General features: G+C 57.7%; 44 protein-coding genes (1 of these 44 cut by a window edge). 9 read left to right on the top strand and 35 right to left on the bottom strand.

Annotated features, from left to right (window positions below):
• The 3 genes in view from ACESLM_RS06220 to ACESLM_RS06210 are tightly spaced (at most 43 nt apart) and all read right to left on the bottom strand, a layout consistent with a single transcriptional unit that may run on beyond the window.
• Nucleotides 1-1,628: the 5' portion of an extracellular solute-binding protein gene (locus ACESLM_RS06220; protein WP_372630706.1), read on the bottom strand. It extends 46 nt beyond the left edge of the window; the window shows 1,628 of its 1,674 coding nt (coding positions 1-1,628); it begins with the start codon at nt 1,626-1,628; its stop codon lies off the left edge, out of view.
• Nucleotides 1,629-1,671: 43 nt separating this feature from the next.
• Complete coding sequence (locus tag ACESLM_RS06215; protein WP_372630704.1) at nt 1,672-2,556, bottom strand: carbohydrate ABC transporter permease; 885 nt, start codon at nt 2,554-2,556, stop codon at nt 1,672-1,674.
• Nucleotides 2,557-2,576: 20 nt separating this feature from the next.
• The gene (locus ACESLM_RS06210) at nt 2,577-3,497 is read right to left on the bottom strand and encodes an ABC transporter permease (RefSeq protein ID WP_372630702.1); all 921 of its coding nucleotides are present in this window, start codon (nt 3,495-3,497) and stop codon (nt 2,577-2,579) included.
• Between the two features lie 147 nt (nt 3,498-3,644).
• Between ACESLM_RS06210 and ACESLM_RS06205 the strand changes: the two genes are divergently transcribed.
• A complete protein-coding gene (locus ACESLM_RS06205) occupies nt 3,645-4,388 on the top strand; it encodes a glycoside hydrolase family 16 protein (RefSeq protein WP_372630701.1) in 744 nt (247 codons plus the stop codon).
• Nucleotides 4,389-4,461: 73 nt separating this feature from the next.
• Here the strand turns inward: ACESLM_RS06205 and yunB are convergent, their stop codons facing one another.
• Nucleotides 4,462-5,439 (bottom strand): sporulation protein YunB, encoded by a 978-nt coding sequence (yunB, locus tag ACESLM_RS06200; protein WP_372630699.1) that lies wholly within the window; start codon nt 5,437-5,439, stop codon nt 4,462-4,464.
• Nucleotides 5,440-5,531: 92 nt separating this feature from the next.
• Nucleotides 5,532-6,398, bottom strand: a complete 867-nt coding sequence (locus ACESLM_RS06195) for an AraC family transcriptional regulator (RefSeq protein WP_372630697.1) — start codon at nt 6,396-6,398, stop codon at nt 5,532-5,534.
• Between the two features lie 267 nt (nt 6,399-6,665).
• Between ACESLM_RS06195 and ACESLM_RS06190 the strand changes: the two genes are divergently transcribed.
• Nucleotides 6,666-7,772, top strand: a complete 1,107-nt coding sequence (locus ACESLM_RS06190) for a glycoside hydrolase family 88 protein (protein ID WP_372630695.1) — start codon at nt 6,666-6,668, stop codon at nt 7,770-7,772.
• Nucleotides 7,773-7,784: 12 nt separating this feature from the next.
• Here the strand turns inward: ACESLM_RS06190 and ACESLM_RS06185 are convergent, their stop codons facing one another.
• The 4 genes from ACESLM_RS06185 to ACESLM_RS06170 form a co-directional block, all read right to left on the bottom strand.
• Entirely contained in the window at nt 7,785-8,732 is a 948-nt protein-coding gene (locus ACESLM_RS06185; protein WP_372630693.1) for an LLM class flavin-dependent oxidoreductase, read from the bottom strand.
• Between the two features lie 31 nt (nt 8,733-8,763).
• On the bottom strand, nt 8,764-9,255 hold the full coding sequence (locus ACESLM_RS06180) for an LURP-one-related family protein (protein WP_372630691.1): 492 nt from the start codon (nt 9,253-9,255) through the stop codon (nt 8,764-8,766).
• A 149-nt stretch (nt 9,256-9,404) separates the two neighbouring features.
• Entirely contained in the window at nt 9,405-10,223 is an 819-nt protein-coding gene (locus ACESLM_RS06175; RefSeq protein ID WP_372630689.1) for an MBL fold metallo-hydrolase, read from the bottom strand.
• Between the two features lie 267 nt (nt 10,224-10,490).
• On the bottom strand, nt 10,491-10,916 hold the full coding sequence (locus tag ACESLM_RS06170; protein WP_372630687.1) for a GreA/GreB family elongation factor: 426 nt from the start codon (nt 10,914-10,916) through the stop codon (nt 10,491-10,493).
• 375 nt (nt 10,917-11,291) lie between these two features.
• On the opposite strand from ACESLM_RS06170, the gene ACESLM_RS06165 reads away from it, so the two are divergent.
• The 4 genes from ACESLM_RS06165 (at nt 11,292) to ACESLM_RS06150 (ending at nt 15,957) form a co-directional block, all read left to right on the top strand.
• Nucleotides 11,292-12,110 (top strand): SPL family radical SAM protein, encoded by an 819-nt coding sequence (locus ACESLM_RS06165; RefSeq protein WP_372630686.1) that lies wholly within the window; start codon nt 11,292-11,294, stop codon nt 12,108-12,110.
• A gap of 139 nt (nt 12,111-12,249) precedes the next feature.
• Nucleotides 12,250-13,692 (top strand): spore germination protein, encoded by a 1,443-nt coding sequence (locus tag ACESLM_RS06160; RefSeq protein ID WP_372630684.1) that lies wholly within the window; start codon nt 12,250-12,252, stop codon nt 13,690-13,692.
• A gap of 28 nt (nt 13,693-13,720) precedes the next feature.
• Nucleotides 13,721-14,845, top strand: a complete 1,125-nt coding sequence (locus tag ACESLM_RS06155) for a Ger(x)C family spore germination protein (RefSeq protein WP_372630682.1) — start codon at nt 13,721-13,723, stop codon at nt 14,843-14,845.
• A 29-nt stretch (nt 14,846-14,874) separates the two neighbouring features.
• Nucleotides 14,875-15,957 (top strand): GerAB/ArcD/ProY family transporter, encoded by a 1,083-nt coding sequence (locus ACESLM_RS06150; RefSeq protein WP_372630681.1) that lies wholly within the window; start codon nt 14,875-14,877, stop codon nt 15,955-15,957.
• Nucleotides 15,958-16,013: 56 nt separating this feature from the next.
• Here ACESLM_RS06150 and ACESLM_RS06145 read toward each other — a convergent pair whose 3' ends face one another.
• The 7 genes from ACESLM_RS06145 to ACESLM_RS06115 form a co-directional block, all read right to left on the bottom strand.
• On the bottom strand, nt 16,014-17,480 hold the full coding sequence (locus ACESLM_RS06145) for an ABC transporter substrate-binding protein (RefSeq protein ID WP_372630679.1): 1,467 nt from the start codon (nt 17,478-17,480) through the stop codon (nt 16,014-16,016).
• Between the two features lie 61 nt (nt 17,481-17,541).
• Nucleotides 17,542-18,435 carry a carbohydrate ABC transporter permease gene (locus ACESLM_RS06140; protein ID WP_372630677.1) on the bottom strand — a complete coding sequence of 298 codons (894 nt, stop codon included), beginning with the start codon at nt 18,433-18,435 and terminating at the stop codon, nt 17,542-17,544.
• Nucleotides 18,435-19,385 (bottom strand): ABC transporter permease, encoded by a 951-nt coding sequence (locus ACESLM_RS06135; protein WP_372630675.1) that lies wholly within the window; start codon nt 19,383-19,385, stop codon nt 18,435-18,437. Before ACESLM_RS06135 ends, ACESLM_RS06140 begins: the two co-directional genes overlap by 1 nt.
• Before the next feature lie 33 nt (nt 19,386-19,418).
• Complete coding sequence (locus ACESLM_RS06130) at nt 19,419-20,678, bottom strand: Gfo/Idh/MocA family protein (RefSeq protein WP_372630674.1); 1,260 nt, start codon at nt 20,676-20,678, stop codon at nt 19,419-19,421.
• A 41-nt stretch (nt 20,679-20,719) separates the two neighbouring features.
• Nucleotides 20,720-21,814, bottom strand: coding sequence for a DUF4832 domain-containing protein (locus tag ACESLM_RS06125; RefSeq protein ID WP_372630673.1), 1,095 nt, complete (start codon nt 21,812-21,814; stop codon nt 20,720-20,722).
• Entirely contained in the window at nt 21,807-23,123 is a 1,317-nt protein-coding gene (locus tag ACESLM_RS06120; RefSeq protein WP_372630671.1) for an acyltransferase domain-containing protein, read from the bottom strand. The genes ACESLM_RS06125 and ACESLM_RS06120 overlap by 8 nt, the downstream gene beginning before the upstream one ends.
• Nucleotides 23,120-24,463: a DUF4832 domain-containing protein gene (locus ACESLM_RS06115; RefSeq protein WP_372630669.1), complete on the bottom strand. Its 1,344-nt coding sequence runs from the start codon at nt 24,461-24,463 to the stop codon at nt 23,120-23,122. Before ACESLM_RS06115 ends, ACESLM_RS06120 begins: the two co-directional genes overlap by 4 nt.
• A gap of 398 nt (nt 24,464-24,861) precedes the next feature.
• On the opposite strand from ACESLM_RS06115, the gene ACESLM_RS06110 reads away from it, so the two are divergent.
• A complete protein-coding gene (locus tag ACESLM_RS06110; protein WP_372630668.1) occupies nt 24,862-25,866 on the top strand; it encodes a LacI family DNA-binding transcriptional regulator in 1,005 nt (334 codons plus the stop codon).
• 181 nt (nt 25,867-26,047) lie between these two features.
• On the opposite strand, the gene ACESLM_RS06105 is transcribed toward ACESLM_RS06110, so the two are convergent.
• The 11 genes from ACESLM_RS06105 to ACESLM_RS06055 form a co-directional block, all read right to left on the bottom strand.
• Nucleotides 26,048-27,322, bottom strand: a complete 1,275-nt coding sequence (locus ACESLM_RS06105) for a prolyl oligopeptidase family serine peptidase (RefSeq protein WP_372630665.1) — start codon at nt 27,320-27,322, stop codon at nt 26,048-26,050.
• A gap of 26 nt (nt 27,323-27,348) precedes the next feature.
• Nucleotides 27,349-29,106, bottom strand: coding sequence for a DUF5605 domain-containing protein (locus tag ACESLM_RS06100; protein ID WP_372630663.1), 1,758 nt, complete (start codon nt 29,104-29,106; stop codon nt 27,349-27,351).
• Nucleotides 29,107-29,213: 107 nt separating this feature from the next.
• Entirely contained in the window at nt 29,214-30,749 is a 1,536-nt protein-coding gene (locus tag ACESLM_RS06095; RefSeq protein WP_372630661.1) for an ABC transporter substrate-binding protein, read from the bottom strand.
• A gap of 85 nt (nt 30,750-30,834) precedes the next feature.
• The gene (locus ACESLM_RS06090; protein ID WP_372630659.1) at nt 30,835-31,710 is read right to left on the bottom strand and encodes a carbohydrate ABC transporter permease; all 876 of its coding nucleotides are present in this window, start codon (nt 31,708-31,710) and stop codon (nt 30,835-30,837) included.
• Nucleotides 31,711-31,730: 20 nt separating this feature from the next.
• Nucleotides 31,731-32,600 carry an ABC transporter permease gene (locus tag ACESLM_RS06085; RefSeq protein ID WP_372630729.1) on the bottom strand — a complete coding sequence of 290 codons (870 nt, stop codon included), beginning with the start codon at nt 32,598-32,600 and terminating at the stop codon, nt 31,731-31,733.
• A 276-nt stretch (nt 32,601-32,876) separates the two neighbouring features.
• A complete protein-coding gene (locus tag ACESLM_RS06080; protein WP_372630657.1) occupies nt 32,877-34,484 on the bottom strand; it encodes a response regulator transcription factor in 1,608 nt (535 codons plus the stop codon).
• A 6-nt stretch (nt 34,485-34,490) separates the two neighbouring features.
• Entirely contained in the window at nt 34,491-36,239 is a 1,749-nt protein-coding gene (locus tag ACESLM_RS06075; protein WP_372630655.1) for a sensor histidine kinase, read from the bottom strand.
• A 176-nt stretch (nt 36,240-36,415) separates the two neighbouring features.
• A complete protein-coding gene (locus ACESLM_RS06070) occupies nt 36,416-38,749 on the bottom strand; it encodes a glycoside hydrolase family 3 protein (RefSeq protein WP_372630654.1) in 2,334 nt (777 codons plus the stop codon).
• A gap of 44 nt (nt 38,750-38,793) precedes the next feature.
• Nucleotides 38,794-41,691 carry a family 78 glycoside hydrolase catalytic domain gene (locus tag ACESLM_RS06065; protein ID WP_372630652.1) on the bottom strand — a complete coding sequence of 966 codons (2,898 nt, stop codon included), beginning with the start codon at nt 41,689-41,691 and terminating at the stop codon, nt 38,794-38,796.
• 340 nt (nt 41,692-42,031) lie between these two features.
• Nucleotides 42,032-43,690 (bottom strand): hypothetical protein, encoded by a 1,659-nt coding sequence (locus ACESLM_RS06060; protein WP_372630650.1) that lies wholly within the window; start codon nt 43,688-43,690, stop codon nt 42,032-42,034.
• A 92-nt stretch (nt 43,691-43,782) separates the two neighbouring features.
• The gene (locus ACESLM_RS06055; protein WP_372630648.1) at nt 43,783-45,036 is read right to left on the bottom strand and encodes a helix-turn-helix domain-containing protein; all 1,254 of its coding nucleotides are present in this window, start codon (nt 45,034-45,036) and stop codon (nt 43,783-43,785) included.
• A 115-nt stretch (nt 45,037-45,151) separates the two neighbouring features.
• Here ACESLM_RS06055 and pgmB point away from each other — a divergent pair, with 115 nt between their 5' ends.
• On the top strand, nt 45,152-45,802 hold the full coding sequence (gene pgmB / locus ACESLM_RS06050) for a beta-phosphoglucomutase (RefSeq protein WP_372630646.1): 651 nt from the start codon (nt 45,152-45,154) through the stop codon (nt 45,800-45,802).
• Between the two features lie 12 nt (nt 45,803-45,814).
• On the top strand, nt 45,815-47,521 hold the full coding sequence (locus ACESLM_RS06045) for a glycoside hydrolase family 3 protein (RefSeq protein ID WP_372630644.1): 1,707 nt from the start codon (nt 45,815-45,817) through the stop codon (nt 47,519-47,521).
• A gap of 193 nt (nt 47,522-47,714) precedes the next feature.
• Here the strand turns inward: ACESLM_RS06045 and ACESLM_RS06040 are convergent, their stop codons facing one another.
• The 8 genes from ACESLM_RS06040 to ACESLM_RS06005 all read right to left on the bottom strand — a co-directional run.
• A complete protein-coding gene (locus ACESLM_RS06040; protein WP_372630642.1) occupies nt 47,715-49,190 on the bottom strand; it encodes a sulfatase in 1,476 nt (491 codons plus the stop codon).
• 25 nt (nt 49,191-49,215) lie between these two features.
• Nucleotides 49,216-50,772 carry a sulfatase family protein gene (locus ACESLM_RS06035; protein WP_372630640.1) on the bottom strand — a complete coding sequence of 519 codons (1,557 nt, stop codon included), beginning with the start codon at nt 50,770-50,772 and terminating at the stop codon, nt 49,216-49,218.
• A gap of 23 nt (nt 50,773-50,795) precedes the next feature.
• Nucleotides 50,796-52,232 carry a sulfatase family protein gene (locus ACESLM_RS06030; RefSeq protein ID WP_372630638.1) on the bottom strand — a complete coding sequence of 479 codons (1,437 nt, stop codon included), beginning with the start codon at nt 52,230-52,232 and terminating at the stop codon, nt 50,796-50,798.
• Between the two features lie 17 nt (nt 52,233-52,249).
• A complete protein-coding gene (locus tag ACESLM_RS06025) occupies nt 52,250-53,122 on the bottom strand; it encodes a carbohydrate ABC transporter permease (protein WP_372630636.1) in 873 nt (290 codons plus the stop codon).
• A 1-nt stretch (nt 53,123) separates the two neighbouring features.
• Nucleotides 53,124-54,074 (bottom strand): ABC transporter permease, encoded by a 951-nt coding sequence (locus tag ACESLM_RS06020; protein WP_372630634.1) that lies wholly within the window; start codon nt 54,072-54,074, stop codon nt 53,124-53,126.
• A 66-nt stretch (nt 54,075-54,140) separates the two neighbouring features.
• A complete protein-coding gene (locus ACESLM_RS06015) occupies nt 54,141-55,784 on the bottom strand; it encodes a sulfatase family protein (protein ID WP_372630632.1) in 1,644 nt (547 codons plus the stop codon).
• Nucleotides 55,785-55,876: 92 nt separating this feature from the next.
• Nucleotides 55,877-57,418, bottom strand: a complete 1,542-nt coding sequence (locus tag ACESLM_RS06010) for an extracellular solute-binding protein (protein WP_372630630.1) — start codon at nt 57,416-57,418, stop codon at nt 55,877-55,879.
• An 83-nt stretch (nt 57,419-57,501) separates the two neighbouring features.
• On the bottom strand, nt 57,502-57,671 hold a 170-nt coding region (locus ACESLM_RS06005), incomplete at its 5' end, for a sensor histidine kinase (RefSeq protein WP_372630727.1).

Below are 57,671 nucleotides of genomic sequence, written 5' to 3'. Positions count from 1 at the left end.
TAAGCCATGACCTGGTCGAAGCCGTAATTGTCGCGGCGGGTCAGGTAATTTTCGAAGATTTTATCGAAGGCGGCTTCGTCCTTGGCGGTGATCAGCTCGGGAAGCGTCTCTTCCCAGTTCTGGGAGATGCGCGACCAGGACACCGCGACCTCGGAATCGCCGAGCGGATCGAGGTTCTTGTAGATGCCGCTGTCGATGTCGGCCTGCGCGTTGGCGAAGTCCTCCATTTGCTTGATGACGGGCGCTTTCTCCGGTCTCCATTGGTTGACGATGACCGGGTTGCGCATCATCCAGTACGTATCCATAATGCCGTATTCCTTTTCCAGCTTCTCGATATCGGTTTCGAGCAGCTGCGCCATTTCAGACTTCAATTGCGGCTTGCCGTCCTTCAGCTCCCACGTCTCGCCTTCTTTGCCGAGAAACAAGTCCCGCTGTCCTTCCTCGCTGGCCAGGTAAGTCAGGAAACGGATGGCGCGCTCCGGATGTTTGGTCGACTTGCTGATCATCGTCACCATCCAACCGTCCATGTTGCCGGGGAACAGCTTGGCGCTGTCGCCATTGCTGTTCTGCGGTCCGTCGACCGCGATGTAGTACGACTCCGGGTTGGCGCTCGCGGCCAGCATCGGGTTGACGGCGGTCATCCCCGTCCATTCGCGGATCATCATGAAATAGCGGGCGTTGTTCGTTTTCTCCTCCACCTGAGTATCGGAATCGACCAGGAAGTCGACATTGATCAGTCCGCGCTCGTAGGCGGTACGGAACGTTTTCAGCCAGGCGACGTAGTCGGGATCGGTAAAGCGGTCGTACACTTTGCCGTCTTTCTCATACGGAACGGCCAGCAGGTTTTGCAAATACTCGGTCATCCCGTAAGGAACGTTGCCCTGCGCGAAGAACGGGCTCATCGGCTGGCCTTTGTACTGGGAATATTGATCCTTCAGCAGTTGCAGCGCGTTCAGGAAGCCTTCCCGCGTCGTCAGATCCGGGCGGCCCATCTCCTCGTACAAATCCTTGCGCACGAGGAACGTCTGGTTGGCGGCGGTCATGCCGGTTTCATGCATCAGATTGGGGCTGTAGGAGTCGTTGGGCACTCCGTACGTGTTGCCGTTTTCCTGGCGATACCACTTCAGCGTGCCGTCGCCCGCCACCTTGAAGAAATACGGATCGTACTGCTCGGCCAGCTCGTTCAGCGCGTACACGTGGTCGCCTTCCCACAGCTTCTTGACAGCGGTTTCCCAAGAGCCCATGCTGATCAGGTCCGGCAGCTTGCCCGACGTCATCATCAGCGTCGCCTGCTCGTTGGCGTCGCCGGACGGAACCTCGATTTTAACGTTGACGCCCGTTTTTTCCGTGATGTGCTTGGAGTTCAGGCTGTCCCCCCAAGTGCGGCCGTACCAAGAAGCGCCTACGAACCAGGTCAGATCGACGGGACTCGTATCCAGCTGCCATGCGGCTGCGTCGGGATTCGGCGCCGTCTCCCCCGAAGAGGTCGCGGACGGAGATTGCGAGCTGGCCGAAGGCTGGGCGCTCGGCTTGCTCTCCTCGGATTTGGAGCATGCGGCCAGGAGGCCGAGCGAGAGAATCGCCGTCAAAATAAGAGACGCCCCCTGTTTCATCGATCTACGCATCATTGCATGATCATCCTTTCTCTGCTGCTAATGATATATTTTTTAATCACCCTTTAATAGCGCCGATCATGACCCCTTTGACCAGATAGCGCTGAATGAAGGGATAAAACGCCAGAATGGGCAGCGTGGCGACCATCATCGAAGCGAACTTGATGGAATTGCCGGGCAGCCGCGCGCCGAATTGCGCCATCGCCTGCTGCTGCATGAAGGACATCGAATTTTCCGCGATAATCTTGTACAGCATCGTCTGCAAGGGCAGCAGTTCCTGGGTGCGGATGTAGATGACGCCCTGATAATAATCGTTCCAGTGATAGACGGCCGAGAAGAGCGAGATGGTGGCGATGACGGCCATACTGTTGGGCAGCACGATTCGGAACAGGACGCCGTAGTCCGATGCCCCGTCCACCTTGGCGGATTCCTCCAGGCTTTCCGGAATCGTGCGGAAGAAGCTCATGAAGATGACCATATTGAAAAAGGTGTACATCCCCGGAATGACGAATACCCAGAAATTGTCGTACAGTCCCAGCTTCGTCATCAGCAGAAAGGTCGGAATCAATCCGCCGGAGAATAGCATCGTAATCAGGGCGATCCGCATATAAAACTTGCGCCCGATCAGGTTGGATCGGCTCATGCCATAGGCCACGATCGCGGTGAACAGCACGTGCGCCGCCGTTCCGATCACCGTCCGCAGCGTTGTGATGTAAAAGCCGTTCATCAGGTTTTTATCGTTAAACACCACTCGATAGCTGTCCAGCGACCAAGCCTCGGGAAACCAGTTGATCGTGCCCAGCAGCGCCCGTTCCGGCGCGTTCAGCGAGTTGATGAAGACGAACCACATCGGATAGAGCGTAATAAAGCAGACGGCCAGCATCAGCAGCGTATTGCCGACCTCGAATAGTCCGACTCGCCGAAACCTTCCGCGCGATTCCATCGCTATCGTTTTCCCCCCGTTCAAAAGATGCTTTCGCCGCTTAGTTTTTTGGACGTGTAGTTGGCGAGCAGCAGCAGTCCCAGCGCCACGAGGGAGCGGGCGAACAGCACCGCGGTCGAGAAGGAATGTCGTCCGGATACCAAGCCCATGTTGTAGATGTACAGATCCAGGCTTTCCGCCATCCTCATGTTCATGTTGTTTTTCAGCATGAAAATCTGTTCGAAGTTGCTGCCCAGCATGCCGCTGACGGCGAGAATGAACAGGATGGCGATCGTCGGCCGGATGCACTGGATGGTGATGTGCCACATGCGCTGCCAGCGGTTGGCTCCGTCCAGCTCCGCGGCTTCGTACAGCGCGGGATCGATGCCGGCTATGGCCGCGATATAGATGATCGCGCTCCAGCCCGTTTCCTTGAGCACGTCGGAGAAATAGACGATCCACCAGAAATACTGAGGATCGCTGTTGTACAAGATCTCGCGATCCTGAATGCCCAGCGCCATCATCAATTGGTTCATGACGCCGCCCTCGCCCAGCCAGTTGAGCAGAATGCCGCCGAAGATCGTCCAGGCGATAAAGTGCGGCAAGTACGAAATCGTCTGAACCGCACGCTTGAAGCGAAGGCTTCGGATCTCGTTGAGCAGCAGCGCGAATAGAATCGGAATCGGAAATCCGAGCGCCAGCTTGATCGCGCTCATGCCCAGCGTATTGCGGATCGAGCGCCAAAACCGGTCGTCCGCGGCGAAATCCTCGAAGTGCTTCAGCCCGACAAGAGGCGATTGCAGCATCGGCTTGGCGATACTGTAGTCCATAAAGGCGATAATCAGCCAGAACATCGGGATGTAGCAGAAGACGAACATCCAGACGATGCCGGGAATGACCATGCTCTGAACCTGCCACTGTCTAAAAAACGCTTTCATCTGTCCGGATCTGTGTTGGCTCATCTTGACTGCCTCCTTCCCTTTCATCGTAAAAAACCGCGCATCTTAAAAAAAGACCACGGTTTTTGAAGCCATCCCATTTTTTTAGATTCGTTTGACTGGCCTGCGAAATTCAGTATTCTGGGAGTATACGGAGAGGGGTGCGAAGGGATGAGCAAGCTTTTGTGGGAACAGGATTTCCGTAACGGCAGCACCGATCTGAGCTTATGGAACATTCGTCTTGGCAACGATCTGCTGGACGACGACGGCAATGCGATAGATCCGGGGTGGGGCAACGGGGAACGGCAGTTTTATACGGGGGATCCGGGCAATCTGTACATCGACGAATCGGGGCTGAACTTGTGCGCCCGCCGCGAAACGGTCGAAAAGGACGGGCGCAGCTTCTCCTATACGTCCGCGCGCCTAGATACGAGGGATCGCTTCTCGTTCCGCTACGGCAAGCTGGTCGTCCGCGCCAAGCTGCCGGTGGGAGACGGGCTGTGGCCGGCCATCTGGCTGCTTCCGCAGGACAAAGCCTACGGCGAATGGCCCGCTTCCGGCGAGATCGATATGATGGAAGCCAGAGGTCGCCTGCCGCGGCAAGTATCCGGAACGCTGCATTACGGGAAGGATTGGGATCATAAAGTGACCGACGAATCCTCCCATCAGCTGGAGAACGGAACGATTAACGAGTTTCGCGATTACGGGCTCGAATGGGACGCCGGCTCTATCCGCTGGCTCGTGGACGGACACTGCTTCGCCGAACGCCGCCTGGAGCCGGGCGTCATGCCGTTCGACCAGCCTTTCTACCTGGTCGTCAACCTGGCCGTCGGCGGGTGGTTCGACAACGTGGACATAGACGAATCGGCGCTGCCGGGGGTCATGACCGTGTCCGGCATCTGTCTCTACGAGTAGGCTGTCGCGGCGCGCGAGAAACTCAAAAAATCCGCTCTCCCCGAAGCTTTCGGGAAAGCGGATTTTTTTGAGTTCAGTGCCTCGCCCCTGCTTGCGGCGACGGAGCGGGCGAAGGTGCGGGCGCGGCGTCAGCGCCGGGAAGAGGCAGGGCGATCGCCGGAGCTTGCGCGGCGCCGCTGCCGACCGGCTGGCCGCTGCCGTCGTAGTAGTAGGACGGCACGTCTCCGACGACGAGGGCGTAGGAGAGCGGGATTTTCGTCTCCACGATTTCCGGTTCCCGATCGAAGGGGATCACGACGGCGATCTCCGTACGGATGCGCACGAACACTTCGACCAGAAGCATGTTGATGCCGGCTTCCCTCTGGTCCAGCCCGACTTCCGCTTTAATGACGCTGGCCGGGTGGAACTTCACGGCGACGCTCGGGCCGATGGACGAGATGAGCGGACTGTTCAGCGCATGACCGATCGGAATTCGCTCCGGAACGTCCTCGTGCGCCTTGAGCGAACGTTCGACGACATCGATCGTCTTCGAGGTAATCGCCATCTGCTGCTTGTAATCCAGCTCGAAGCCGGTAATTTTCCCGTCTCCGTTCGTGCGCCAATGAATCATTTTGTCCGATTCGGCCGCGCGGGCGAACTCGGCCTTGATTGCCGCGTTAATCGCATCGGTTGCGAGCTGATTCACTTTGACCTTCGCCAGAAACATAAGCGGCTGCCTCAGCTCCCGGTCGAGGAAGATCATCCCCTGAATGACCGCCAGCGCGATCAGCAGCAGCGCTATGATCCATATGTGCTTGCGTTTCATTCGCGGACCTTGGCGCTTCGTCGTCCACCTCTTCACCGGCGTATGGGCCGGACCGGAGCCGACGTTCCCTCCCCCGAAGCGCCTCCCCGTTCCCCACTTGCGCAGAGTCGGCTTGGACGGAGACGACCCCATCCGCGGAAAAACCGCCTTCCTCCCCCATCTGCGCGGAAGGGGCTTGATCGGCCTGAGCGGCGAGCCGTTCCCGAATAAATTGATTTGAAACCCTCTGCCCCATTTTTTTCGCATCGCTTAAACCTCCCTACGTAGGCCCCTGTCGGGGTCGTCCCGGGATTCCATGGTTCAAGTTTATGCTTGTCGCAGGGTAAAAAGAAGCCGCCCTACGCCTGGTTCCTGTATTTAAGCGGAGTCGTTCCGATGACCTTCTTGAACAACTGCACGAAGTACGACGCATCGGGCAGCCCGACCTCGGCCCCGATTCGCTCTACCGGCAGCGTCGTCGTCTGCAGCAGCCGGCAGGCGTGCTTGATCCTTCGCGCCGTCAAGTAATCGGTCAAGCTGCCGCCGGTCTCGCTGCGGAAGACGCGGGACACGTAGAACTTGGACAGATGCATCTCCTCCGCGATCCGTTCGAGGCTGATTTCTTCGGTGAAATGCTCCTCGATCCAGCGCATGATCTTTTCCGAATAACGAAGCGGCCTGCGGACGATTCTCGCGGGGTCCACCTGGCGCAAGCTTTGGTCCACCTCCTGCACGACGCCGAGCAGCTGCAGCAGAATCAGCGCGTCGTCCTCTTCCGAAGACCGGCCTTCTCCGGCGCCGCCCCCCTCGTACCGTTGAAATATCTGCTCCATATAGTCGACGTGCTCCCGCAAATCCCAGGCGAACATCGCATCCCGCTCCTCCCAGAGCCGCCGGAGCACGCCGTATCGCTGCGGGAAGACTTGCAGCTTGTCGGCCATTTCCTCCGGAACGAAATGCAGCTTCGTTCGGATATAGGGCCGCTCTCGGCTCGGCTTGGGATACACTTTGTGCAAATGAAACGGCTGGAACACGAACAGCATCCCCCGCCTCATCTCGTAAGCGATCTGATTCACGATGACCGCCCCTTCCCCTTCATGGACGAAAAGCATCTCGAAGCACGGATGCCAATGGTAATAGCCCGGGAACGGCGCGTCGCTGCTCATCCGATGATCCCAGACGATGCGCCTGCCTCCGAACGAAATCGGCGTGAACAATCGTTTCATTTTCTCCCCCGCTTAGGGCGTGTACGCAAACCCGCTCAGGGGCATCTTTCACCGCCTTTTCGCCCCCTGCTTCGTCACTTTTGCTTGACGTACCCCAGTACGCCTTCACAAAAGTTCCTTGCATGGAACGAAAATTCAGCAACATCTGCTATCCTCGGAGTATGCATACACGCCCTAGGACAAAATCGCAACATTTTCACATATCGTACCACAACTTCGGCGAGCCGGGTCAAGCTATAATCCACTTAAAAAGGAGGAATCGACGAGATGGACAAAGCTTATTTGGAACAAACGTGGAGCAAGCTTGAGGGGAAAGTCGATCGCATGATCGCCCAGCTTGGCGGCAAAACGCCCCATGTAGCCGGAGCTGACGGCAAGTACGACGATACGCCGATGGAATGGTGGACTTCAGGGTTCTGGGCGGGCATTCTGTGGGTTATGTACGACATGACCGGCAAGGAGCACTACAAGGAAGCCGCTTGGAACCGGGACGTTAAAATGGAGGAGCGGTTCGTACAGAAGGCGCAAAACTTCCACCACGACGTCGGCTTTCAGTTTCTGTCCACGGCCGTCATCAAGCACGCAATTACAGGAGACTCAGAAGGGCTTCGCAGGGGGCTCGATGCGGCGAATTTCCTCGCCTCCCGCTTCAATCTGGCAGGGAATTTTCTTCGCGCCTGGAACGGCGACAAGCTCGGCTGGTCGATCATCGACAGCATGATGAATGTTTCCCTGTTGTTCTGGGCGAGCGAGACGACCGGGGATCCCCGCTACAAGCAAATCGCCGTCCGCCATTCGGAGACGACAATGAAATACGGCGTTCGCGAAGACGGCTCCACGAACCACATTATTTCCTTCGATCCGGATACCGGCGAATACATCGAATCGTTCGGCGGACAGGGGCTCGCGCCGGATTCGACTTGGAGCCGCGGCAACTCCTGGGCGCTGCACGGCTTCGCGAACGTCTACCGCTACACGGGAGACGCCCGCTTCCTGAACGAAGCCAAGCGGGTCGCCCACTATTTCATCGCCGCGCTTCCCGACGATCATGTGCCTTACTGGGATTTCCGGCTCGAATCGCTCGAAGGCATGTCCCGCGACAGCTCGGCCGCGGCCATCGCCGCCTCCGGACTGCTGGAGATCGCCGATGCCGTTCCCGCGGGCGAGAAACGGCTGTACGCCGACGCCGCCGAGCGGATCTTGCGGTCGCTTACAGAGAACTATGCGACATGGGACCGGCCGGATCATGAGGCGATTCTGCTGCATGCCACCGGCAGCGGCACGGTCAATATCGACACGTCGCTCATCTACGGCGATTACTATTATATAGAAGCATTAGCCAAGCTCAGAGGATGGAAGCGGCGGATCTACTAAGCTGCTGGGCGGCTACCCGTCCGACAACAACTGTCCGAGAAGCTCGTAGGAACGAAGCCTTGCCCGGTAATCCGCGATCATCGTGACGACGATGAACTCGTCGATACCGTACAAAAGGGCGAGCGATTCCAACTGGCCGCGAAGACTGCCCGGAGATCCCGCGAGCAGTCTTCTTGCGGTCGGAGACCGCCCTTCTCCTTCCTTGGCGGCAGTCGCTCCGCGGAACAATTCGGACGAGGCGAGACGCTCCGCCTCCTCGTCGGTGTCCGCGCATACGATGCCGACCGCGACGAGGGCGCACGGTTCCGGACACAGCGGAGAAGGAACGAATCCATCGCGATACGCCCGAAGCGCCTCCTCCCCGGAAGAGTCGCTCATGAACTGGCCGAACGCATAACCCGTTCCGAACCGCGCGGCGTAAGCCGCGCTCTTCTTGTTCGTGCCGAGCAGCCAGGGCCAAGGCGGCTCGGGCGGAATCGGACGCGCCGCCACCGGCCGGCCGTCGTACTCGTATTTCTCTTGGAGCAGCCGCATCAGATCGTCCAGCAGTTCGGGCATTTTGCCGACGTTCTCGATGAAGTTGCCGCTGAGCGCCAGACTCGCTTCGCCGGAGCCTCCCGGCGCCCTTCCCAGCCCGATATCGATTCGCCCGGGATACAGGCTGGCGAGCATATGAAACGACTCCGCCACCTTGAGCGGCTTGTAATGAGGCAGCAGCAAGGCGCCGGAGCCGAGCCGTATGCGCTCCGTTTTCGCGCCCACGTGAGCCAGCAGCACTTCGGGGGAAGTGCAGGCCAGCCCGGGCATATCATGATGCTCGGCCACCCAATACCGTCTGTAGCCGAGCCGTTCCGCCATTCGGGCCAGCTCGACCGCCTGTCCGAGCGCATTAGGCGCATCGGCTCCGTCCAGCACGGGAACCAAATCCAGCACGCTTAGTTGGAGCTTTCTCGTCTTCATCGTTGCGAACCTCTTCCCCTTCCCGCCGCCACTACCCTGCCGCGTGATGATGCCTTTTCCGGATTTCGTGCATCCCCATAATGACCGCGACCCACTCGTAGCCGTCGATCCAACCGGTATGTACCGCCAGTCGAAAAGCCGACGACTCGAACCAGCCGCTCACTTTCTGGAAAGAGACGACGAGCCCGCCTTTGGCGTCCCTGATCTCGTAGTCCCGCGAAAAAGCCGGGGAGGTGATCTCGAACGTGCCGACGCCGTAACGGTCGTATTCGAATCTCTTGGACATGAACGACATACGGTGCCTCAGCAGCCCGCATTCCCTGCCGCTCGCGTCCGTCACCGTCCACCTGTTGGACAGCAGCCGGAACTTGCCGGCGAACAGCGGCCTGCCGTCTCCGCCGAAGACGTCCAGCGCCGATCCGAACGCGCTGCGCAAATCGACGACCCCGACCGGCTCTCTGTATTCGTTCACGATTTCCGTTCTGCCGGCGTTAAAGAAGTTGTCCCGAAAATATAGAATCATTGCGAACACTCCCTCCATAAGCAAAATTGTAAGGGTTAAGCGCCCAGGTTACAAGAAACGTTGAAGCGGCCGAGTTCCGTCTGAAAACCGTTGTACAAAAATAGAGCCGCTTCGCAAGGCTCATTACAGCCTGCGAAACAGCTCCGTTACTACAGTTCGACCGTTAAGCCGTCATACGCCACTTCGATGCCGTGTGGCTCGAAAATCCCGCACAGGTCGGAGTGCGTCAGGCCGCCGTTGTGCGAAAAGTGGGTGACGACGACACGCGCGTCCGCGTTCAGCATGCCGTATTGCTCCATTCTGGCTTTCGCCTCCAGCACGGCGTCGACGTTCATGTGCGATTTCCAGTAGTCGACTTTGCCCATCGTGCATTCGAAAATGGCAAGATCCGGCTGCTTGTCCTTCAGCCACTCCCACGTTTCCTCGGGAAACTTGCCTGAGTCGTGGCCGTAAAAGATGTTCTTGCCGTTCTTCTCGATGTAATAGAGCAGGCACGTTTCGTTCGGATCGTGAGCGGCCAGCAGAGGGACGGCCGTTGCCGTCTGCATCTCCACCTTCGCGTACGGACGCAGCCGGTGAAGCTCGTAGAAGCCGCGAGCTCCCCCGTTCGTTTCGAACATCTGCCGGATCTTGGCCAGCGTAATGTCGTTCCCATACACGTGAATCGGGCGCTCCTGCGCCTGTGCGTATCCCGGAAATCTCGCGACGAGATCCTCCGCGTACAGATGGTCGGAATGGGAGTGCGTGAACAGCAAATCTTTGACCTGATCGAGGTCGATCCCGTCCCGGTGCATGTGCAGCAGCGTATCCGGCGGAAAATCGACCTTCAGGTCGTCGTCGATCATGACGGATGTGCGCGTGCGAATCTCTTTGCCCCCGAGCTTCTTCGCCTTCGCGCACAGCTCGCACCCGCAGAACAAAGACGGAATGCCTTCGAAAGCGGCGGTTCCCAGAAAACGGACATTCATGCTCTTCATCGCTCCCCATCGATAGAAGTGTCGGACCGATGTACTTTTGGCGGAACTCAAACATGACGTCGAGCTTGACCGATCTTAGCCGCGCCATCGCGTCGGACAGCAGACGGTCGACCGCCTCCGGCACGGAGCCGCAATCTCTTCCTTCGCCAAGAGTATACCTCATCTCCTCCGACAAGTTAAGGGAATCGACGAAACGATTCATTCATGAATTGAGCTGTCAAGCCGAACTAGTCTTAACATTGGATGCAGCTCGACACTTTATCGTTCATATGCCGTCTCGAATAGCAGGACGCCATAACTGCCGGCCGGGGAATCCACCTCGATCCGGTCGCCCCTGCGGGCAAGAAGCAAACGGCTGCCCAGCGGCGACAAGAAAGAGATGTGACCCAGGTCGGCGTCGATCTCGTGCGGCAGCACGATTTTGTACCGCTCTTCCGTTCCGTCGATTTCGTCGACGATCGTAGCGACCGAGCCGATCCATACGCAGGCGTCCGTTTCGCCGATAATATCTCCGCTCAAATAAGCTTGAATATGATCGCAGTACCCGGTTATCAGCTCATGAATCGCATCCCTCTTGGCCAGGTCGGGATACGCTTTTCTTAGCAGCTCGGACGATTCCTTATCGAAAAAAGCCAACTGCTCCAGCAAATGTTCGCGGAACGCCGCCTCGGAACTATGGCTCATACAGAGTTTCCCCCTCCTTGCCCGCAGATACGTACTCCGTCAGCAGCCTAAACAACGATTTCATAGACCGATTCCTCCTAATAAGAAAATAGACCCTCAAAAAGGGCCTTAACCGTATCATAGCAGATAATGCGTCGCCCTGCCTCGGAAAAAAACTGCGTTTGCCGCATCACTCGCCAGGGTCTCTTATAGCAGCTTGCAGCGTCAGTGGGAGACGTTACGGGATTCTATAGAACAACGCCGCTTGCCATAACGAAATGTTGCTTTCCCGTTCAAAAAAGCGTACATACGCTCGAAATCGGAGGTATACTGGGTGATAGAAGAGAGGGTCGGAGAGACGATCGTCCAGAAGAATTCCAGAAAGAAGAGGTCTCGATGAAACCGGACGTGCAATACAAGCTCCCTAAGACACTGCTCAACAAAGGAACCGGATTCTTGGGCGGATATACTCACTCACTGAACCCGTATACGGGCTGCGTTTTCGGCTGCTCCTACTGCTACGTGCGGCAAATGCCGGTGAACTTGTTCCGGGACGGCGAGTGGGGCGAATGGGTGGACGTGAAACGGGAGACGGACGCCCTTCTGCGCAAGGAGCTGCGCAGAGCGAAAGCGAAAGGTCCTGTGACGATCTTCATGTCGTCCAGTACGGACCCTTATCAGCCTATCGAGCATAAGGAAAGGGTGACGCGATCCTTGCTGGAGGTCCTGATCGAGGAATCCCCCGACTTTCTGCTCGTGCAGACGCGCAGCCCCCTTGTGACACGGGACGTCGACTTGCTCCGGCGCTTGGGCGACCGCGTGCGCGTCAGCATGACGATCGAGACCGACCGGGAGGACATCCGCAAAGCTTTCGCCCCGTTCGCTCCCCCGATCCCGGCCCGAATGAAGGCGCTGCGCGAGCTTTCCGAAGCCGGAATTCCGACCCAGGCGGCGGTCGCTCCAGTCCTGCCCAGCACCGAACGATTCCCGGAGCTGCTCGCCCAAGTTACGGACCGCGTCTGCGTGGACGACTACTTCATGGGCGACGGAAGCGGCGGCAAGCGCACGCGCACTTTGGGCCTCCAGACGCTGTACGACGAGCTGAACCTGACGGAATGGAACCGCCCGGCAGCCCACCTCATCGTCCTGGAAAGACTGAGCCGGGCGTTCCCCGCCGACCGGATCTTCGTCAGCCGGCAAGGGTTCGAACCTTAAGCCTTCGGTCCGAGCGCGAACAACTTCGTTCCCGCTACTTCCGAATTGTTTGCGCGCAACGAATTAGCCCCCCCAAGAATGGAGATACAGAGAGTAGGCGTCAGCCCTTCTGACCATCCCATTGTAGAGGCGGGACAAGATGACGAAACGACAACTGTACGCCTTGTCCCAACGAAAGCGCGACATCGAGCTTCGCCTGGGGGAAAGCTCCGATCTGGTTGCGCGGGAATGCCGCATCGGCCAAGAGTCGATCCCAGCCCTGTTGATGTGGATCGACAACCTCGTAGACAAACGGACGCTGCAGCTGACGACGCTCTCGCCCTTGCTTTCCTTGTCGGCCTTGCCGTCGCTCCCGGACGAACCGCCAGAATGCTTGGAAGAGCTGTGCCGTTCCGTCATCTCCGCCCCCGAGGCGAAAGTCGTCGGCACCGCGGACGAGGCGGTTCCGCTGCTCATGTGCGGCTGGACGCTGCTATTCCTGGAAGGCGCGTCGGGAATTGCCGTCATTCAAACCCAAGGCTTGGAAACCCGGGGCATCGAGGAAGCCCCTTCATCCACCGTCGTGCGCGGACCTCGCGACGGCTTCGTGGAATCGCTGGACGTGAACGTCTCGCTCGTGCGCCGCAGAATACGCAGCGAAAGCGTCCGCGTCGACAAGCTCGTGGTGGGCTCGGTTTCCCATACCCATGTCGCCATTCTCTATATCCACGACAGGGCAAAGCCCGAGATGGTCGAGGAAGTCAGGAAACGGATCGGAAAAGTGAGTATCGACGGCGTACTGGAATCCCAGTACATCGAGGAACTCATCAAAGACAGCCCGAGATCCTTCTTCCCTACCGTGTACAGCACGGAGAGGCCGGACGACGTTGCCGGCATTCTCATGGAAGGCCGCGTCGCCATCCTCGTGGACGGTTCGCCGTTCGCGCTTGCGTTGCCCTGCACGCTCGCTCACCTGCTCAAAACGACCGAGGATTTGTATTTGGCTTATCCCGTGGCGACGTTTATCCGCTGGCTGCGATACGTAGGGTTTATGATGAACCTGCTGCTGCCATCCGTTTACGTCGGAACGCTGACCTTCCATCCGGAGATGGTTCCGCCGCAGCTGCTCAGCAGCATTCTGACCGCGCGCGAAGGCGTGCCGTTCCCGGTGCTGATGGAAACGCTGCTAATGGAATTAACTTTTGAGGTGCTCCGGGAAGCCAGCGTACGAATGCCGCGCTCTATCGGCTCGGCAATCAGCATCGTCGGCGCGCTGGTCATCGGGGAATCGGCCGTGCAGGCGGGCATCATTTCCTCCCCTGCCATTATCGTCGTCGCGGCCACGGCGATCGCATCGTTCACGATCCCGTCCATCTCATTGTCCGGAACGGTGCGTATCCTGAGGTTCGGAATGGTGCTGCTTGCCTCGATGTTCGGACTGTACGGCATCATGATCGGTCTGTTCCTGCTCGGCATCCATCTGTCTTCGATCAAATCGCTGGGAATGCCGTATTTAGCCCCGTTCGCCCCATTCCGGAAAAAAGAGTTTTTAAGAATGATGTTTCGCATCCCTTGGTTCGTCTTGAACAAAAACCGAAAATAACAGAACCCAGCCGAAGGAGATGCAACCCATGAAGGCGGTCAAAGCCGGTATTTGCCTTATGGCGATTATGCTGATCAGCGGCTGCTGGGGGCAAATCAACTTCGATCAGCTTACCGTCGTTTCGGCGATCGGGCTTGATCCCGACAAGAACGGAATGGTTCGGGTTACGGTTCAATTGTCCAACCCGACCTTGCCGGTCGCAGCCGGGGGAGGAAGCCAGCAGCGCAGGCCGTTCGTCAACTACGACGCCGTCGGAATTACGATCCAGGAAGCGATTGAGCGCATTCAGCACCAGGCGAAGAAGAGCCTCTTTTTCCCGCAGACCAAAATCGTGCTGATCGGCGAGCGGCTCGCCCGCCGCGGGCTGGACGATCACCTGGATTATTTTTGGAGAGAAATGAACCAAAATCTGAATAGCTACGTGCTTGTCTCGAGGATGCCGGCGAGGCTAGCGCTGGATACGGCGATGGAGCTTGAAGCGGTTCCGGCGGACGAATGGAGGAAGTATCTGGAGGGCGATTGGAAACGGCCGCTTCAAGTGGACATCCAGATGTACCAGTTTCTCCCCCGATTAAACCAAATCGGCCATCAAGCCGTCAGCCCCGGCATCGGGCCCTTTAACAAAAGCGGCAAGAGCGAAATCATGGAGATCGGGGATACAGCCGTATTCAAGAACGATCGCATGGTCGGCTGGTTAAGCGGGGAAGAAAGCCAGATCGTCAACTGGCTGACGGACGCCAGCCACAGCGGCAGCATCCACACCGACCTCGCGAAGGAAGAAAGCGTAAGCTTCAGCCTGCACTCCATCCGCGCCCAAGTAACGCCGGTGCTAAGAAACGGGCAGCTTTCCATGAAAGTACGTGTCAAGGGGGAAGCGGAAGTACTGACCGCCACTGTGCCGCTTCACTATATCTTGGAGAATGCGATGCTCAGGGATGTGCTGAACCAACAGCTGGAAAGCGCGGTCGAGGAAACGATCGACAAAGTGTTTCGCCAATACGGAAGCGACGTAATCGGATTCGGGGAAGCCCTTCACAGAAGCATGCCGGCGGAATGGAGGAAACGCAAGATCAACTGGGAGAAGGAGCTTCGCAGCCTGGATACGGACATTTCCGTCTCCTTCCGGATCAGAAAATCGGGACTGCTCCATTAAGACCCCGTTTCCAACAAAGGAATGAGAGCATGCATAAGCAGCAAATATCGGAAAGCCAGTTTTTCTTTATCATTTTCGTTTCCATTGCGTCTCTTACCTTCTTCTCCGTGCCGTCCCAACTGATTCCCATGGTCAAGCAGGACCTGTGGCTGTCCATGTCTCTCGGCACCGCCATCGACGCCATCGTCGCCCTGCTGCTTTACCGACTCGGCCTGAAATACCCCGGCAAATCGCTCGTGCAATACTCGCGGGCGATTCTCGGACCTGCGGGCAATCTGCTCAGTCTGGTCGTGCTGCTTTTTTTCTTCGCCGTATGCGTAACGGCTATCTGGATTTACAGCGATTTCCTGTCCAGCTCGTTGCTCCCCGACACCCCGCTTGTCGCCTTCTCGGGGACGCTGACCCTGTGCTCGGGCTGGGCCGCGTCCAAAGGCATCGAATCGATCGCCCGGCTCAGCCAGATTCTCGGGACGATCATATTAATCTCAACGTTTATTCTATTCGCCACTTCCATTCCGGTCGTCGAGCTTCGCCATCTGCTGCCGCAGTTCGAGAACGGGGTCGGACCGGCCGTAATAGGAGCCATGTACCCCGGCAGCTGGTTCGGCATCTGCATTCTGATGGGCATGCTGATGCCCCATTTGTCGCGCCCCCGAAAGACGCTTAAGCTCAAAGTCAGCGCGGTGCTGCTCGGCGCGCTCGTCATGACCGGATATTTGCTGTACAGCATCGCGGTCATGGGCGCCCATATGGCCAGCCAGATGGAAAATCCGATCTTCGTCTTCACGCGAATTACCCGATTGCTTATATTCGAACGGATCGAGGTGCTGACGCTGCTGGTGTTCATCAGCGGCTCATTCATTACCTATGCTACGCTGTACTATGTGATGGCCCAAGGCTTCTCCGAGCTGTTCCGTACGAAAAGCTATAAACCGTGGGTCTATGCGTTGAGCCCGTTGTTCGTCGTTCTTCCCGTTCTGACCGTTACCCAAAAATTCGGACAGTGGCCCCCTTATCTGGATTTCTGGTTCCCTGTCGTCGCCTTATCCATCGAAGGAGGAGTCGCCTCGCTGCTGTACGTCGGTTCCTTCTTCCGCAAAACAAAGCGCTGATCGGGGGAAGCCCCCGACCGGCGCTTTGTCTCGGCTTCTATTGGCTTATTCGCCCATTACTTACTGGCCAGAAACTCGTCCAACTGGCGCTGAATTTCGGCGACGTACTCGTCGATTCCGGCATCCTTCAGCCGCTTGACCGCCTTCGGATACTCGACATCGAAGTCCACGAAGCCGGAACGGATCGCGGCGAACTGCTTGCCGGCGATTTCCCGCAAGGCCGTCTCGATGTTTTTCACCTTCTCGTTGTTGAAGCGGAAGCCGATCGACTCGGACAGAATCGCTTTTTCGTCCCAGGTCTTGTATTGGTCGATCGCTTCCTGCGACACGTCCGGCGCGAACAGCTGATAATTCTGGTTTCGGAACATCCATTCGTAGAAAAACTCGTCGGAAGTCAGCTTCTTGATTCTTCCGTCCGCGATCTCGTAATCCTGACCTTCGACTCCGTACAGGGCGAACAAATAGTTTTCCTGCGACGAATAGAGCCAGTTGATGAATTTCATCGCGCCTTCCGGATTCGGCGCGGTGACCGGGATACCGAGCACCTCGCCGCCCGTGGCGGTAATGTAGCGAGGTTTGTCGTCCGCCAGCAGGTACGATTTCAGCTCCGCTTCCGGAGCGTTTGCCTTGACCGAGTTGATGATTTCCATTTCCTTGCCGAGCGAACCTTCCACCCACAGGTAGAGACCGGTTTGCATGCGGGAATCCCGCTCGTTGTATTTGATCGTCAAATCTTCCGAATACAGCCCCGCTTGATACATCGAACGATTGAATTTCGCCACTTCCTGGAACGCCTTCGTCTCGAAGTAGCTGTAAGCTTTCTTGGTGTCTTCCCCGAATACGACCAAATCCTCCACCGCGACCCAGTTATACTGCTCGTCGGTGAAATACCGCGTCAGAGGCTTGAAAATAATGTCCGCAGGTCCTTTCATCTGCGGGAACTTCTCCTTCGCCTTGGTCGCGAATGCCTTCAGATCGTCCGGCGTATTCACGTCCGTCATGCCGACGGCGTCCAGAACGTCCTGGCGCAGCGCCACAAGCTGGTACATCGCGGACGACGGAGCGTAGGCGGAAGGAATGCCGTAGATTTGCCCTCCGATCTTCGCGCCTTGCAGCTGCTCCATCGGCAGCACCTTCAGCATGTCCTGGCCGTGCTTCTCGATCAGCTCGTCAAGCGGCTGGGCCTGCTTCTTGTTGACGATCGTCGACAGGTCCGGCAAACCGTCCCAGTACAGGTCGATCGGTTCGTTCGCGGCCAGCATAATGTCCTTCTGCTCCCAGTATTGCGACCAGGGGACGAACACGACTTCCAGCTGGATGCCGATGTCTTTGGCCAGCTTCTCGGCCAGCTCGTTGTCGATGAACTTCCCGAAGCGGTCCGTCTCTTCTCCCGGATACAGGAAGGTGACCTTCTCGAGCTTCCCTCCGCCCGACGCCTCCTCCTTCTTGCCGCTGCACGCCGCCGCCATGGATGCGATCAGCACCAAAATTACCGATAAGACAAGCATTTTTTTCAAATTCATGTCCATAACCCTCCTCGGTCTTTGTCCGTGCATCTATATAAAAGCCGTTACGGCTGGCACGCTATTCCTTGACCGCGCCGGTCATGATCCCTTTCACGAAATACTTCTGCACGAACGGGTACAGAAACAGGATCGGGCCGATCGTAATGATCGTGACCGCCATTTTGACCGTTTCAGCCGGGAGCGTGATGCTGCCGGAAGCGCCTGACGGAATTCGTCCGGAGCTGATCGCGTTGACGTTCGACAGAATGTTGTACAGGAAGTACTGCAGCGGGAACAAATCCCTGTCATTGATGAAAATGAGCGCGTGCCACCAATCGTTCCAGTATTGCAGCGCGTACATGAGCCCGACCGTCAGCAGCGCGGTTTTGCTCAGCGGAAGCGCGATTCTCCAGTAGATCGTAAAATGGTTGGCCCCGTCGACCTCCGCCGCTTCGTAGAGCGAAGGCGAGATATGCGCGAAATAGGTGCGAAGCAGGAACATGTTCCAGACGTTGAAGATCGAAGGCACGATCAGCGCCAGCATGCTGTTCTTCAAGCCGTAATAGTTGACGCTGACGATGTACCACGGAATGAGACCCGCGGAGAAAATGATCGTGAAATTGCAGATAAACGCGATCACATTGCGATACCTGAGCTTCTTGATCGATATCGCGTAAGCGACCATGCTCGTGAGCAGCAGAGCGCCCAGCGTGCCCGCGATCGTCACGACGATGGTGACGACGTAGGATCTGGCGATCCGGTCTCCGCTGTTGACGAAAATGTAACGGTAAGTGTCCAGGCTGAAATCCTGCGGAAAAATCGAGTACCCGCTGCGGGCGATCGCCTGCTCCGACGAGAAGGAGACGCTTAACGTCAGCAGAAGCGGGTACAGGCACAGCAGCGCAAACAGCGTAATGAACGCGTAGGCGAAGCCCGATACGAGCCTGTCTTGAAGACGTCCGTTGGCGTGCATCAGAACAGCCCCTCCCCGTCATTGACTTTCTTGGCGACACTGTTGGCCAGAGTGATCAAAATGAGGCCCATGACCGACTGGAACAGGCCGATCGCCGTCGAATACGAGAAGCCGAGCGTCCGCATCGATTGGTAGACGTACGTGTCGATGACGGTCACCTCGTCGATCAGCACCGGGTTGTTGCCGACGATGCCGTAGATCATGCCGAAATCCCCGTAGAAAATGCGTCCCACGCTCAGCAGCGTCAGCACGATGACGGTCGGCTTCAGCATCGGAACCGTCAATCGCATGATTTGCTGCAGCCGGTTGGCTCCGTCCACCTTTGCGGCCTCGTAAAGGCTGCCGTCGAAGTTGGACATCGCCGCCAGGTAGATGATGGAGTTATAGCCGCTCCACTTCCACACGTTCGCCAGAATGATGATTTCCTTCCAATACTTCGGCTCCGAATACCACCGGATCGGCTCGATCCCGAACCATGCGAGAATGCCGTTGGCGACGCCGACGTCCGTGGAGAAGATGCCGTAGATGATCGCGCCCACGACGACCCAGGAGATGAAGTACGGGAAAAACATCATGCTCTGGGTCAGCTTCTTGAACGCTTTGCCGCGAATCTCGTTCAGCAGGATGGCGATCGTGATCGGAAAGATAATGCCGAGAACGATGCCGAAGAAGTTGATGACCAGCGTATTGTAGGTCACCTTCCACCCCATGCTGCTGGTGAAGAAGTATTTGAAATTGTCCAGCCCGACGAACTTGCTGCCGAATATTCCGTCCACCACGTTAAAATCGGTGAAAGCCATCCATATTCCCGCGAACGGAACGTAGCAGAACATAATCAGAATGATCAGGCCCGGAATGCACATCAGGTACAGGATTTTGTGCCGCTTCAGCTCGTGGAGAGCGCCCTGACGGCTTTTTTTCGTTTCGGGCATTTCTCTTGCCGCAATCATTGTCCGTCTCCCCCTTCCTCGTCCGGCCTGCTGCTACGATAGCACGGCTTCGCGCAGCTCCAGCTTCAACCGGTCCACGTCCACGACGGTTCCGGTCTCTCTGGCTTTCTCCGCCGCGTACGCCATGATGTGGCTCTCGACCGATTTGTCGATGGACGATCTGCTGTCGCTGCCCCCTCGTTCCAACTCGTTCAGGAAATCATGGATCAGCCCCTCGTCCCCGCCGTTATGCCCCCCGGAGACGGACGCCGGGCGAATGACCCGATGCTCCACCGCTTCCGCCATGTTGGGCGAAAACCGGGTCACTTCGATCAGGTTCTGCGCATCGTCGCCGCGAATTTCCCCGTGCTCGCACATGATCTTGATCGTGCGGTGCATTTTGTTCGTGAACGCGCTCAGATGGAACGTCACCTTCACGCCGTTCTTGAATTCGATAATCGACACCTGATGGTCGCAGACGTCGTTGTCGTTGCGGAAGACGCATTGCCCGTACGGTCCGGTTTCCAGCGCCTTGAGCAGCCCTTCCTCCGATTGATCCTCGGACACGACCGTCGCCGGCCAGCCGCCCGCGATCGGCAAATACATTTTCCTGGCGTCGAACCGACAGCCGGCCGCAGCCGGGCAAGTCAGGCAGCGGTCCGTGCTGCCTTCCGGAGCGTTCTCCTCCTTGAAGAAGGTCAGCTCTCCGTAGGAAGAGATCCGCTTGGCTTCGCTATTCGCGAGCCAGGCTAGAATGTCCATGTCGTGGCACGATTTCTGCATGATCAGCGGACTGGACAGATCGCTCCTCCTCCAGTTGCCCCGTACGAACGAATGGGCCATATGGAAGTTGCCGATATTTTCGTTGTGCTGGATCGTCACGACTTTGCCCAGCTCGCCGCCGTCGATAATCCGCTTGAGTTCCGCGAAAAAATTCGTATAGCGAAGGACGTGGCATACGGTCACCTTGCGTCCCTTCTCGTTTGCCTTCTGCTGGATTTGCACGCATTCCAGCGGGCTGGGGGAGATCGGCTTCTCCAGCAAAATGTCGTAGCCCAGCTCGAGCGCCCGCATCGTCTGCTCATAGTGATCCCTGTCCATGGAAGAGACGATAACCGCATCCGCGATTTTGCCCTGCCGGAACAGCTCCTCAGCGGAAGCGTACTGCCGCTCCGCGGCAATGCCGAATTGCTCCGCGGCCGCCCGTCTCCTTCCTTCGTGCGGTTCTGCGACGGCGACGATCTCCGCGCGCCGGGAAGCGGACGAAGAATAGATCATGCCCCGCTGTCCCGCTCCGATTAAAACCAGTTTCAATGCCATCCCCTCCTGATGTCGCTGCCAAGCCGTCGGATCGATCATTGTTCCGTTTGCGGAGCCTGAGGATCTTCGAGCGGATAATAGCCTTCCGGATAATACGTATCCCATGCGTTGGCCAGCGGATCTCCATCGATCCGCTCGACGCTTACTTCTCCCGCGTCGTAGTAGCCTTCCGCATGATCCCCGCGAATGTTGAGCCGGATCGGCCGTCCCTCCTTATCGAACAACCCGATGCGTACGAAGTAGGCGTCCGCCGGCATGCCGGGCAGCTCCGCGATCTCGTTATGAACGATGTCTCCGACCGTCCATTCGCTCGTCCGCGCCTGCAACGGAATTTCATAGCTTTCGCCTCCGTCCCGGCGAACGAGCCGCAGCTTCAATTCCAGATCCTCGTAAACGGGAGACGTTCCGGTATTGACCAGCCACAGCCGGACGGGCAAGCTTCCTCCGCTTGCAACCGTGCTCGGGTAAGTGAATCTCCGCAGGCCGGCGTTCCAGCCCAGCCCGGCGTCCACGTTCGAGAGCGCCGCGTGCCAGCGCCTCGCTTCCCTGCGGACGTTCGGCCCGCACTCCGGATCGGCCACGTGCAGCAGCACCGGCTTGCGCTTCCATACCTCGCTCAGCCGCTGCCTTGCGAGGGCTTCGCAGCAGCTCAGCCAATTGTCTTCTCCGCAGACGATGCGCAGGCCGAATTCCCGGCCTTGCTCCCGCAGGTAGCGGATCAACCGTTCCTGCCGCAAATCCGCGAACAGGGTCGTTTTCCCGAAGGCTTCCATGTAGGCGTTCCATTGTTCCTCGCCGTCCGTCAGTGTCGTCATCAGAACTCCGTACAGACGTCCGTCCGAATCCGCGAGGCTTCCGATTTTCCGAACAAACTCGGAGTAGCTGTCCGCCGCTTCGTCTCCCGCCCAATCCGGCGCTTCCGCCGAGAGCGCAAGCACCGGCTTCTCCGCCGAACGGCTCGCTTCGAGCAGCGGTTCGAGGCGATATACTCCGCGCTCGGGCTCAAGCTCCTTCCAGGAGCCGCCGACGTAAGTGATCAGGCCTCCATGGATGTAAGCTTCTTCCGGCGGCTCCGGCCGGATTTTGACCGTCTTATACGGTTCGTAGTTTTCCAGCGAATATTTACCCATTAGCGTCCCTCCCCCGCAGATGGCTGTCGACGACTTGGCGGAACTGCTCCAAATCTTCCAAGGTCGTATACGGCATGCCGCCGATCGCGGGAATGTCCTCCTTCAAGACGATCATCCCGAGCGTATTGAATCTCGCCCCCGTCGCCATGTAGCCGGCCGCCGCTTGCTGCAGCGACGTCCGCAGCGGCACGTCGCCGCCGAGCGGATCGGCCGAGCGATCCCCGAACAGCTCGTAGCGAAGCATGCCGTCCCCATCGTCGATCGGATAGTTGTACAACTGCCGCTGCACCTGGACGATGCGGCTTTCGTCGGGGTCCAACACGAGCGACAGCCTCGAATCGTACAGCCAGCTCTCGCTCCAGAAGCCCTTGATCGGCATCTCCGGAAAATACTTGCCGTAAAATTCGATCGCCATCGCCATCGAATCTTTCAGCCGCTCCGGCGTATAGCCTGGACCGGAAGGAATATGCAGCGCCAGCAGCAGGTCGCCCTTCAGCAGCGCAGGCTCCCATTCCCGTTTGACGATGCGGATCGGCTCCCTCTCCACGAAGCCGAGCGGATTGATCCGGTTGGCTGTAATGCCGGTTTCATCCTCGTCCCATACGGAGACGAAACGTCCTTCCGCATCGAATACGCCGTTAATGCCGTCCCGTTGTCCGTCGGCCCGAAACGTCTCTCCGGCGTGCCGAAGCGCCGCGACCTTGTTCGTCTCCCTGTGCCTGAACATGGAGAATGCGCTTTCAAAGCGGTAAGGGATGAAGAGGAATCGATCGAGTCGGAAGATCGAGCATGTGTAAAAGTTCAGCGCCCACGGAAAGTCGTGCACGGCTGCATTGCCGGATGCGACGATTTTCTCAAGCTGCGTCTTGAGCGGCTGATGCGGGATGTTCTCGTAATCGGAGAGCGGCACGCCCCGGCGCTCCAGCTTCTCCATGGAAGGTCCGACGCAGGCCAGCAGCAGCAGGAAGGAGTACCATTGCCCGTGCAGCTTCATGCAGCCCGGCGTCATGACGTTGTAGGGAGCGGGATCGCAGTCGTTGCGCGCGGCGCACAGCGTCTTCACGAGAAACTTCGTGAAAGGAAACAGAACGCGGTCCCCCTCGATCTCCTCAAGCGCTTCCTCCATGCGTCCCCTCGCTTCGGCGGGAAGCTCGTACCGTTCCAGCAGCCGATTCAGAAATTCTCTCGGGATCAGCACGGCCTCCCGGTCCGTCTCCGCCACATAGGAGGCGTACCTCTCTTCCAGCCCCTCGGGCACATAGTCGAATTCGCAATAGGCAACGCATTCCCGGAAAGTCGGCTTCGTCATGCGCCCGCCCCCCTCTCCACGGTCAGCGCGCCCACCGGATAATAGCCGTTCCGGCAGCCTTCGATCGCAAGCCTGACGTTCCCGATCTCCTCTACGCCGGTCTCGATGCCGAGCTCCATCTCGTATTCCCCTGCGGGGAGATCGTCGGGAAGCTCAAGCTTCTCCTCCCACCAGATATCCCGATCCGGCAGCCACTCTCGAATGTCTTCCCGGCTGCGCAGCGTCACCGTCCGCCCTTGACCGACGAGCCGCACGACGAGCGGGTAACGGTTGTAGATCGGCGCCACGCCGACATTCGCCCACAGCCCTTCGATCTGAAGCTCCCCGCCCGCCTGCGCTTCGGAGTCGTAAGTCAACTTGCGCAGCTCGTACCGGTAGCCCATCTGGTTCACCCACCGCTCCACCTTGTCCTTCCAAGGTTCCGGAACGACCGTGCCTTTATTATTGAAGGAAGAAATATGCCACTTCAGCGATTCCTCGATAATGTAGTCGATGTCCCACCCTTGATGGTACCAATCGTTCATATGCCAGCAGGCCTCGAACAGCACCGGCCCTTTTTCCCAGGCGTCTCTCATATCGAAATTGACGATGTTTTGCGGGTAAAAGTCGGTCATGTGCGACCACTCCCGGCCGTGGAAGCCGCCCATGTCTCCGAGGCAATCGACTCGGAACCCGGCGCCGGCCTTGCTCGCCTTGACGATCATGACGGACTGCGGATCGTGCAGCAGCGCCTGAAGCGGAGTCGACCGGAATCCTTCCGCGTAGGCGTCGACGATGCGCCGAATGCCTTCCGGGTCCATAAACTCCGTGCCTCCGCCCTCTCCCCATGCTCCGACGATAGCCATGTCGACCGAACTGATGACGGGATGGCCGTCGAAGCGCGCGGCGAACGCCTGAATGAAGGCCGACCAGTATTCGGCATACGGCGTGCGATCCGGATCGACTTTCCAGAAAGGAAATTCCGGCGTCTCGGGCGCCTCCGACCGGAACCATCCCGGAATATCCTCGTCCTCGCGCAAGGCGTACGGAGAACAGCGCACGATCGCCGTGCATCCGAGCGACTTGGCCGTCTCAAGCTTCTCCTCTAGCAGCTCCCATCTATAGACGCCTTTTTCGGCCTCTATGTCCTTCCATCTCGCGCCGATGTACATCACTTTGCTGTCCGGATGGTTCCAAGTGCGGCTGTCTTCCGTAAACTTGAACTTCCCGACCCGCGTTCCCCGATTGTCGAAAACCTCCCCAAGCTCGTCCATTAACCCGGGAGCCGCCGTAAACCCGATTCCGGGATTGGCGATCATTCCATCCAGCTTATTCGGATGCACGGTTACGGCCTTTCTCATACGCGACCCCTCCCGACTCGAATTTCTGCGAATATCAACGTAACTAATATCAACGTAACTATACCCTTTTGTTACTTTATGTGGTACACTTGTTTAGTAATCTTTATGATGCAATTATATCACCGAATATCGATCTTGCAAGCCGTAATTTCAAGTTTTCGCTTACGAAATTTAGGTCTCATTTTTAGGTACATGTTCATAAAAACACCTGAACAAGCCACTTTCACGGCTTTCTCTCCGCTTTCGCGACAACCTTTTCGTCGAATCAACGCAACAAACGTAACAAATCAGATAAACGGATTTGACGTTTACGTAGATCTACGACTAAAAGGGTCGTGGTTTGCATAAAGGCATGCTAAAATGGAAACATACGTCACTTGACAAAGGAGATCGCCGTCATGAGTACCATTAGAGAGGTCGCCAAGCTAGCGAACGTATCGACCGCAACCGTCTCGCGGGTATTAAATAATGATACGACCTATAAAATTACGGAGGAAACACGTTCGCGGGTGCTGCAGGCGGTGAGCCAGTTGAACTACAAGATTGCGTCGAGCGCAAAGCGCGCCTCTCGGGAGTTGTCTAATACGAAGATCGGCTGCGTGCTGAGCGTCACGAAAAACAAATACAACGACCCGTATTTCATGTCGATCTTGTCCGGTGTGGAAGAGAGGCTGCTCGCCGAAGGGCTCGACGTCGCCTTCATTCGCACTGGAGCGGAGTTGGAGGAGAAACACATTTTGCTGAACACCTTCGGCGAACCGATTACCGGACTGATACTTATGGAAACGATGAACCACGATACGTACGAATTTTTGCGCAAAAAAGTGCCTTACATCGTCGGAATCGATACGGAGAGATGGGAAATTGACAACGTGGGGTACGATCATCACCATGTGGCGTCCATGGCCGTTCGCCATCTGATCGACAAAGGGCATACGAACATCGGTTACATCGGGGGAAGCGGGCATAAGGGGAACATTCGGGAGAGCCAGCGCTATCGGGGGTACTACTCCACCCTGCACGCCGCCGGACTGTCGGTGAACGAAAATTGGGTGATCGATTGCCAATGGGACGAAGTGACCTGCATCGACAAGGTCAATGCGCTGTGCAAGAGCGGCAACCTGCCGACCGCCTTCTTCGCGGCCAGCGACCTGATGGCGATGGCAGCCTTGAACAGCCTGTACGGCAACGGAATTTCCGTGCCCGACCGCGTCGCGGTCATCGGCTTGTCCAACATCGAGATGTCCAAATACTCCAACCCTCCGCTAACGACGATTCACGTCCCGACCAAGGAGATCGGCATCGTCGGCGTCGAACTTCTGCTGGAGCGGATCAAGGGAAGCACGATGCTTCCCAAGCGGGTCAGCCTGCCTGCGAGCCTGGTGGAGCGAAGTTCGACTTGATTCGTACCGAATGATTATCGATGAATGGATGGTCACGGGCATCTATCTCCCTCCGATGCTATACGATCCTGAAATTTTGATTGGATAGACCCATGACAGGGTCATTTCAGGACCGTATGAGGCAGTCTCCGGGAGATAGATGCCCATCCTTTTTTTCATCGATAATCTTGTACGACCTTACTTATGAGGACAGCCTCTGCATAGAGAGCCATTCCATCAGAGACACTTCCTTGCCGTCCGCGATGACCGGATTGCCGTCATAATCGAGACGGCAATCGTCGTTTAAAGCATAGATCCAGGCAAAATGCCCGTGGTACACGAACGGTTCCTCCCGTTCATCGTTAAATAAACCGTAGAGATCAACCACTCGATCGAACAGCGAGAAATGCACGTTCCTCGCTCCGGCCTTGGTCAATCGCTCATACGTCGGTATCGCCGTTTCTTCCGGCTTCACGACGGAATCGTCCTTGGAGTGCGTAAACCAGATCGGCATAGACTTGATCGCCTCGATGTCCGCATCGCTTACGGTTTCGTCGTACAGCGCCTCGCAAACCGGATACGCCGCCGCGAAGAAGTCGGGATAATCCAGCAACATCCGCATCGTCATGAATCCGCCGTTGGAGCAGCCGCCAATGTAGATGCGATTCGCGTCGATCGCCGCATCGTTGCGGGCGACGAACTCGTCGATCAGCGCTTTTAACGCCTTAACGTACCTGGACTTCCCCGACCTGCCGTACTGCCCGGAACCGTCGTCCATCCAGAAGGTTGGAACCTGCGGCGCCAGCACGAACGCTCCGCCGAATTTGTCCTGAATTTCTTCGCCGGCCAGATTGACGACTTTGTTGCCTGCGTAGGCCACCGTCGGATCCTGTCCGCCTTCCCCCGCCCCGTGCAGCCAAATGAGCAGAGGCCTTCTACCGCCTCCGGTCTGCGGCACGAAGTAGCCGTATTTCAACGGTTCCTCTCCATAAGAAGAAACGCCGTGCAGAAACTTCTCCGCCTGCTTCATCGTATCGCCCGCGCACCGGTCGAATACGAGTCCGGTCAGCGGCTCCGCCTCCATCGGGATCACGGCGGTCTGGGTAATCCGGTAGTCGCAGACGACGAATTCGTTCTGCCCGTTCGGAGCGGCCAGAGGCGAGATCACGTCGAACGGCCGAAGCTTCATCTCCAGCGTGACGAATTCCCCTTCCTCCCTGCGTTCCCCGCTCCGGGAGGACGGATAGGCGTCCTTCACGATGCCGTAGCCTTTGCTGGGCCGCTTCTCCTCCTGCTCCTCCCAGCTTTTCGGGAGCATAAGCGCCACTCCCTTCCCGTCCCTGCGCTCCACATAGACGCTAAAGCCTTCCGCCTTGACCGCATTCGCCTTCACGAGCGTACCGAGCGGAAGAACCAGCTTCGTATGGAAAGGTCCCAGATCGGTAATCTCCGTAATCGTGTAATAGATGCTGCCCATGCGCACTCCCCTCCCAGCGACGTCGTCTACTCCGTTTTCGTTAACCTAACGGCCATGTATTGCTTTCCGGGCAATTCGATGCGGAACGATCCTTCGTAAGTTCCTTCGAGCCGCTCGACCGTCATATTCCACGTATCTATGACATCGACGTTATACTTCGTGCCCGGCTTGCGGTTGAAGTTCCGGAACTTCGGCTGGTTAAAGCCGAAATAATACAAGTAATATTCGTCCTTCACTCCGGCGCAAGGCACGTCCCAATCCGACGGCAGCGGATTCAGTACGCCTCCGGGGCTTTCTTCCGTGATTTGGCGCAGGAAGGCGATGCGGTCCGGGCTCGTGCCGGACAATCGGCCGCCTTTGGACCACCAGAGCACCTCCTCTGAATTAAGGTAAGTCTCTCCATGCCCGACGTATCCGCCGCGAACCGCGCCTTCCCAGAAGCGCCGCGTCATTTCTTCCCCGGTAATGTTGCCCCAGCCCTGGTCGATGTCGCCCTCGTACGCGCATTCGTCGATCACGATCGGCTTTTGCCACTTCTCCCGCCATTCGGTCGTCGCTTCGGACGTCTTGTACACGTCGACCCGCTGAATGCTGCAATGCGTCACCCAAGGTTTGCTGAAATCGTAGAAGGCGAAGCAGTTATGATTGGAAATCAGATGGCCGGCAGGATCGTTCTCCGTCACGATTTGCGCGTAACGTTCCCAATCGTCCAGTTCCTTGTTCCACAGCAAATCGTACTCGTTCGCCAGCGACCACCAGACGTTGCGATACGCGGACAGCCGGGCGGTAATGTAACGCAGGTAACGGTCGTCGGCCGCCGGCCCCATTTCCGAGTAGCCCCAACGGTCGTAAGCATGGAACAGGATCAAGTCCGCCTCGATGCCGAGCCTGCCCAGGTCGGCGATCCGATTTTCCAGGTGGCGGAAAAAAGCCGGGTTGAAGCGGGTGTAATCCCACCCTTTCTCCAAGGAGCCTTCGAACGGATAATAGACGGGTTCATTGAAGTTGAACAGGTACGACTTCGGAAACACGCACATCCTCAATTTGTTAAACGGCGAAGCTTTCAGCGTCTCCAGCGTCTGCTCTTCCAGCTCCGCGCCCTGATGGGTCCAGGCGTAACACGTCGTGCCGACCGGATTATAGGAGGTGCCGTCCTCGTAAGCAAAATGAAACGTATCCTTCACGCGGACAGGGCCATAGTTGCCGGGAGACGGAGCCGCGACCCGGAAGGAGCCTTCAATCCCGTTCAAGGAGCGGGCGTTGCTCTCCGTACGGAAAGTCCACGCCCCCTGAGCGTCAGGCATGAAGCGGATGCGGTACACCCCTTCGCCGTCGTAAAATCCGCCCATGCGGACCGCTCTGTCCCCGTGCCGGAATTCGGCCGCCAAGGATACGTCCGTATAGGGGTTTCCGTGACTCGGACCGTGCAGCTCGATTTCGTAAATGCCCCACTGCTCGGCCTCCTCCGGCGACCGTAAGCTTGCGGATGCTTCGGGAACTTCGGCACGTTCGTATGCGGCGGACGGCACGACTTCCCGCTCCTGAGCCGGCTCTTCGGAATCCGCTGCCGCGCCAGCCAGCTCGGCCAGCGTCTCGGCGATCCAATCGGGCTGATCCAATTCCTCCTGACGAAACTTGTAGATCATTTCGAGAGTCATGCTCTTAAGGAGCGATAGAATGTGAGGCGGCGCCGAGAGCAAGTCCGGCAAGCGCCGGACCAGAATTTCCCGGGCCGCTTCGTTCCTGAGGATGATGCCGATGCGCGTCTTCTCGCTAAATGCCATATGGATGAGTCCCCTTCCTTTTCCGATGAAAAAGGCCGTCCCGTGAGTCGTCTAAGCTTGACTTACGGGACGGCTTTTTCTCTCCCCCCCATACACAGAGGAGCCAATTATTGCACGTTGTTCGCTTGGGCCCACTCGTCCAACTGCTTTTGCTTTTCGGCGACGATTTTGTCGAGACCGGCATCCTTCAGCTTGCGGACGAATTCGTCCAGCTTGGACGGGTCGATCGTGCCCGATTCCAGCCCGGCCTTGTATTGGTTGTTGACGTTGAGCACGGCGGCGACCTCCGTCTTCACCGGCGAGGAATCGAACGAGAAACCGAGCGCCTTGGAGAAGATCGCGTTCTTGTTGAATTCCTTCGTTTGTTCCCAGATATCCGGCGACGTGCCCTGCCAAACCTTGGTCAGGGCATTGTTGCCCACCTCCCATTGATTGAAGACATAGTTGCTGCCGCCTTCCGGCGCTTTGATCTGGCCGTTGCCAGCATCCACGTAGTGTTTGCCCTCCACGCCGTTGGCGATCAGGTTGGCGACGTCCTTGTCGGTATAGAGCAGGTTCAGCAATTGAGCGGCGCGATCGGCGTCCTGCGTGTTTTTCGGAATCGAGATCATGAATCCCGTACCGGAGTCGGAGGTCGAGATCGGCGGCACGATGCTCGCGGTTACCATTTCGCGTCCGTTAATCGTCGATTCCTGGGCCGCGAAGCCCGGCTTCATGTTGGACAGGTAGCTGAAGCCTTTGCCCGCTTTGATCAAGCTATTGTTGCCTTCCTGCGTCGTAGCCGCATCCGGCATGATATAACCGGCCTGATACCATTTGCGCGCCAATTGCAGAGCGTCTTTGTACAACTGGGTTTCATAGAGGTTAACGATCTTCAGGTCCTGGTTTTCGATGATTAGAACGCCTGGCGTATCTCCCAAGCTGTCGATGTGACCGCGAACGATTTCGGAGGCTACCGTCAAAGCCTGGGAACGCTGGACCAGCGGATAAACGCCGGGCTCGTTGTCCTTGATCTTCTGAAAAACCGAATCGAGATCCGCATACGTTTTCACGTTGTCGAACGACAAGTTGTATTTATCCATCAAGTCTTTGCGGGCGGAGATGCCGTGGTCGGCCGCCGTATCCCGAATACTCGGCACTCCGTACATTTGGCCGCCGATTTTGGTTGAGTTGAAGATCGCCGCTTCCATCGTATCCTGAATGGTCGGCGCGTGTTTAGCGATCAGGTCGTCGAGCGGAAGCAGCTGCCCTTTGGCTACCTGCGAGCTGTAGTTGAAGAAGGAGGACGTGACGAGCAGGTCGACCGGCTCGTTGCCGGCCAGCAGCAGGTTCACCTGCTGCGTCCAGGCGCCGATATCAATCGGCATCAGCTTGACCGTGGCGTTGATTTTGGCTTTCGTGATCTTGCTGATTTCTTCCTGAACAAGGCCGGCTTCCTTCATATTCCCGATCCCCATGAATGCAAGCGTAAGCTCCAATTCCTTGTCGTTGGACGAAGAGCCGGACGCGGTCGGAGCGGAGCCGGAGCTTTCGGGCGACCCGGAGGAGTTGCCCGCATTGTTGGAGCCGCCGCAAGCAGAGAGCAACAGACACAGGGCGAGCAGAGAGGCGAGCGGAAATGCGGCTTTCGATTTTCTTTGCATGAGATTTCCCCCTAGATAGAATTGAACGTGCAATCTATACCAACCGGACCCGAAGGCCGGAACTGGCCTGACGGAAAACTGACCTTTACTTGACCGCTCCGATGGTGAGGCCTTTGACGAAGTATTTCTGGAAGAACGGATAGATCAGGATGAGCGGCAAAATTCCTACGACGGCCATCGCCATGCGAACGGCGTTCATCGGCAGATTCACCGCCATGTTCTGTCCGCCAAGGTTGTTCTGCTGAAGGAACTGAATATTGACCAGCATCCGGTTGAGCAGGTTCTGAATGCTGAACAGCTGCGGCTCCGTAATGTAGATCAGTCCGTTAAACCAATCGTTCCAGTAGTTGATCGTCAGCATCAAGCCAATCGTCGCCAGAATGGGCAGCGACAGCGGCAAAATCATGCGGATGAAAATCTTGAATTCGGACGCTCCGTCGATGTACGCCGATTCGATGATTTGAACCGGAATGGAGTTGGCGAAGAACGTCCGGATGAGCAGAATGAAAAATCCGTTCGTCAGCAGCCCCGGAACGATCAGCGCCATCAGCGTGTTCTTCATGTGGAACACTTCCGTGTAGATCAGATAGGTCGGCACGAGACCGCCGTTGAACAGAAGCGTGAAGAACACCAGGAAGCTGAGAATGCCGCGCATCGGCAAGTCCCGCCGGGACAACGGATAGGCGAGCAGAGCGCTGATCAGCAGGCCAACGAAGGTGCCGACGAGCGTGATCAGGATAGTGACACCGTAAGAGTTGAACATCGCCGACTTTTGCGACCATAGGTACGTATAGGCTTCCAGGCTGAACTCCTTCGGCCAGAACGAATATCCGTTGTTCACGATCGACGATTCGGACGAAACCGACGACATGAAGAGCAGCACGAAAGGAATCAAGCAAAAGGCGGCGAGCAGGATGAATATCGCATGGACGGCGACCTGGTTCATATCGTTGGTTTTCATGAGCGTTTCCCCCCTTTCTGTTAGAACAAAGCGTTCTCCTTGTTGCGCCGGCTGACGATGTAGTTGGAGAGAAGCACGAGCACGAATCCGACGAGCGACTGGTAGAGTCCGGCCGCGGAGGACATTCCGATATCCCCGAGAGTCATCAAGCCGCGGTATACGTAAGTGTCGATGACGTCCGTCACCGGCTGAAGCGGACCGGAATTGAGCGGCACCTGGTAGAACAAACCGAAGTCGGAGTAGAAAATGCGGCCGATCGCGAGCAGGGTCATAATGGTAATCGTAGGCGCGATAAGCGGCACCGTAATGCTGCGGATTTGGTGCCATTTGCCGGCGCCGTCGATCGTGGCCGCCTCGTAATATTCGTGTTCGATTCCGACGATCGCGGCCAGGAAAATGACGCACAGATAGCCCGTAGCTTTCCACAGCTGAACGATTGTCAGAATATAGGGCCAATACTTCGGTTCGAAGTACCACGAGATCGGTTCCATGCCGAGCATTGGAAGCAGATTCAAGTTCAGGTAACCGCTCTCCGCGCTAAGCATCGACAGAACGAGATAACCGACGATGACCATCGAAATCAGGAACGGCAGCAGAATGACGCTCTGGTAGAAACGAGCCGCGAGCTTGTTTCTAACTTCGTTCAGCAGAATCGCGACCGAGATGGCGAACACCGTATTAAGAACGATGAACGATCCGTTGTACAGGATCGTGTTCCGGGTAATGACGAACGCATCCTTCGTCTTGAACAGATACTCGAAGTTTTTGAAGCCGATCCAGTCGCTGCCGAGAATGCCTTTCGCGTAGTTGATGTCCTTGAAGGCGATGACCACGCCAAACATCGGCAAATAGTTGTTCATGACGAGATAGGCGAGGCCCGGAATCATCATAAGAAACAGTGCCCGATAGCGCTTGAGCTTCTTGAACGTCGCAAACCATCCTGTTTTTGCCACTGCTGTCCCCTTCTTTCTTGCCTTTCGTTATGCTTTCATTCTAAAGCCCGCGAGGACAAGCCGCTTACCAAAAAACCGACTTCCGACTTTCAATATTCCGACTTCCCTTTCGAGAATGCGGCACAGACAGCCTGAGCGGACGGGATACCGGAAAAAGAGAAAGAACCGCCAACGGAACGAACTCCGTTCCTTGACGGTCCCCCTCTGCCCTTCCTAATGCCGCTGAGCCCGCTTGCGGTAGTCCACCGGGTTCATGCCGGTCGCCTTCTTGAAGATCGTCGAGAAATACGACAGATTCGAATATCCGGATGCGATCGCGATGTCGCTGACGGACTGGCCCGTCCCGGCGAGAAGCTCCTTCGCGTAATCGATTCTTGTCATCTGCAGGTAGTCCGAGAGCGACATGCCCGTCTCCTTCTTGAAAATCCGGGTCAAATAGTCCGGGTTCAGAAACACATGGCTCGCGACGGCTTCCCGGGACAAATCCTGCTCGCCGATCTGCTCCGAGATAAATCGTTTCGCTTTGTCCACGACGGACATATTCTCTTCGATGGAATGGATATGGTTCATCGCCACCTCGATCACGTAACGGGTCCACTCCTCCAGAGAGGAGAGCGAACGGAGCACGGATTCCGGCTTGTCCGTCAGCAGATTGTGCGCGAACACTTGATTGGCCTGCAGCCCCTTGGATTGCAAAACGAAAAACACCATTTGCAGGAAGTCTTGATAAAACGAATGAACGGTTTGCGCGTCTACGCCGCTGCCCGTTCCTTTCCAGGATTCCAGATAGAGCGCGACTTGGCCGATCAGCTTGTCGCGGGCTCCCTGCTTCATCCACTCGCCCCACTCAGCCAAAGGAGCCGGCTTCATCGGGCTTTCCGGCCTGCGCTTCTCGCCGAGAATAAACGTGCGGTTCACTTGCGTGACGTTGTTTTCGTCCAGCTCCTGCAATCTCCGCAGCATGTCCGTCAATTCGTGGAGAGCGGTCATGCCGCCGAAGTAACAGCTGAGATCGCAATACAAGTATTGATTGCAATTGCGAATGAACGCGTCTCCGTGCTCCCGGATTTGCGCCTCTTCGTCCGGCTGCTCCAGGGGCGCAACCATGAGCAGAGACCCATCGTCGACCGGAATGACGGCCGTTCCCGGAACCGACTTCATCACTTCCTCCAATACGTTGCGGATCGCGTACTCCATAATCCTCCGGTCCCGTTCGGACAGCTCCTTGTGCCATCTCTGCACGCGGATATACAAGGGCAGAAACCGGACGTCTTCGGAATACGATAATCCCGCCGCGTCCAGATGCTCCCGAACGGCAAGCGGGTTCGACGGGATTTTCCGGTGAATCAGATCCTGCCAGAACCTCTCCGCCACGACAGGACGATGGAACTCCCACAGCTTGCGGTAATGGTGATGGGTTTCCTCGAAGGAGCGCAGTTCCTTCTCCTTCTTCATTTTACCGAGCGCCTTCCCGATGACGGTTTCCAGTTCCGAATAATCGACCGGCTTGAGCAGGTAGTCGAAGCTGTCCAGTTGAATCGCCTGCTTCGCGAACGCAAAGTCGGAATGGCAGGTCAGAAAGATCGTCTCCGTCTCCGGAAAATGCGCCTTGACCCATGCGGCCAGCTCCAGACCGGAGCCTTGCGGCATCTCGATATCGCACACCATCAGATGGACCGGATGGTTCTGAAAAATCTCTTGGGCCTGCTTCATGCTAAACGCCGTATGGACGTCCCCGACATCCAGATGCCTCCAGTTTACCCCGGCCTGCAAGCCTCTAACCGCATGGATTTCATCGTCCACGATCAACGCATGATACATCGTGAATCACCCCGTTTTCTTGTCCATCGGTATCTCGATCCGAACGACCGCGCCCCGGCCGGCTTCGTTGTAGAAGTCGATCGTCGCCCTTTCCTGGTACAGCAGCCGAAGCCGTCTTCTCGCGTTCCATATGCCGATCTGCTCCCCGCTCTCGCTTTCCGCCTGCGGTTCCGGGTCCATCGCGAGTCGTTCAAGCACTTCGTGGGGGAACCCGGGTCCGGTGTCCTTAACGTGGATGACCAGCCGGTAATCGCCCGAAGCGCCTTTCGCTTGCGCGACCTCGACGTCGATCCGGATCGGATCGTCCATGTTTACGGCGTATTTGATCGTATTCTCGACCATCGTCTGAACGATGAGCGGCGGAACCTCCTGCTCAAGCAGCTCCTCCGGCTTGTCGACGCGATACTGGAACATGTCAGGAAACCGCAGCTGCTGAATTCGCAAATAGTTCGCCGTGTGGGAAAGCTCGTCGCCGAGCGGCACGAAATAGGAGCTGCTGCGAAACATGAAGCGGAAGTAGGAGACGAGGCATTTGGACATCTCCTGGATAAGGGAAAATTCTTTGACCGTCGCCAGATTGTAAATGATGTTGAGCGTGTTCAGGAAAAAATGCGGGTTGATCTGAAGCTGCAGATGCTTCAGCTCCGCACGCTGATGATTCAGCTTTTCCTCGTATACGTTGATTTTCAGGTCATGGATTTCTTCGATCATCCGATTAAACGTCTCGTTCACGATCTGAAACTCGGTGGACGTCGGCTTCTGCTCCAGCCTGGAGTCCCAGTTGCCGTCCCGAAGCTTGCGCATCGCGACGACGATCCGCTTGACCGGCTTCAGGAAAATGCTCCTCATCATAAAGACGAAGACGAGAAGGAACAGCACCGCCGCGACGGAAATAATCGACGATACCCGTTGAAGATACGGCAGCTTCTGCAATATCTCTTTTTCGGGCACGATCGCCACAAGATTGAAGTTGCCTCGTTCGGATTTCTCGCCCATGACCAGGTAGGTATCTCTGCCTTCTCCGCTGATGGCGTAGGATTCGCTCGGGAACTCCAGGTCGATGCCCTTGTCCTCGATCAAATCGTCATGGCTGATCGGCTCGTTGTCCTCCGTCGTGATGACCGCCGCGCCGGACTCCCCCAGATCGATCAGATTCAAAGGAACCATCAGTTTGTCGCTGCTGATCCACGCCCCCATATATACGTTGCCGGACTTCATGAGATGGAACAAATAGTCGCCGCTCTCGCCGGCCCAGACGTGCCAGCGGGAATAATCGATCGTGCCTGCTTCGCTCTCCACCATTTTCTGCATTTCCTGCCGCGCCAATTCGCGCTCTTCGAAGTTGTCGGGCAGCGTCTGGCTGATCACGAGGTCCCGATTGACCGAAGAGTATACGAAAAAAGCATCCAGAGTAGGATAGTAACCCAGATCGTCCCTCATCGTGTTGAACAGCGTCAGCTTGGCGATATTATAGCGATCCTCATCGCGCGACCTGAGAAATTCCATGTCCAGAATGCTCAAGTTGCTCTCCAGGGTGTTGGCCAAATATTTGTCGATCTCTTCCAGCCTTTGATCGATCTGGCCCATGTACAGGCCGAGCATGTTTTTATTGGATTGGGCAACCTGGTTGCGAACCACGTCCACCGAGTAATAATTGTTAATGACGAGCACGGTTACGAGAGGGACGAAAATGACCAAAACGGCGGCGAAAAATTTGAAACGAAGAGAGTTGACGTAAGGTTGGATTTTGCGCATGGCCGCCGTTCCTCCTTCGTGTTCGTGGACTTGTCATTGTATTATAGCTCTTCCGCAACGTCCGCGATATACGCGGAAAGAAGGGCATGGTCTCCACTGCCCTCCCTCGCCTGACCGGCCTATTGACGCCTTCGTCCTTCCTCGCTAGACTGCCTGTTGCTGCCGTCCGCCCTTTCTTACTTAACCGCCTGTTGCTGCCTCCTGCCGCCATCTCCTCCCTCGCCCGATCCGCCTCTTCTATGGAAGCCTCCGCTCTTTCGCGCGTATTTATCCGTCCGGGCGTCCCGGATGACGCCGCTCCAGTTCATGCCGAAGGCGAAGTCGTAGCGATGGCCGGCCGAATCGACGTATACGTTCATGTCGTGAGGCACGTCTTCGCGCTGCTTCTCCACGGTCTCCATGTTCGCCGGCATCTGGAACGGGAGCAGCGCCTGCGGTTCGTGACGGCCCGAGACAATTTCGAGCAGCGCCTGGTCCTGCACGCCGAAGTGCGCGACAATCGCGTCAGCCGAAGGTTCGAATTCCGCCGCGACGGCCGGGTTCGAGAGCAGAATAGAGACGACGACCGGCTTGCCGTTCATTCGCTCCTTCGTCACCAATACGGTATCCAGATCGCCTTCGTTCGACACGGTTACCGTCTTGCCTTTGTAGGAACGGTTCAGCACGTCCCGCGAATCGCCGGCGAGGCTGGCGTCTCGGGCATGCTCCGCCGTATATGGCCGGTATTGCAGGCTGATCGGCACGTAGCCGTTGCCGCCGGCCGCCGCGTCGGCTTTGCTGTATCCTTTCGTCGAGCGGGGGCTTTCGATGCATACGAGCGCGAAGTCGGCGTCCTCCGGCCGATCGGCGATATCGAAATACTTCCGCACCACGTCCGGGTTGATTGGAAGCTCCTCCGAAGGCGGAACGGGATTACCCATCCAATCGGTGCCGGCCGGTAGCCTCCGCATGGGGATGTACACCTTTTTCCGCTCCCGCTGCGGCAATACCCCGTCGTTCTTGAGCATCACGACCGATTGCAATTGCGCCCGAAAGCCGGCCTCCATGAAGGCAGGGGATCCGACTATGGCGGCGCTTCGCTCGACGTCCAGATAAGGATTCTCGAACAGCCCGAGACGGAACATATTCTTCAGCAGCCGTACCGCCGACTGTTCGAAGCGGTTGCGCATGAACGCTTCTCCATGCTCCCGAACGCCGATGCGGTAAGCCTCGATGACGGGTTCGGCGTCGTTGTTGCCGCCGAACTGGTCCACGCCCGCCATCAGCAGCTTGTAATGGCGTTCGGCGGCCGTATAGCCTTCCTCCACACCCCAGCAGCGTCCGCCCGGGAACAGCCGCGTTATGTCCTCTCCTTCGTCGTCGGTAATTCCCCAGTCCGTGCAGACGACGCCGTCGTAGCCGTATTTTCCGCGCAGCAGATCGTCGATGAGATAAGCGTTGTAAGCATTGCCGACGTTCTCCCCGTTCTTCCGGTCCTGATCCACGGAAATGGTGTAATAGGGCATGACGGCAGAAGCTTGGCCGGTTTTGCCTTCCAGACGGAACGCCCCTTCCGTGAAGGGAAGCAGGTGCTCCTCGAAGTTGCCGCCCGGGTACACCGCATACTTGCCGTAGCCGAAATGAGCGTCCCTCCCCGCTTCTCCCGTGCCGCCGCCCGGCCAATGCTTCACCATCGCGTTTACGCTGTCGCAGCCCCAGCCGTCCGCGATTTCGGCCTCCCCCTCCGACGTCTGGAAGCCGTCGATGTACGCCCGCGTCATATCCGCGGCAAGCCTCGGATCTTCGCCGAATGTCATGCCGAAGCGGAACCAGCGCGGGTCCGTGGCCAGATCCGACTGCGGCGACAGCGCCGTGGCCAGTCCGAGCGCGCGGTATTCCCGCGAGGCGATCTCGCCGAATTCCCGGGCAATCTCCGGCTGGAACGTGGCGGCCAGTCCCATGCTTTCCGGCCACATGGAAATCGCGCCGCCCGCTCCCGCGTTGAATTCCTTCGACGTATCGGAGCTATGGCGAGGGTCTGAGCTGTTGTTGACCGGGATTCCCAGGCCGATGCTCTCGGCGAACGCCTGCACGTTATTGTTCCAGCTCGCCGCGACCTCCGGACTTTGAACGCGGGTGACCAGAATATGGCGGATATGGTCGTGCGCCAGAAACGCGAGCTGCTGGTCGGACAAGTCGCCCGGAGCCGCTCCGCTATCGGCGAAGTTTTTGCCGCCTGCGTACGTGGCCGGGAACCAGCCCATGTTGCCGGGAATCGCCTGGTGGCTGCTGTACAGCATCAGCCCGGCGATCTGCTCGATTGACATTTTGGACGCGAGATCCTTGGCCCTCTCTTCCGGCGGCAGCCTCCAATCCTCGTACGGATCGAGCTTGCCGTCCTTGTTCAGATCTTTGAAGCCGAAGCCGTCCTCGTATAGAATCCGAACCCCCGAAGCTTCGGAATAGCCCAGCACGGGGCCTTGCCCGTTATGCACGTATCGTATCGCCGCTTGCCTGCTCGCCTTCTCCATTCGTTTCCCCTCCGGCAGTTTTTTCGTTTTCGCAGACAGACGGACTACTCCCGCAGCGACAGCAATTCCCCGATGATGGCGTCGAACTGCTCCTGCGCGATGCCGCCGCCCATCGGATTGTTCGCGGCAGCCGCCAGCGGCAGCTTAGCCATGTAGCCCAAGCTGTCGGCGAATCCGGGCGCGTGGCGGTCCAGAATCCGTTTGGCGGCTTCCCATTGCGCCAGTTCCCCCAGACGCATATCGGGACGATAGACGCGATAAGAGAGCTGAGGTCTCTCATACGTGAACGTATACGCCCCGGAACCCGCTTCGACCCGGACGCCGTCCTCTTCTTGACGGACGGAGACGATGCCTTCGGCGTCCGCCAGGCTCGCTTCGCCGCAGCGCACTTGATCGGCAGCCGCTCCGCGCAGCAAGATGGAAGCACCGGCGTTGGCCGGAATCGTCGCCTTCAGTTCGATCCGGTCGACTATGAATGCCCATCCCGCCTCCACCGTGCCGTACATCGACTCGTAGGAAACGCGGGCATGGCTCAGCCTTCCGCCCGTGTAATCGGGCTCCACCCGAATTCGCTTATAGCCCGGACGTTCCTCGTCCGGCGCAAGCCCGGCGACTCTGCGGTACATCCAATCGCCGACAGCGCCGTAAGCGTAATGATTGAAGGAGTTCATGTCGTCGCTCCAGAACGAGCCGTCGGGCTTGATGCCGTCCCAATGCTCCCAGATCGTGGTCGCGCCCTTGGAGACGGAATACAGCCAGGACGGGTACGTTTGCTGCAGCAGCAGCTTGACCGCAGTATCGTGATAGCCGTTGTCGGAGAGCGCGAAACACAGGTACGGGGTGCCGACGAACCCGGTCGTCAGATGGTAGTCGTTATCGACGATCATCTCGTTCAAGTCGAGGGCGATCCGCTGGCGGTCCTTCGCTTCGACGAGGTCGAAGACGAGCGCGAGAACGTGGGCCGTCTGCGTCTGGGCGGCGACCCGCCCGTTCGGCGTGATGAACTCGTCGCGGTACGCCGCGGCGATCCGCTCGGCCAGTTCGCCGTAATAAGCCGCATCCTCCTCGTATTCCAGCAAGCGGGCGGCATCCCGGACGATGCGGGCGGAGAGGGCGAAATAAGCCGCCGTCACCATATGGGGCGGAGTGGCTCCCATGTAGCTGCCTTCCTTGGCATCCAAAGCCAGCCAGTCGCCGAAGTGGAAGCCCGTGTCCCAAATATGCTCGCGTTCTCCTTGGCTGCAAATGTAATCGACCCAGCCCTTCATGCTGTCGTATTGTTCGGCCACAATCCGCTTATCTCCATAGCTGGCGTACAGCGCCCAGGGAACGACCGTCGCCGCGTCGCCCCAAGCCGCCGAATTGTAGCCCTGCAGAATGTTCGGAACGACGAACGGAACGCCGCCGTCCGGCAGCTGGTCGGCCTTCAAATCCCGCAGCCACTTGGCGAAGAACGGTGCGACATTGTAGTTGAACAAGGCGGTCGCCGCGAATACCTGGGCGTCTCCGGTCCAGCCGAGACGCTCGTCGCGCTGCGGACAGTCCGTCGGCACGTCGAGGAAGTTGCCGCGCTGCCCCCACGCGATGTTCCGCTGCAGTTGGTTCACCATTTCGTCGGAACATTCGAACAGGCCGGTATTGTGCATGTCGGAGTGGATCACTTCGCCCGCGAAAGCCTCCAAAGGCAGTCCATCTTCCTGTCCGGGGAACCCCTCCACCTTGACGTAACGGAACCCCTGGAACGAGAAATGGGGAGCGTACGATTCCAAATCCTCGCCCTTCGCGATATAAGTTACGGTCTGCTTGGCGGTACGGATATTACCCATGTAGAAGTTGCCGTTTTTGTCCAGCACTTCGGCGTGTATTAATCGGATCTCCGCGCCCGCCGGGGCTCGGACCTTCAAGCGAATCCGTCCGACCATATTTTGTCCCATGTCGAGAACGGTATCTCCCTCCGGGGTCCGAATTGCAGACACCGGCGTCAACGTTTCCGTAACTCGAGTCGGCACGTTCTCCTGCGCGACCAGCCGGGAATACGTCAAATCGAGCTTCTCCGCCGCGCTCCACGAAGAGTCATTGAAGCCCGGCTCGCTCCAACCCTTCCATTCGCGGCGGGCATCGTAGGTTTCCCCGTCGTACAGCTCGGAGAACAGCACCGGGCCCGTCTCCGTCTTCCACGCTTCGTCGCTGACGATGACCGTCTCCGTGCCATCCCGATATCGAATATGCATTTGCACGAGAACGGCTCTTCTGTCGCCGTAATGGTTGGATTTGTTCTCCCAGCCAAGCCGCCCCTTGTACCAGCCGTTGGCGACCATCGCTCCGAGCGCGTTCCCGCCTTCGCGAACGAGTTCCGTCACGTCGTACGTCTGATATTGCAGTCGCTTGTCATAGCTCGTCCAGCCCGGGGCAAGCTCGTCGTCCCCGACTTTGCTGCCGTTCAAGATGAGCTCGTAGACGCCCAGGGCCGTCGCGTAAATCCGCGCCGACACGATATCCCCGCGGCTCAGCTCGAACGATCGGCGGAGCAGGAAAGCCGGCCCGGCCGCCGGTTCGATCGCCCTCGAATCGGGAGTAATCCACTTCGCCGCCCACTCCCCGGCGGACAACAAAGCCGTCTCCCACCAGTCCGCCTCGCTCCATTCGGACTCCCGGCCAAAGCAATCCCAAGCTTTGACACGGTAATAGTAACGCGTTCGGGACAACGTTTTCGGTCCTTCATACGGAATTAATACCGATTCGTGCGAAACGATACGCCCGCTGTCCCACAGCGGCGCTTCGAAATTCGCTTGCCCGACGGCCACCTGAATCCGGTAAGCCTCCTGAACGGTTCCTTGGCGGTCGGACTGCAGCTTCCAACTGATCCTCGGACGCTTCTCGCCCGTTCCCAGCAGCCGCTGCCGGTATTCCGCCGTTAAGCCGTATATCGTTAATGAACTCATCTGATCGCCTCCGCTTGTTCAATCGTGAATCCCTGCTTCCATTGTACCGACAGGCCGCTCCTGGGCGCTTTCGATTTGCCGACCAAATGTTTGGTTTTCACGACAGATTTGCCGGAGCTCGCATAACGAAGTCCGGAACGCGATTAAGCGCCTCGCAGGACGGGGACATGAACGGATCATTGTCCTTAGCCCATCGCGAGGCGCTTTTCTCGTCGTGCCATATTCTCTTCTTTCTGCATGGCACGCGGTTTCCGGTCAGTCCGGTCTAGACATCCGGTTGAAGCAGACGCCTCTCGAAGATCCGGTCAATCCTTCATCGATCGACTTCAAGCGCGCCGCGCTAAGGGTTCACTCTCCAGACGCCCTCTCCCCACTCGTTTTCCCCGACTCTGACCGCCTCGACGGTCCAGCCCCGGCCGTAATCCGCCGGGAATCCGAGAACGGAATCCGGCTGAGCGGTATAGTATTCGTACAGCCTCAGGCTGAACAAATACGTACGCTCGTCGACCCGGCGCTTGCCGGACAATTCGAAGGTCAGATGGTGAGGATTAGACGTCCCGCGGAAGTATGCGTCCAGCTCCTCCGCTTTTTTCCCCGCTTTCCACTCTTCGCTTACCCATTGAAGCCCTGCGTCCGGATCGCGACGAGCCCACGCGGACGCAAACTCGTTCACCGCTTTCAGAGCGAACAGATACTCCCGCGTGATTTGCGGCGGCAGGTCGGCGGCCGGAACGGTTCCGTCGGGCAGCCTCAGCTCATCCAGAGGAATCAGCGAAGCGGCGACGAACAGCAGCTCATCCTTGCTGACGGACTTGGCCGTGCTGATAGAAAAATAGGTCGATCCGCGCGCGAAATACCAGCTGCCGCTCGCTTCGCTGTCGGGAAGCGGAATCCATACCGCCGTAAAATCGGGAAAATACCGCTTATCGCCGACGACTTCTCCTTGATCCAGCGGCCGCAGGTCCGTCCTGGACTGGTAGATCGCGAAGTGCGGGAACGTCAGCTTTAACGTTCCGTCCCCTGCCTTCTTCGCATCCACGACGTAATCGCTCGCCAGGCCTTTGCGCGGGACATACGGCTCGTACACGCGCGCGCCGTCGGCCTGCTCTCGGATGCGCAGCGCTTCCTCTCTCGTATAGGGGATCGCAGTGAAAAGTTCGGAATCTCGTTCCTTCAGCGAGTACGACTGAAAATACGTTAAGCCCTTCTCCTCCAGCCAATACAGCCGCAGCTGGGACTGATCCTGCCCGAACGCGGCCGTAACCGCTCCCTCGTCGTTAAAGTAGACGGCTTCGGCCTTCAGCGCATCGTTGAGCGCGCAGCGCTCGATCCGACCGTCGCGCCACCGGTACACCACCGTATAGGGACTCGTCCCCGAGCTCGATACGACCTCCGGCCATCCGTCATGATCGACGTCCGCCTCCGAAGCATGTCCGTCCGCCACGGTCAGCAGCGGCTTAGGAACGTCGCCGACGAGCTCGAAGTAACGGCTGATCGAAGCGGCCGCTCCGACGGAGCCCTGGATTTTGACGACCTCTTTCCCGAATAACCACAGGTTGCGAACCGTCACGGGATCGTCCCCGGCATAAGCATATCCCGCAACCGCCCCAAGATCGTAAGATTTGTCCCCGTTTACCAAGGCTCCGTAGAGATTGTCCGTATCGTTCTTGCGGACATAGACGACAATTTTCGGTTCGCGGAAGCCGTCCGCCGCGTACACGCTTGTTTCCTTCACAATCCGTTCCGCCTGCTTTAATCCCCCCGCCAGCAGCCGAACCGAGTCCGAATTCGAGTAGTTCTCCCAGCGCAGCGGTACGTCTCCCTCCGTGACGGCGTGACCGCTTTCGGCAGGCGGCGCGGCGACGGCATTCGCCGTATGCGCGGCCTCGGAGCTTTCGATCGCCTCCGCGTCGGCTTGATTTCCCCGCTCCGCCGCGTGATTGCAGGCAGAGCCCGACAATAGAATCGCAGCGGCAACAAACAGTAGCCTCAATTTCATGATATCACTCCATATGACGTTGATATCTGATTAGACGAGCGAGCTTTGCCTAATGTTGGATGGAAGACAAAGCTGAATCGCTCCGCCGGGGGCTATTTCAACCGAGCGCTTTCATTTTGACCGGCAAGCACACGGTACTGCTTTGGCGTCGCTCCGCACCACTTCCTGAACGTGCGCGTGAAATGGCTCTGGTCGTAAAACCGAAGCGTCTGCGCGATATCCAGCATCGTACGGTCGGTGCCGCGAAGCAGCCTTTTGGCCTCTTCGATCCGTTCCTTCTGGATATATTCGCCGATCGTCAGCTTCGTTTCCCGCTTGAAAAGCTCGGACAAATAGTGCTTGTTCAGGTTCAGACGCCGGGCCAGCAGCTCGTAGTCGATCTCCTGCAGCAGACGGGCCGCGATATACGCCCGGCACTGTTTGACAGCGTAAGAGAGCTTCGAGCTTCGAACCTGATGGACGAGCTCCGTGAACTCGAGAAGCATCCGGTGATGCAGGCTTGCCACCCGGTTGATGTCGGCGACGTTTTCAAACTGCTGAATGTAGCGGTCGCTGAGCGTAAAGGCCACCTCCGAATCCAGCCCTCCTTCGATCGCCGACCTCGTCGCGAGCGCCGCTCCGCATATCGCGAAGTTTTTCTGATTCCTTAACGGATTTTCCTTGCACAAAATTCCCCGCTCCCCGTCCATGGACGCGTTCAGCGCCTTGGTCAGCCTCTCCGCGTCCCCTTCCCGGACGCTATCGAATATCGCGGCCTGAACGGCGAACGAATGGTGATAAAACTCCTTCTGCCGATTTTCAGACAGACTCTGCCCGACGGTCGCCTCCGGATCGCCGGCAGCGTCGCCTCCGTTCCCTTGAGCAAGCGTCTCGACGTCCATTCTTTCCCCATAGGCCAAATAGTGCAGAAGCAGCGCGGTTTGCCGGATTTTCTCGTACGTCTTTACCGGCAACCGGGCGTAATAGCGCAAGGCCTCGTACCGCCTCCCCCGCGGTATGCGCCGTTCCGCGAGAAACCGGTCGACGGCCGCCGCGGTCGGCTCGATCTGGATTATCGGACCGGCAACGAGGGTGCCGAGCGAGCCGCCCTCATACGCAAGCTTGACGAGAATATAGGTTTCGGTATGGGCAAGCACGCGAATGGCCGGACAAGCTTCGCCGACCTCGTTCCATCGCAGCTGCTCCAATAGCTGAGCGGTCTCCGGATACGCAAAGCTGCCGAGCGGGCGATACGGAATCGTAAGCTTCACTCCCCCCTGCGGGTCGAGAAAACAAAGCGGAAGCTGAAGCGTTTCGTGTATCAGGTGAAATACGGACTCCAACTGCTCCGGGCGATGGGCCAGCATCCTTAATCCCTCCTCTGCGTTCTTTGTACAAATAACCAAGTGTCATCCAATCATTTTACGGGATTTTCAACTATATTAAAGTTGCCATTCCAAAAGAAAGGATGTGAGACGGCAAATGAAAGCGGTTATCTTCGATCTGGACGGCGTCATCGTGTCGACGGACGAATACCATTACCAAGCCTGGCTGCGTTTGGCGGAGGAGGAAGGCATTCCGTTCGATAGAGACGTGAATGAGAAGCTGCGAGGGGTCAGCCGCATGGAAAGCCTGGACATCATTTTGGGCGGAGCTTCCCGAACTTATTCCATGGAGGACAGGGCGGCGCTCGCGGAGCGGAAAAACCGGTATTACCGCGAGCTTCTTGAGCAACTTTCGCCCTCGCACATTTTGCCCGGCGTCCCGGCATGGCTGTACGCCCTGAAGTCGCAGGGCATTCTCTCGGCGATCGGGTCCTCCAGCAAAAACGCCAAAGCGATCCTGTATAAAATCGGCCTGCTGAACGCCTTCGACGCCATTGCCGACGGCAACGACATCGTCAACAGCAAGCCGGACCCGGAAGTCTTTCTGCTGGCCGCGCGCCGCATGGGCATTCCGCCTTCCGCTTGCCTGGTCGTCGAGGACGCCGATGCGGGAATCGAGGCGGCGGCCGCCGCGCAGATGAAATCGTTGGCCGTCGGCTCGGCCGCCCGTCATCCCAAGGCCGATCTGTCCGCGCCCGATCTGGCTTCGTTGGATGCAAAGACGGTTATTCATCAATTACTTTTCTAGGAGTTGAGCGCAATGGTAGATTTGAAGGCAAAGCCGTTTTACCTTTCGGACGAGGACATCGCTTGGGTGAACGACACGCTGGCCGGCATGACGGAGGAGGAGAAAATCGGCCAACTGTTCTGTCTGATCGGCTACTCCAGCGACCATGACTATTTAAAGAGACTGGCCGATACGTACAAGGCAGGCGGACTGATGTGCCGGCCGATGCCGATGGAGGAGACGATACGATCGGTCGCGACGCTGCAAACCTATTCCAGGATTCCGATGCTGATCGCGGCCAATCTGGAGAAGGGCGGATCGGGAATCGTCGAGGAAGGTACGACGATCGGCTCGGTTATGCAGGTTGCCGCCACGGACGACGACGACATGGCGTACAAGCTCGGCGTCGTATGCGGGCGCGAAGGCTCCGCGGTCGGCGCCAACTGGTCGTTCGCCCCGATTATCGACATCGATTACAACTTCCGCAATCCGATCACGAATACGCGCACCTTCGGCTCCGACCCCAACCGCGTGCGCCGGATGGGCGTGCAGTACGTAAAGGGCGTTCAAGAGCACGGCGTCGCCGCCTCCATCAAGCATTTCCCCGGAGACGGAGTGGACGAGCGCGACCAGCACCTCGTCGCGTCCGTCAACTCGCTCGGGGTCGAGGAATGGGACCGGACTTACGGCAGAGCGTATCGGGACTGCATCCGCAACGGCGCGATGACCGTCATGGTGGGCCATATTTTGCAGCCGGCCTACAGCAAGCGGCTCGTTCCGGACATCCGGGACGAAGACATTCTTCCCGCTTCTCTAGCCTACGAGTTAACGACCACGCTGCTGAGAGAAAAACTTGGCTTTAACGGACTTGTCGTGACCGATGCCTCCACGATGGCCGGCATGATGATCCCGATGCCCCGCAGCCAGGCCGTTCCGCAAGCGATCGCCGCCGGGTGCGATATGTTCCTGTTCACCCGCAGCCTGGAAGAGGATTACGAATATATGAAACAGGGCGTGCAAAACGGCATCGTGACGCAGGAGCGGCTGAATGACGCGCTAACCAGAATCCTTGGACTGAAAGCCGCCCTGCAGCTTTATCGGAAGCAGCGGGACGGAACCCTGATCCCCTCCCTGGAGAAGGCGAAAACGATCGTCGGCGCCAAGGAGCACCGGGAATGGTCCAAGGAATGCGCGGACAAAGCCGTGACGCTCGTAAAAGAAGAAGCCGGCGTGCTGCCGATCACTCCCGAGAAGTACAAGCGAGTGCTCTACTATGACATCGAAGCCGCGGAAGGCTACGCCTATTCCGTCAGGGCCGGCGTGGCCGAAATGGTCATGAACAAGCTGAAGGCCGAAGGCTTCGAGGTCGACCGTTTCGAGCCGAGGCCGGGCTTCGAAGGCATGCTTGCGCCGCAAAGCGACGTCGTCGGAAAATACGATCTGATCGTCTATCTCGCCAACATGACGACCAAGAGCAACCAGACCGTCGTCCGCATCGAATGGAAGCAGCCGATGGGCGCCAACGTTCCGGTCTACATGAGCAGCGTGCCTACCCTGTTTATGTCCGTCGAAAACCCTTACCATCTGCTGGATGTGCCCAGAGTAAAAACCTACATCAACGCCTACAACTCGAACGACAACGTCTTGAACGCCTTGATCGACAAGCTGATGGGCCGCTCCGAGTTCAAAGGCTCGAGCCCCGTCGACGCCTTCTGCGGAATGTGGGATACGCGTCTCTGATCGCCTTCGGCTAGTACGGTCGTACAAGATGATCGATTAAGAAAAAGTGCATGTATCTCCTGGAGACGCCTCATACGGTCCTGAAATCACCTTGTGACGGGTTTACCGTTCCCATTTCAGGATCGTATAGCATCGTAAGGAGATACATGCACGATAACATTCTCTATCGATCACCCATTGAGTACGACTCTTTTTACTTATGGGACAGCCCCAATCGCTCGAATTGCTCGACCGGCGCCTCACAGTCCTTCATCGCCTGCGCAAGCTTCCAGGCATAGCCCGCTTCAAGCCCCGCATCGGCAATCGGCGCTTGCTGCCCGTAATCGGTATCCATATCGTATAACCGGGATTCCCGAACATGCTCGAGCAGCGAGTACGGCGTCCCTTCGCGGCTGACCGGGAATCGAAAGACGGGATACTCCGTGTAGGGCAGAAATCTTCCCGTCTCTATGCCGGCGGGGTCCTCTTTGCCGTAATAGCCCTTGAATTTCGTCGGCATGGCCGTGTACGCATAGCAGGGCGTATTGTCTTCGCGAACGGGGGCTCGCAAATAGGTATATCGGCCGTCCGTCAGGTTGACCGTCATTCCGAACATGCCGAACAAGGCATAGTCTCTTAGGCGTTTCTTTTCTCCCCGAGCGATGGGCAGAAGCGACCGTCCTCTTACCCGGGAAGGAATGTCCAGTCCGAAATAATCCAGCAGGGTAGGCATGAGGTCCATATTTTGCGTCAGCGCGCCTATTCGTCTCCCTTCCGCAGGCACGCCCGGCACGTGCAGCATAAGCGGCAAATGCGCGATCTCGTTGTAGACGTGCATGACGTTTTTGCCGGTCATCCCGTGCTCGCCAAGAAGAAAACCGTGGTCCGTCGTCAAGACGACCAGCGTATCGTCCCACATCCCGAGCTCGTCCATTTTATCCAGCAGCTCGCCCAGCCAGCGATCGATCATCGTCACCTTCGCCGCATAGCGCCGTTGAAGATGCAGGGCGGCCTCCGGCGAGTCGGTCGCGCGGCCGTACCTCGGCCAGGTATAGCGGGGACCGGTGTAATCGTCCCCGTACAGGTCCAGGTAGGTCTGCGGCGTATCGAACGGCTCGTGCGGATCGAAGGCCTCCACCATCAGAAAAAACCGGTCGGCCTCCCGATTGTCCTCCAGCCAGCGGCAAGCCGCTTGCATCGTCCTCGGACCCGGATAGTCGGCTTCCTCCCGCCAAACGGTCCGATTTTTCTCGTATTGCGGCCGGGTTTGGCCATAGATCTCTTCCGCTGGATTCTGCGGCCGTACGCGCGATATCCAAGGATCGGATTCTTGTCCGCGGTGCAAATCCCACGAATCGAACGCCTGGCAGTAATTCTCTCCGCCCGTCCCGAAGTAGTGATAGTGATCGGTCACGATATGGGAGAATATCCGTCCTTCCCTCAGCTTCTCCGGCAGCGTCTCATCGAACGGCTCCAGCCCGCCCCAGCCTCTCTCCAGAAAGTCCGGACGACCGGTCAGGATGTCCCGGCGCGCAGGCATGCAGGGCAGGGAGCCGGCCCAATGCTGATCGAAAACGACGCATTTCTCCGCCAGCCTCGCCAGATTGGGCGCCTTTACAAAGGTATCGGGGTTATAGGCTTGGAGCATGCGGCGGTTCAGCGTGTCCAGCAAAACGACGATCGCTTTCAAACTGCTCTCCCCTTTCGCGCTGAGATCACCTTTTCAGATGATTCATTTTGGAGCGGAGCTTCCGCTGCGCTTCTTCCGCTGCAGAGTCCGTCTCCGTCGCCGACAATTCCCGGGGGTGCTTCAGCCGCAGCGCCTCGGCCTGCTCCGAACGACCGGTCGCCTGCAGTCGCGGTAAGTAATTTTTTAAATATCCTCTCGCGTGGAACGGCCCGCCTTCCTTCATCACCGTCCAGAGCGGGTCCCGGTCGTCCCCCGAACGGAGCATCCTCTCTTCATGCCATTCATTCAAATAATAGACCGCCTGCAGGCATACCTCTCTGCGTTCTTCCGCTACGTTGCGCTGTTCATGCGGATCTTCCGCCAGATTGAAGAGCATTTCCTTGTCGAACAGATGGAAGCCGTCATGATACGTTCGAATATAGATCCAGTCTCCGAACCGGACGCTTCGCTGCACGACATGCGCGCATTGCGATACGACGAGATATTCGCGGCCGCAGTCGGCTCCCTCTTTTAACGCTGCGGCATAGCTTTCCCCGTCCCAGCTCGCCATCGGTTTCAGCCCCATCATTTCCGCCAACGTCGGCAGCAGATCGAGATGGTAATGGAGTCCTTCGTCGACCGCTCCCTGCCGCATCCCCGGCCAGCGAACGATCATCGGCAGCCGGCAAGTGCCGTGATCGGCGGTCGCATGCTCGGCGTAAATGCCGAGCTGACCGTTGTTCTCCCCATGGTCCGCGGAGATGATAATGACCACATCGTCCATCACTCCCTCCTCTTCTAACGCGGCGAACAACCGACCGAGATGTTCGTCCATATACCGGATGCCGCAATCGTAATTGTCGATCAGAGTGCGCAAGTCCTTCATATCCTTGATCTCGCCCAGCTGTCTGGGGAACTGCGGGCTGGTCTCGTTCGTATACGTTGAATTCACGAAGTCGATCGTCAGCTCTTGCGCCGAGTGCGATCCCACCTGCTGACGGTGGCGCTCGATGACCGATTCGTCGAACCATCCCGGCAGCGGATCGTTCTCGAACGGATTGCCGTATTCGTCCGGGACGCGGAGCGGCGTATGGGGGTCCCAATAATTGACGTACAGGAACCAATCGTTCTCCTTGGCCTTGCGGCGAATCCAATCCAGCGCGACCGGCGTCACCTCTTCGGCCGACTCGTTGCCGTAACGGCCGGTGTTCATGATTTCATTAAAGCCTGCATAGAAGTTGAAGGTCGAATGGCGCTGGGCGAACGGACTGATCAGCGCGGTGTTCATATCGGCCATCAATTGAAGATAGGAGGGCAGAGAATCCCCTCGCGAAAGCCGGCCCATCAGTTGCCGCCCGGAGCCTTCCGGCTTCATGTCCCCGGCCGTGCCGCCGTGCCCGACCAGGCCGTTGCGAATGCCGAACTGTCCGCTCATCAACGCCGTACGGGACGGGGCGCATGGCGCGTCCGAGGTATAGTAGTTGGCGAACCGCACCCCCTGGGAAGCGATTCGGTCGATATTGGGCGAAGTGTTGCGGTGATACCCGTAGCATCCCAGATGCGTCGGGTTCGTAGAATCTAGATCCAAAAACAATATTCTCATCTCGGTCGTTCCTCCTCGTCTGACTATTCGATAACCGGAAGCTTTGTCGCTTCCGGCGGCACCGCCCATCGTTCGGGCTCGGGCACGTCGACCGCGCTTCCCCATCTGCCCAGCAGCGCGTAATGCTCGGCCAGCTCTTCCTGTTTTTCTACAATCGCTTCGATATCCCAAGTGCTTCGCAGATGCTCCAGAAAAGCTTGCTCGACCGGACGCTCCTCGCTACGAACATTCCGCAGCTCGGACGGATCCGCCTGCAAGTCGAACAACTGGTTATGCTCTTCGTGATAAGCGTAGGCGACGTACTTCCATCTCCCCTGCCGCAGCATGCGCGCCGGAATTAGACGACCCTCGTAGCGGAATATCGTTTCGCTTACGACCATCCGCTCGCGATCCTCTTCCCCGCCGGACAACTGGGGACGCAAGCTTCGGCCTTCGCATCTTGGCGGGGGAGCGGCCGCCCCGGCCAGATCGCAAAGCGTCGGCCCCACGTCAAGCATGCTGACCGGCTGCGACAGCGTGCGTCCGGCCGTCACGCCGTCCCCGGCGAAGATCATCGGAATTTTTACCGAGCCTTCGTAGAAGGTCCGCTTGCCGATCAGACCGTGCTCTCCTGCCTGTTCGCCGTGATCGGACAAATACACGAACGCCCCTTGGCGTTCCCTCCGCCGCAAATAGCCTTCCCAAGCCTCCCGGACTTGGCCGAGCTGTCCGTCGATCGTCTCGATCATGCCGAAATAAGCGGCCCGCACCTTCAGCAGCGTCTCCTCGTGGAGCCCGTCCTGTCGGAGCTGCGCGAGGATCGGGTTGGCGCTGTCCGCCCGGAAGGACGCCGGGATATCCACCCGCTTCTTATAGTAGGAATAGCTGTCCGGCGGCGCGACGAACGTATGATGCGGGCCGTAGGTGCCCACCACGATGCATTGCGGCTTTTCGTGATCCCGGCTCAAATAGTCGAGCGCGGCCCGGACGACTGCCCGGTCGTACGCCAGCACGGGGGAGTCGCCTCCCCCGACGATTTTCAAGCTCCGATTCGCCATTGTTCCCGCGTACGGGCCCAGGTCGCTTCGGGCCTTTCCGTACCGTCCCCAGAACAGCGGCGTCATCTCGCCCATAATCCGCTTGGTGAAGCCGTGACGCTGATCTTCGCCCAGAAAGTGCATCCTCCCGCAAAGCACGGTCTCGTAGCCTTCGGCGGCAAGGCTGTGCAGGAAAGTCGTCTGCGCGCTTCCAATGGCTCCGTCGTTCGTATAGATCCCCGTCTTCTCCGGCAGCCGCCCGGTCAGCATCGACGCTCTTGCAGGCACGCACTGCGGCGCGGCCGTATAAGCGTTGTTCATCGCCGTTCCGTCGGCCGCAAGGCGGTCCAGGTGGGGCGTCCGCACAAGGCCATGCCCCATATAGCCGGCGTAGTTCGCGTGGTGCTGATCCGACAGGAAGACAAGAATATCCGGTTTGCTCAAGATCCGTCCTTCCCCCTTTACCCTTTTACCGAACCTAGCATCATGCCTTTATTAAAATGCTTCTGCAAGAACGGATAGACGACCAGCAGAGGCAGCGCGGTAATGATGACGGCCGCCATCTTGACCGCCGGCGTATAGCGGAAATCTCCGGATTCGGCCTCCATCCCTGACGACGATACGACGAGCATCTGCCGCAAGTACACCTGGAGCGGCCAATCCGCCGAGTCGTTGATGAACAAGATGGCGTAAAAATACGTATTCCAGTTAAACACCGCGTAAAAAAGCGTAAACGTCGCGATGGACGGCATAGACAGCGGAATGATGATTCTGAGGAACAGCCTCAGCTCCGAGCAGCCGTCGATGCGCGCGGCTTCCTCCAGCTCGTTCGGAATGCTCTGAAAGAAGCTCCGCATCACGATCAGATTAAACGGGGCAATCGCCATGTTCAGATACAACGCCCAATAGCTGTTGATCAGCCCCAGCTCCCGAATGACCAGATACGTCGGAATAATGCCGCCGGAGAAAATCATCGTGAACAGCACCAGAAAATTCAGCAGGCGGCGTCCTTTCAGCCAGGTCTTGGACAAGCCGTAAGCCATCAGACTGGTCAGCACGATGTTGATCGCCGTCCCGCACACCGTAATGACGACGGAGTTTTCAAACGCGCCAAGAAAGTTGGCGTTGCTCAGCAAGTAACCGTACGCTTCGATGGTCCATTCCTTCGGCAAAAGGAAGAAGCCGCGATTCAGAATCTCGTGCTCCGTTGCGAACGAGCTGGAGACGACATAGAGGAACGGAAAGAGCAGGCAGACCAAAGCGGCGATCAAAATCAAGTAAACGATTCCGGTAAATAGGGGATCCTTCCCGCGCAGATCGTATTTCGTTCGCATGTCAGTAAACCCCCTCTTCGCCGAATTTCTTGGACAGCTTGTTCGCAAGGATGATCAATACCAGTCCGACGCAGGATTTGAACAGCCCGACGGCCGTCGTGTAGCTGAATTCGCCTTGCAGCACGCCTGTCCGATACACGTACGTATCGAAGACATCCGACACGGATAAGTTGAGCGAGTTTTGCATGAGATAGATATGCTCGAAACCGATATCCATGACGTGCCCGAGTCTGAGGATGAAGAGAATAATAATGACAGAACGCAGCGCGGGCAAGGTGACATGCCAGATTTGCCTCCAACGGTTGGCTCCGTCGACGACTGCGGCCTCGTACAAGGTCGGATTGATCGAAGCCAGCGCCGCCAGGAAGATGATGGCGTTCCAGCCCGCCTCCTTCCAGATGTTCTGGATCAAGTACGTCCACCGGAAAAAGTCCGGATCGGTCATCACCTCCAGGGGCGACATCCCCGAATTGACCAAAGCTTTGTTTACCGCGCCTTCCTGCGTCGAGAAGAGGATGACCGTAATCCCGACGACGACGACCCAGGACAGAAAGTGCGGCATGTAGATGACCGTCTGAACGACTTTGCGAAACCACTGCCGCCTCACTTCGTTCAGCACCACGGCGATTAAGATCGGGGCCGGGAAAAATAAAAACAGATTCAAGGCGCTTAATACCATCGTGTTGCGCAGCAGCGACCAGAAATCCGGCTCCCCGAACAACCGCGCGAAATGCGCGAATCCTACCCATTCGCTCTTGAAGAATCCGCCGAACGGATTGAAATCCTGAAACGCGATAAGGATTCCCCCCATGGGAATGTAGCGAAAAATAAGGAAAAACAACAAACCCGGAAGAATCATGAGGTAGAGCGGAAAACCTCTTCTCCATTCCTTCCACGCTTCGCCCCTGCGTCCGCCGACCCGCGAAACGTTTAATCCTGCTTCCTGCCGCATCGTCGCTCCCCCTGTACAATGGATTAATCTCGCCATTCATCTTACCGGGGAAGCGCAGGAGTGTCGTTATCCGATCGTCTGATTTGTAATCCTGACCTCGAAGACGCCGGACGTTTCTTCGCTGTCCCGGTATCCGATGCGAACCGCCTTGGCGCGAATAACCAGCCGTCCCGGAGCCAGAACGATAGGGGAAGTATACAGCTTCCAGCGCGGCTCGTCTCCTCCGTCCGTCTTATAGGCGATGGACGCGCCCTGCGTCGCCGAATGCAGCATGATTGCGGTCGGCTCCGCGAATACGCCCTCCGACTGCGGCTCGATGCCCAAGCTTGAGCGGCCAAGGGGCACGAAAAGCGGCGCGGCCGTCCGGGGCTGCTTTCCTCCCGGCCACATGCGCTCGACCATTTCCGCTTCCGGTACGTCGCCCCAGACGTCATACTCGTTCCTCCAGGCGTCCAGCGCCCCGCGCAGCCGTTCCAACGGTTCGCGGCAATCGGGATCGGACGCCAAATTGTTCGTCTCGAACGGATCGCGCTCGCAATCGTACAGTTCTTCGGGCGGTCGCCCCCGCATCAAGAGCCTCTGCTCCTCCTCAAGCCGCCCCTCCAGCTCCAATCGCCATAGCTCCCGAAACATCGGATGGTTGTGGCTGAATTTGACCCATTGCAGATAAGGGGAGCCGGGATAATAATTGCGAATATACTTGAAGCGCCGGTCGCGAACGGCTCTGACCATGTCGTAGGCTTCGTCGTACCGGTCTCGAGTGGCGAACACCAGCTCCCGAGGCTTCGCCTCGCCGCCCAGAAACGGCCGGCCTTGAAGATGGCAAGGAAGCGACGTACCGGTCAGCGTCAGTACGGTAGGAGCCAGATCGATCAGACTGACCAGCTCGTCGCTAGTCCGCCCCGGCTCGACGAGACCCGGCGCCCGGACGATCAGCGGAACGCGAATTCCGGCGTCGTACGGCCAGCGCTTGGCGCGGGGCAAGCCTTCGCCGTGATCGCTCCACAAAAACACGATCGTATTCTCCGCCAACCCGTCCTCCTCCACCTCGGCCAGCAGCTTGCCGACGAAAGCGTCCGCCTCTTCGATCAGGTCGTAATACTTGGCCAAGGATGCGCGGGACTCCGGCGTATCCGGAAGATACGGCGGCAGCTTCACGTCGTTCGGATCGGTTTTCGCCTCGACGTCGGACGACGAATCCTCTCCCGCGTATTTGCGCATCAGATTGCCCCACATCGCGCTTTCGTGCGTCAGCATATGATTAAAGACGGCGAAGAACGGCTGCCCCGGCTCGCGGTGCCGCCAATGAGCGTGCCTGCCGTCTTCGTCCCAAGCCGTAAGGGGGGAAGGAAATTGATAGTCGGTTTTGAAGTTATTCGTGCAGTAATAGCCCTCCGCTCGCAAATATTCCGTGAACGCTTTCACATAAGGAGGCGGCACGACGGCGTAGGGCGTCGGCAGCTCCGGCGTGAACGGGTTGACATGCTCCGTTCGCATATGATGCGCGCCGATCGAAGTCGGGTACATCCCCGTGATGACGGCGGAGCGACTGGGCGAGCATACTCCCGCTACGGCGAACGCGTTGCGGTATAGCCTGCCTTGTTCGGCGAACGCATCGATATTCGGAGTTCTCGCCAGCTCGTCCCCGTAGCACCCGAACCTTGGGCTCGTGTCCTCCAACGAAATCCATAGTACGTTAGGCTTCTGCATGTACGTTCATTCCTTTTCCGTAAAGAAATAAATCCCCCGACAGGAATCACATGGAGTCCCGGTGATTTCCTGAAGGGGGCCGTTAATCAAGACTAGCCGTTATAGGATGCGTTGATTTCTTCGATGATTTTGTTGCCTCCGCCCGCAAGCCAATCCGCCGACGCTTGCTCGATCGCGTCGACCGGAAGCTGTCCCATGATGATCTTCGTGGCCGCTTCCATGAATTTCATATCCAGATTGGCGCCGCTCTTGTTCATCGTATCGGATTCCAGTCCGGCAGCCGGGTTATTCCACTTGTGCTTTTCATTGGTCGCGAACATGCCCCGAATCATTTCGTGTTTCGCCGTATCCTCCCACTTGTACATCTGAATGCCGGGATCGAACGGGCGATACACCCAGTTGTTGAGCAGGTTTTGACGGTCCTTGTCCGCCGCTTCTAGCTTCTCGTACCGGTCTTCGGAAACTTTATTGTAGTGCACGCCTTCGATGCCGTGTTTGATGAAATCCGAGCCTTCCGGAGACAGGAAGTAGTCGAGAATCATCAGAATCCGCTGCTGCTTCTTGTCGTCGATATGGCCATTGATCGCGAATTTATCCAGCATCGGCAGCGTCCACGTGCCTGTTAAGCCCGTCGGACCTGCGGGCGGCTCGATCGGCGTGACGACGGCATTCGGGTCAAGACGCGTAACCTTGTCAATACTCTCGTTCCATTGGTTCGGATTCAAATACGAAATCCCGATCTTATTGCCTTCGAACTTCTCGAGCACGGCTCTGATCTTGTTAACGGCAAAGTCCTTATCCAGTACGCCCTCGACATACGCTTTGTTCATGTAGGCCAGGAAGCTCTTCCACTCTTCCGTCTGCGTCTGGTAAGGCATCAGCTTGCCGTCCTGCTCGAACCATAGGTTGGCCAGCCCGAAGCCTGCCATAATGTGTTCGGCTTCCATGATTCGGTTCGTCGCCGAATCGATATAGAAGGAGATTCCCGTCGTATCGTGCTGTTTGTTTCCATCCGGATCCTGAGTGGCGAACGCTTTGGCCACGACAAACAGCTCGTCCAGGTTCGTCGGCATCTCCAGATCGAGCTTCTTCAGCCAATCTTCGCGAATGGATAAGCTGTCTCTCGCTTCCGTCAGGTAGAACGGCAGTCCGAACATGCGGTCCTGGGGATTCAACTTCCGCAACGCCTCCTGCGGAATCGCGGCCAGATTCGGGTATTGTTCCAGCACCGGCAGAATATCCATGAACAGCCCTTGCTTTTTCCATTTGTTGTATTCGTTGTAGAGCACATAGAACGCATCCGGGAAATCGTTCGAGGCCGCCATGACGTTCAGCTTCTCCTGGTAATTGGCCGCGGGCACCCATTGGATTTTCAGATTGACGTTGAATTTCTCGTTAAGCGCCTGAATCATTGGATGATCCTCGGACCAGCCCCCGCCCTGGAAGGCGCGCACCATCCAGGTAATGTCCAGCTTTTCGCTCAGGCCGTCGGCGCCTCCTCCCGCACCGCCTGTCTGGGCCGTGCCCGTCCCCCCTGCAGTCGCTTCTCCCGCCCCTTTGCTTGAGCTGGCGCAGCCCAGAACGACACTTGCCAGCAGCAGGAGAACGCAACCGGTCGAAAACATCTTTTTCATCGGCAAACCCCTTTCGTGTATGTGGATACGCCCTTAATCATATCAATTTCTGTTGAAAGCGCTTTACACAATTCTCTGATTTGTTATCCTGCAGGGGACGTTTCTTCGCTGAAGCGGATCGGGATCCGAACAACGACAACGGTTCCCCGCTCATGGAACGAAGAGAGCTGCAAGCCGTAGCCTTCCCCGTATTTCAACAGCAGCCGGGCATGCACGTTGGCGATTCCGAGGGAGTCCGACTGAACGTAGTCGT

Origin of the sequence: Cohnella sp., assembly GCF_041641335.1 — a bacterium.
Lineage (GTDB): Bacteria > Bacillota > Bacilli > Paenibacillales > Paenibacillaceae > Cohnella.
This window is presented reverse-complemented; position numbering and strand designations above follow the sequence as displayed.

What these genes read in the sequence shown, in the direction of transcription:
- ACESLM_RS06215 (WP_372630704.1), bottom strand. Translation starts at nt 2,556, where the DNA reads ATGGAATCGCGCGGAAGGTTTCGGCGAGTCGGACTATTCGAGGTCGGC.
- ACESLM_RS06210 (WP_372630702.1), bottom strand. Translation starts at nt 3,497, where the DNA reads ATGAGCCAACACAGATCCGGACAGATGAAAGCGTTTTTTAGACAGTGG.
- ACESLM_RS06205 (WP_372630701.1), top strand. Translation starts at nt 3,645, where the DNA reads ATGAGCAAGCTTTTGTGGGAACAGGATTTCCGTAACGGCAGCACCGAT.
- yunB (WP_372630699.1), bottom strand. Translation starts at nt 5,439, where the DNA reads ATGCGAAAAAAATGGGGCAGAGGGTTTCAAATCAATTTATTCGGGAAC.
- ACESLM_RS06195 (WP_372630697.1), bottom strand. Translation starts at nt 6,398, where the DNA reads ATGAAACGATTGTTCACGCCGATTTCGTTCGGAGGCAGGCGCATCGTC.
- ACESLM_RS06190 (WP_372630695.1), top strand. Translation starts at nt 6,666, where the DNA reads ATGGACAAAGCTTATTTGGAACAAACGTGGAGCAAGCTTGAGGGGAAA.
- ACESLM_RS06185 (WP_372630693.1), bottom strand. Translation starts at nt 8,732, where the DNA reads ATGAAGACGAGAAAGCTCCAACTAAGCGTGCTGGATTTGGTTCCCGTG.
- ACESLM_RS06180 (WP_372630691.1), bottom strand. Translation starts at nt 9,255, where the DNA reads ATGATTCTATATTTTCGGGACAACTTCTTTAACGCCGGCAGAACGGAA.
- ACESLM_RS06175 (WP_372630689.1), bottom strand. Translation starts at nt 10,223, where the DNA reads ATGAATGTCCGTTTTCTGGGAACCGCCGCTTTCGAAGGCATTCCGTCT.
- ACESLM_RS06170 (WP_372630687.1), bottom strand. Translation starts at nt 10,916, where the DNA reads ATGAGCCATAGTTCCGAGGCGGCGTTCCGCGAACATTTGCTGGAGCAG.
- ACESLM_RS06165 (WP_372630686.1), top strand. Translation starts at nt 11,292, where the DNA reads ATGAAACCGGACGTGCAATACAAGCTCCCTAAGACACTGCTCAACAAA.
- ACESLM_RS06160 (WP_372630684.1), top strand. Translation starts at nt 12,250, where the DNA reads ATGACGAAACGACAACTGTACGCCTTGTCCCAACGAAAGCGCGACATC.
- ACESLM_RS06155 (WP_372630682.1), top strand. Translation starts at nt 13,721, where the DNA reads ATGAAGGCGGTCAAAGCCGGTATTTGCCTTATGGCGATTATGCTGATC.
- ACESLM_RS06150 (WP_372630681.1), top strand. Translation starts at nt 14,875, where the DNA reads ATGCATAAGCAGCAAATATCGGAAAGCCAGTTTTTCTTTATCATTTTC.
- ACESLM_RS06145 (WP_372630679.1), bottom strand. Translation starts at nt 17,480, where the DNA reads ATGAATTTGAAAAAAATGCTTGTCTTATCGGTAATTTTGGTGCTGATC.
- ACESLM_RS06140 (WP_372630677.1), bottom strand. Translation starts at nt 18,435, where the DNA reads ATGCACGCCAACGGACGTCTTCAAGACAGGCTCGTATCGGGCTTCGCC.
- ACESLM_RS06135 (WP_372630675.1), bottom strand. Translation starts at nt 19,385, where the DNA reads ATGATTGCGGCAAGAGAAATGCCCGAAACGAAAAAAAGCCGTCAGGGC.
- ACESLM_RS06125 (WP_372630673.1), bottom strand. Translation starts at nt 21,814, where the DNA reads ATGGGTAAATATTCGCTGGAAAACTACGAACCGTATAAGACGGTCAAA.
- ACESLM_RS06120 (WP_372630671.1), bottom strand. Translation starts at nt 23,123, where the DNA reads ATGACGAAGCCGACTTTCCGGGAATGCGTTGCCTATTGCGAATTCGAC.
- ACESLM_RS06115 (WP_372630669.1), bottom strand. Translation starts at nt 24,463, where the DNA reads ATGAGAAAGGCCGTAACCGTGCATCCGAATAAGCTGGATGGAATGATC.
- ACESLM_RS06110 (WP_372630668.1), top strand. Translation starts at nt 24,862, where the DNA reads ATGAGTACCATTAGAGAGGTCGCCAAGCTAGCGAACGTATCGACCGCA.
- ACESLM_RS06105 (WP_372630665.1), bottom strand. Translation starts at nt 27,322, where the DNA reads ATGGGCAGCATCTATTACACGATTACGGAGATTACCGATCTGGGACCT.
- ACESLM_RS06100 (WP_372630663.1), bottom strand. Translation starts at nt 29,106, where the DNA reads ATGGCATTTAGCGAGAAGACGCGCATCGGCATCATCCTCAGGAACGAA.
- ACESLM_RS06095 (WP_372630661.1), bottom strand. Translation starts at nt 30,749, where the DNA reads ATGCAAAGAAAATCGAAAGCCGCATTTCCGCTCGCCTCTCTGCTCGCC.
- ACESLM_RS06090 (WP_372630659.1), bottom strand. Translation starts at nt 31,710, where the DNA reads ATGAAAACCAACGATATGAACCAGGTCGCCGTCCATGCGATATTCATC.
- ACESLM_RS06085 (WP_372630729.1), bottom strand. Translation starts at nt 32,600, where the DNA reads ATGATGATTCCGGGCCTCGCCTATCTCGTCATGAACAACTATTTGCCG.
- ACESLM_RS06080 (WP_372630657.1), bottom strand. Translation starts at nt 34,484, where the DNA reads ATGTATCATGCGTTGATCGTGGACGATGAAATCCATGCGGTTAGAGGC.
- ACESLM_RS06075 (WP_372630655.1), bottom strand. Translation starts at nt 36,239, where the DNA reads ATGCGCAAAATCCAACCTTACGTCAACTCTCTTCGTTTCAAATTTTTC.
- ACESLM_RS06070 (WP_372630654.1), bottom strand. Translation starts at nt 38,749, where the DNA reads ATGGAGAAGGCGAGCAGGCAAGCGGCGATACGATACGTGCATAACGGG.
- ACESLM_RS06065 (WP_372630652.1), bottom strand. Translation starts at nt 41,691, where the DNA reads ATGAGTTCATTAACGATATACGGCTTAACGGCGGAATACCGGCAGCGG.
- ACESLM_RS06060 (WP_372630650.1), bottom strand. Translation starts at nt 43,690, where the DNA reads ATGAAATTGAGGCTACTGTTTGTTGCCGCTGCGATTCTATTGTCGGGC.
- ACESLM_RS06055 (WP_372630648.1), bottom strand. Translation starts at nt 45,036, where the DNA reads ATGCTGGCCCATCGCCCGGAGCAGTTGGAGTCCGTATTTCACCTGATA.
- pgmB (WP_372630646.1), top strand. Translation starts at nt 45,152, where the DNA reads ATGAAAGCGGTTATCTTCGATCTGGACGGCGTCATCGTGTCGACGGAC.
- ACESLM_RS06045 (WP_372630644.1), top strand. Translation starts at nt 45,815, where the DNA reads ATGGTAGATTTGAAGGCAAAGCCGTTTTACCTTTCGGACGAGGACATC.
- ACESLM_RS06035 (WP_372630640.1), bottom strand. Translation starts at nt 50,772, where the DNA reads ATGAGAATATTGTTTTTGGATCTAGATTCTACGAACCCGACGCATCTG.
- ACESLM_RS06025 (WP_372630636.1), bottom strand. Translation starts at nt 53,122, where the DNA reads ATGCGAACGAAATACGATCTGCGCGGGAAGGATCCCCTATTTACCGGA.
- ACESLM_RS06020 (WP_372630634.1), bottom strand. Translation starts at nt 54,074, where the DNA reads ATGCGGCAGGAAGCAGGATTAAACGTTTCGCGGGTCGGCGGACGCAGG.
- ACESLM_RS06015 (WP_372630632.1), bottom strand. Translation starts at nt 55,784, where the DNA reads ATGCAGAAGCCTAACGTACTATGGATTTCGTTGGAGGACACGAGCCCA.
- ACESLM_RS06010 (WP_372630630.1), bottom strand. Translation starts at nt 57,418, where the DNA reads ATGAAAAAGATGTTTTCGACCGGTTGCGTTCTCCTGCTGCTGGCAAGT.